Source organism: Nitrospira sp., assembly GCA_029194675.1.
Lineage (GTDB): Bacteria > Nitrospirota > Nitrospiria > Nitrospirales > Nitrospiraceae > Nitrospira_D.
Window position 1 is genome coordinate 864,731 of record JARFXP010000002.1, and the last position, 57,671, is coordinate 922,401.

Genomic DNA, 57,671 nt, shown 5'->3' on the forward strand with positions numbered 1-57,671 from the left:
GTACGAAAACTTCGATGACGGCTTTGGACAAGCCTTCGTCCATCGTAAATCGCAAACGGTCCCAGTCGCAGGATTCTCCCAGCTGCTTTTGTTGATTGATGATCGTGTTACCCGACGTCGCTTTCCATTGCCAGACCCGTTCGACGAATTGTTCCCGTCCCAGCGACTCTCGTGACAGGCCTTCGGCCATCAGCTGCTTTTCCACCACGTTTTGCGTGGCAATGCCGGCGTGGTCGGTTCCGGGGAGCCAGAGGGTATTACGTCCCTGCATGCGCCGCCACCGGATCAGAATGTCTTGGAGCGAATGATTGAGCGCATGGCCGACATGGAGCGATCCTGTGACGTTCGGTGGGGGAATGACGATACAATACGGTTGACCTGGTTGTTCCGGTGAGGCGTGGAAGTATCCGCGCCCGAGCCATTCACGCGACCATCGAGTTTCGACGGCTTTCGGGTCATAGGCTTTTTCGAGTTGGAATGGAGCCATTTGAATCGGATCAATAAGTTCGGCCGGCATCTTAGCATGTCTAGGTTGTTCAGAAAATGGCCGCAGTCTCAGCTTGTGGCCTTGTGAGGCATGTGCTATACAGTCGCACGTAACGAGATAGTCAGTCACATTACCGTAGGGAGGACCATGGCACGAGGTCGTGAGAAGGATCGGAAAACGCGAAAGAAACACCGGAAGAATGTCAAGCGCATGAAAGCTCTCGCCAAGACTCGACGAGGTAAGCGAGGCAAGAAAAGTTAGGCCTGAGAGGAGTGTGACGCTTCTTCAGTCTCGATCAGACGTCTGAGTTCAGCCTTGATGTGCTGCTCGGCGATATCAGGCACGATTCGCTGGACAGCCTGCTCAATGGTTTCTCCAACTGCGGCTCTTACCAAGTCATCTGCCAGTAGCGGGGCCTGTTTCAGTACCGCACGTTGAAGCTCATCTTTGACCAGCTGATCGACCGATCCTACCTGTTCCCGCACGACCGTGGGCAAGTGTTGTTGGATTCCGGATTCGACCTGATCCTTGACCAGTCGATCGACGCTTCCTCCGATGGAAGCTTTGGCCACATCGGATACGGTTTGCCGGATGATGGGCTCGCCGGCCTCGAGTTCTTTTCTGATGAGTGCGGGCAATGACTGAGAGACGAGGGGCTGAATGATCGTTGTGAGATATTCCTGAGAGAGAATGTTTCCTAGCTGTGCCTGCACCTCCTTCTGAACGGTTGGTCGGACATGGGCTGCCAATTTCTCGTCGATCACGCGAGGGAGCAGCTCGGCAAGACTCTGCTGGCTTCGGGTGGTCATCGATTGCAAGAGTTGGTCGAAGAGGCCTTTCATGGCATCTTCAGGGGCCGCGGGAGCGACCGACGGCGTCAGTGATGCACGGAGTGAGCTTCCAGGTTGGTCCACAGTTTCCTCCTGACCGTCGCCACTTAGCAGGTGGTTGATCGCCGCATCATCATCGGAGTCGGTTGAGGTCGAAGTCGGCGGCCAGACGCGCCGTTTCAGACCTTGGCCATTCGAGGAACCAGCCTGTTTCTGTTGAAGAGCTTTCAGCACGCCGAGCAAATCCTCAGATTGAAACGGTTTCTTCAGAAATGCTTTGACACCCAACGTGCGAAGGAGGTTTTCGTCCGGGCGATCAGCTGGATTTACCAATGAAATGAGACAGGTTTCTGCCAGATGATCCAGATTGTTGATCTCCTTGCAAAACCCCGAAAAAGTCATGTTGTCGAGATGGTAGTCCGCAATGATCAGCGAGGGGCTGCTGCGCCGAGCGCCCTCAAGGGCGGCTGGTCCGTCTTGAAACCCAACGACCTCAAACCCTTCGGGTGTTGAGATCTGTTCCACCAACCGTCTCACCGCCGGGCTGCTGTCCACCACAAAGATCGGTGAAGCCATGAAAAAATCTCCCAACTTTTTAGTTTCCTCGAAGCTAACAAGGGGGGTATTCTTTGTCAAGAAAACCATCGATAGGTGATTGGATTTACGATGTATTTCGACGCACGATCGGGTAACCGAATGAGATCACAGTAGACCGATTATGAGCTCGGCGATACAAGTGGTGTTTTTCGATGCAGCCGATACCCTCTTTCACGTGCAGGGGTCGGTCGCTGAAATCTATCTTCGATATGCAGTGGAGTGTGGCTTTTCCCAGAAGCCGGACTCGTTGGTCGCGATCAAACAAGCATTCAGCCGAGCGTTCCATGAAGCCCCGCCGCCGGTCTTTGCGGCGGCTGAACCGGCTCGGATCAAGCAGAGTGAACGGCTGTGGTGGTTCGATATCGTTCATCACGTTTTCTATCGTGTAGGCATGTTCGAGCGATTCGACGAGTTTTTCGATCACGTGTTTCGTGTGTTTGAGGACCATCGTTCATGGCGCTTGTTTCCTGAAACAGCTTCCACCTTGACTCGGCTCAAAGAACGGGATCTGGAGCTCGGCATCATTTCGAATTTCGATTCCCGTCTATTTACCGTGATGCGTGGACTCGGAATCGCCGATGCATTTGACACGGTGACCATCTCAAGCTTGGCGCAAGCCGCAAAACCTGCTCCCCAGATCTTTCACATGGCGCTGGAGAAGCACGGGATCGATCCGGAGGAGGCCCTGCATGTCGGCGATAGCCTGCGAGACGACGTTGAAGGTGCGAAGCAAGCTGGGCTTCACGCCGTCCTGTTGGATCGTGACGGAAAACGGCAAGCAGCAGGCGTTCGGACCATCAAGAGCTTGGAGGAGTTGTTCCCGCTTCTAGATCGGTTCGAGGAGTAACGGCACGAGATCTTTCGCACGGCCCTGCAGTGAGATGTCGACCAGCGCCGACTGTGGAGTGGGATCGAGGTTGACCTCGGCGACGAACGCACCGGCCTGTTTTGCGATCGACGCGAATCCGGCTGCAGGGTATACAACTCCCGACGTCCCAACGACGAGCAAGACGTCGCAGTGTTTGAGTGCACTGGAGCAGCAGTTGAGATCCTCGGCGAACAAAGATTCTCCGAACCAAACAATATGAGGCCTGAGCAGCGACCCGCAATGGGTACAGGACGGGAGAATGGCAATGGGCACATCACGGTTGTTTTCTACCACGCCACAGCCGGTGCAGCGAACTTTCCAAATGTTGCCATGAATCTCAGAGAGTTTTTGTGAGCCTGCGTCTCGATGCAATCCGTCCACATTTTGAGTGATCAGCCAGAAGTCGGGACAGCGGTGCTCCAGTTCGACGATGGCTTTGTGAGCAGCATTCGGCTGCTTTGTGGCAATCAGCTCGCGCCGCCAGTTGTACCACTCCCACACGAGGCGAGGATCCTGCTCGAAGGCTTCGGGTGTCGCCAGGTCCTCCGCGCGAAAGTTCTTCCACAAGCCGTCCGTTCCGCGAAACGTCGGCACACCGCTGTCGGCCGAGATCCCGGCGCCGGTGAGCACGGCAATGCTCCGGGCAGTGGCGAGTTGTTGTTTCACGATCCCGAGATCGGAACCGGAGGTCATGATGTTTTCGGCCTCTTAAGAACGGCTGCGTCGTCGCGCAACCGCATGCTATAGTACGAGCGCTTCACCCGCCTGAGCAGGAAGCTACCTCTGTGGCGTCGTGGAGAAATGCGCAGCGGATTTCCTCCAAAGCCTTGTCGTAGCAGGATACCATTCGGCGGGGTGTCGCTAAAGAACCACGAGGGGCCACGGCTGTCAAGCCGTCTCGCTCCACAGGCAACCATGAGGATGAGAACATGAAACAGATCTTGATGGTCGGAGCCGGGTCTGTCGGCGGGTTTTTCGGAGCGCGATTGGCCAAGAAGAATCCCGGCGTGTCGTTCTTACTGCGGCCAAACACGCTGGCGGCGGTGAAACAAAACGGATTGACGATCCGCAGCGCGGATGGAACATTTACGGTCACACCTCAAGCAGCCTCGGATGCACGCCAGCTCCCTCGACCGGATCTCATCGTGCTCGGCGTGAAAGCCTATGATCTCGACGAGGTTCTGAACCAGATCGAGCCGGTGCTTACTGAAAAAACCGTGATTCTTACCCTACAGAACGGGATCGATACAGAAGACCGGCTTCTTGCGCGAATCCAACGGAATTGTGTGGTCGGCGGCGTCGCCTATATCTACTCCAAAATCGTCGAGCCTGGCGTGATCGACCATTATAAAAAAGGAGCCTTGTCGATCGGCGAACTGATGGGGCATGAGAGCGAGCGCCTTCTCGCTATCCGTGATCTATTCACATCAGCGGGCGTTCCTTGCCATCTATCCAAAGATATTCGTCGTAGCAAATGGGAGAAAATGTGTTGGAACTGTGTCTTCAATCCGATTACGGTGCTGATTGATGACCATGTGGCCAAGGCGCTTGACCATCCGGAGATGGCGGGCGTGATCCGGCAGATCGTCGGAGAAGTCGCGGCCATTGCGGCGACCCTCAAGGTACCTTTACCTCCGGACATGGCCGAACGGGTTGTGAAAGCATCCCAGGAGATTCGTGACATCCATACCTCTATGTACGACGATTGGAAAGCGGGGCGTCGGACGGAGATCGACTACCTCAATGGCTTCATCGTCAGGAAAGGGCGGGATCTCGGCATTCCGACTCCGGTGAACGAAGCCCTGACGGCAATGATCAAGACGATCACGGAGAAGGAGCAGATCGGTCAGGGGCGCGTACGAATAGAGGGCGCTGTGGTTCAGCCCCTGTCCTTCGATCGTGCAGCGATCGCATCATTGCCGGCCGAGCATCATGTGGATGTTTCGACCGTCATGCCTGGTACGAGGGGCCGAGGGATTCGGTTGAAGGGGCTACTCGATGTTCCAGCTTTGACCATCGGTGCGGATCATGTTGCCTTTCACGCTTCGGACGGGAACTATTCCGCCTGCCTCACACTTGATCAGGCCAGAGAACATGGGGTTCTCGTTTACGAACTTGATGGAGCCCCGTTGCCTGACACGAAAGGCGGCCCGTTTCGTCTGATCACGCCGGGACTTGGCGATCTCTGTGCGAATGTGAAAGGTGTCGCGAGGATTGAAATCACCAAGGGACCGGGACTGGATACAAGGCAAACAAACTGTCCTCCTAGGCCGTAATCTGACCGAGAGCAATGGTTCGCGTCGTTGCACTTGGCGCCAGCAATCTGACACGCGGTTTCCAGACCATCGTTTCGACGGCTCGATCAGTATGGGGACCAGACGTCGAAGTGCTGTCGGCGCTCGGTCATGGTCGTTCTTATGGATCTCCGAGTAGGTTTCTCCATCGCACGTTACCCAGTATCCTCAAGTCAGGCCTGTGGGCTGAGCTGGAGCGGCGCCCTTCGATGACCACAAGAGGGCTGGTGACCGATGTCGGCAATGACATCCTGTATGGCTTCTCGGTGGAGCGAACGCTTGGATGGGTCGAGGAGGCGCTCGCTCGTCTGAGGGTTTTCACGAATGATATCGTACTCACCGATTTGCCGCTGGCCAGCATCCACCGCCTATCAAATCTCAAGTTTCTCGCATTCCGCACAGTCCTGGTGCCGTTTTGTCGGCTCTCCCTGGCGCAAGTACTCGATCGCGCGGAACTGGTTAACGAGGGGTTGACCAAATTGTCCGCTGTCTACGGAACCAAATTGTTTCGGCTTGATCCAGCCTGGTATGGCTTCGACCCCATCCATGTGCGCCCTTCGCGATGGCGTTCGGCTTGGCGGCAAATTCTCGGGGCTCAGCCTGAAACGGAGATGAGCGGTGGGTCGGCGATTGAGAGCGTGAAGTTATATTTCATGCGTCCCGAGCGCCGCTGCTTGTTCGGCGTCGAGCAATTCACACCGCAATCCGGCGTTGTACTCCGATCCGGCGGGCAGGTGTGGCTGTACTGATGAGGCGTTCAAGGTTGCGGTGGTGTATTGAGTTTTACCGATGGTCAGCGGTATAGCATTCCATACGTCCCAGCAGTGCACGAGAGGGCTCTTAAACTTGACCGGTAGGATGGAGGATAGATTGCCTGATACTACGTTTCACTATTCCTTGTTACTAAAAAGAGCGATCACGGGCCTCATTCTTGGCGCGATTGCGGGGGCGATCCAAGTGTTGTTGTTCAAACGCGATCTCATGCACCTCTGGGCAGCCATTGCCGCCGGGGTGACCTATATGACCACATGGGTGATTTTCACGGACTGGCTTCGGCTTGGGGGTGGCAAGATTCTCCTAGGCGCGGTCTCGGGTCTACTCGCGGCTGTTTTGTGGTGGGCGATTGCCGTCCATTCAGAGAACGCGTTCCTCCAGGCGGCGGTGGCCGGCTTGTGTTTTGGTGCAGCCTATGCTTGGTCTGAAGGAACGAAATCGCCATAAGTCTATTGAGTCGATCAAGCTTTCTGTAAAGGAGCGTCACGACGGCGATCGTTTTGCGCACATTCGCCTTTGCAGGACACCTTGCACGCCATATCTTGCGGGAGTATGATTTTGTCATGATCATCTCGAAGGCAAGAGAGATGTATGGGTTGTCTCGCACGATGAGTTCAACGTGCATGATGCTACTTCTCTCTGGTTGCATCCTGGCGCAGATGCTTGGGACGCCCATCACCCTTTCGAGTCTGCTCGTTTCATCCGATCTGCTTTCAGAATCTGTCTACGAAGACTTCTCTCTTCCATCTGTGGTGTCTGAACCAGGAATATCCGGTCCGCGTTTTCTGCACGCGGAGTTCCAATCGGCAAGTTACCTTCCGATCTTTCTGACTTCGGTCTTCCATCCTCCCCAAACACAGCTCTCATTGTAGTAAGGCTCTGCATAAGCGTAAGAGGTGGTGTAAGTCTCTCCGGAAGCTGGCTGAGCCACAGGAGCCAAGACCATCTATTGAGGAAGGTCGCTATCAGATGAATATAAGCTCAGATTATGAGTTCGTGTCGAAGAGGCTGTTGCTGGGAAAATGCTACGGGCAGACTGGCGAGTAATTGAGTTGCAATAAAACCGACCGGCTAAGGAGGTGACTAACAATGCCTGGCATGAACGATGCGCTCTCCTATATCTTTTTGGGTATCTTTGTGTTCGCGATCATTGTGTTCGCCCTATTCAGTGCGGGCTAAGTGGCTGCAGCACCATTGTGGAAATGGGACTTACTGAGTCTGGCACAATAGAGTGACAAGATGGGGTATTTCAGGGCGCGATGGGACTTGGCTTTCTTTTTGACTTGTGTGTCACTGTATTCTAAGAGGATCAGTAAGGGGTGCGAGAGCTCCAAGGACATTGAAAGCGTTCAGGGATGTCCGTGTTTTGCGGTTGAAGGATTCGTAAGTCACAAGCTGTCGAGGAGGGGGCGCCACAGCTTTGCTCTCCCATGGATAAGAGAGGTTTAAATACGGTCTGCTCTCCATACCGTGCAGCCGGCGTAGCATGCGTGATGCTGTTTCTTTGTGTCTGCGTACTTGCACAGATGATCGGGACACCGGTCACGCTGCTGAGCCTATTGAATTCGGATATGCGTGCAGAATCTGAACCTGTCTCCGAGGACTTTTCAGCCATCTCACCGTTGCCTGAGCTGGAGAGGCCTGAGCGTTTCCATCTGGTCAGCGAGTTTCGCCCTATCCGACATCTTCCGATATTGATCACATCTGTGTTCCATCCTCCCTACCTAGCCTGATCTCGTCGGCACGATAGCATCAAGCAGCCTGTTGTCTCGCGGCTTACCGATGCGCGAGCTATGAACCTGTTGGTGTCTTAAGGACAGTCCGGCTGTTTGTAAGCAGCTTGAAGGTCTTTCAGGTGCATGATCGATCAGGAAAGAGGGGAGGATTTTATGAATAATCAGATCCTTCGTCATGTGTGTTTCATAAGCACGCTTCTGATGTTCGCTGGCCTCACACTTGGGTGCACCACCGTCCTTGTGCCGAGATCACCAGCAGGCATCACGGTGACAGAGGCGGGTAAGGATCATGGATGGCTACTGGGGAGAATTCATCTGACTCGGCATGAGATGGATCACACGGAGAAATTTGAGAAGATGAGGATGGTCGATATGCAATGGTGGCTTGAAGAGGAAACCAGTGGCAAGCGGTTTCAGATCGCTCATCTCCCAGTTGATAACTCTTTCGCAGTGAAACTCCCAGCTGGCTCTTATCGAGTCACGGGGATCGGTTTCAACAATATGCGGGGGGTCTGGCACACAATGCTTCCTGCCGCATTTAGCGTCCAGTCACGAGAATGCACTTCCCTGGGGACGTGGGTGCTGCAGATAGAAACAGGATTCTTCAGGGGATGGATCACACGCGAGGTGGTTACCGAGGGCAGGTTTACTCAGGATGATTCAGACAGCCTTCTTGAAGTACAGGGGTGTCCGACGGTCGTGGAGCCTGTGGGGTCGCCTGTACAGCATTCGATTGCACTGGATAGTCATGTAGGCGGGTTTTAGTTCGCTCAAACGATCTCGGAGGATGCCCACCAACGATAGGGCGACCTCTGAGCAAAGAATTTCCTGCAAGCCTGAACGTCGTCAACGAAAGATGTTCAGGCTTGGAAAGGGGGCAGTATGAGAACCATTGAAAACAAGAAGGCTGCTCATAATGGATTTCCGACCGCGCCGGTAGAGACAGGTTCGAGGAGAGCCTTATCCTGTCCGCCTCAAAAGTGGAGCTTTCTGAATTATTCGATCCTTCGCCATCGTCATAGTCTCGTCCTCGCAAGTGTCCTTTCGCTAGCTGGGTTCGCAGCCGGATGCGCCACGGTCGTGACTCCCCTATCGAACTCAGACAGCGTATCGGTGGATGAGCGCCACGGATTGCTATTCGGAAACATTCGGCTCGCTTGGCACGGAACAATCCAGCCAAAAGAGCTCAAGCAGCCGCTGGGAATGAGGTGGCTGCTTGAGGAGGAAGCCAAGGGAAAACGTTTCGTGCTCGCCAATCTTCCGACTGACGGATCATTTGTGCTGAAGCTGCCGGCCGGATTCTATCGCGTCAAAAGCATCAGCTTCGATGGTCGAGAGACCTGGCAGGCCATGCTTCCCACCACCTTTGAGGTCCAGCCACGAGGTTGTACATCGCTCGGGCTATGGGACCTGCAGAGCGAGAACCAATTCTCAAAGTGGATCACGGGGCACGTCCTTGAGAGCCTTGAGCCCGCACCGGGTGAACTTCAACAAATTCTGGCTGTCAAAGAGTGCCCGACGTCGGCCGCACCGCCGCTTGACTCTTCGATGAGAAGCAAGTTGGCCTTTCACAATGAAGCGTGGGAACGGGAGGATCATAATCATATTGACTGAGCAGTCTTCAAAGTAGAGAGGGCAACAGTATGTACCAGGGGGGTGGATGCCGTACATCCACCCCCATTTCCATAAACGCTAAGGGAGTATCACCATGAGTGGTCCAATTCTTCGCCACGGCCTCATGGCCATCGTTCTGCTTTTATAGGGCGGCTTTCCGCTTGGGTGCACCACCGTGGTTGGGCCGGTATCCCCTTCGGAATCTGCGGACGATAACTTACGGCGGCTTCTCGTAGCAAAGGATTGTCCAATCATGAACTGTTTATAAAAGAATCCGAAGCAATCATGTCTTCAACGAATGGCGTCTCCTCAGCCACGGTCCTGGCAGATATCAAAGCAGGCCTCGTCGTATTTTTCGTGGCTCTGCCTCTATGCCTCGGGATTGCGCTGGCTTCCGGTGCACCGTTAGTGTCCGGATTGTTGGCCGGAATTGTCGGCGGCATCGTGGTAGGAATTTTCAGTGGATCGCACACCAGCGTCAGCGGCCCGGCGGCCGGTTTAACGGCGGTCGTCGCCTCACTCATTCTCTCACTCGGGTCATTTTCTGTCTTTCTGACGGCCGTGATTCTTGCCGGATTGATTCAAATCATCGTGGGCATTGCCAAGGGAGGGTTCATCGCCGCGTTCGTTCCGTCCAGCGTGATCAAAGGGTTGTTGGCCGCGATCGGTGTGATCATCATCTTGAAGCAAATTCCGCATCTCGTCGGACATGACCCAGACCCTGAAGGAGAAATGGCCTTCTTTCAACCGGATCTCGAAACGACGTTTACTGAGCTCATCCGTATGTTCGGGGATTTCCAGCTGGGCTCCGCTGTTATCGGTCTGGTATCCATTGCGCTGCTCGTGCTCTGGGACAAGTGGCAACCGCTGAAGAAGTCACTCTTCCCCGCTCCTGTGGCAGTGGTGCTGTTCGGTATCGGGGCGGGCGTGTGGTTCGAGCAACTCGGTGATCCCTGGCTCATCAAACCGAGCCATTTTGTTCAAGTGCCGATCGCGGGAGGCTTAGGTGAGCTCTTCGGCCTCCTTCCGCGGCCCGATTTTTTACAGTGGACAAATCCGGCCATCTACACTGCGGGTTTTACGATTGCCATCGTCGCTTCTCTTGAAACCTTGCTGAATCTCCAGGCGGTCGATCGGCTTGATTTGCAGCAACGAACCTCGCCGCCAAGCCAGGAATTATTGGCTCAAGGCATCGGAAACGTGGTTTGTGGATTGGTCGGCGGACTTCCAGTCACTTCCGTGGTCATCCGGGGGTCGGTAAACGTCAACACCGGTGGAAGAACAAAACTGGCTACGATTATTCACGGCACGTTGCTGTTGGTCAGTATTCCGCTGATACCCACATGGTTGAATGCCATCCCGTTATCTTGCCTGGCGGCCATCTTGCTGATGACCGGCATCAAACTGGTGAGTCCGACGCTCGTGAGGCAAATGTGGAACGAGGGCCGTTACCAATTCATTCCGTTTGCGGCAACCGTCGCGGCCATAGTTGTTACGGATCTCTTGATCGGGATTGCCATCGGCATGGTTGTGGCCATCGCCTTCATTCTCAACAGCAATATGCGCCGCCCGGTGCATCGCTTCGTGGAAAAGCACCTCGGCGGAGAGGTGGTCCATATCGAACTGGCCAATCAAGTGAGTTTCTTGAATCGTGCTGCTCTTTCTAAGGTGCTGAATGAAGTGCCTCGCCACGGCCATGTCTTGCTTGACGCACGGAACACGGATTACATCGATCCGGACGTGTTGGGTTTGATTCGAGACTTCAAGGAACAAACCGGGCCGGCCCATGGCGTTGAGGTCAGTCTGGTGGGATTCCGAGGCGAGTATAACTTTGAAGATGAGATCCAGTATGTCGATTATTCGACCCGCGAACTGCAGGATACCATCACTCCGCAGCAGGTCCTGCAAATCCTCAAAGACGGCAACGAACGAGTACGCACCGGGCGGCGTCTCACCCGAGACTTCAATCGCCAAGTCCGTGTCACGGCGGAAGGGCAACATCCGTTAGCCGTCGTCCTCAGTTGTATCGATTCCCCAACTCCCGCAGAGCGAGTGTTTGACTTGGGCATGGGCGACATCTTCAGTGTTCGTATCGCCGGCAACATCTCAAGTCGGAAGGTTCTCGCCAGCGCGGAATACGGATGTGCTGTGGCCGGAGCGAAACTCATTCTTGTCATGGGGCACACGCGATGCGGTGCCGTCAGTGCAGCTGTCAAGCTCCTTTGCTTGACCCAGATGAGCGCTGAAGCATCAGAGTTCGAACACTTCCATTACATCGTCAACGAACTTCAACAATCGGCTGACCAAGAGATCTGTCGAGATTTGAGTGAACGATCGGCCGAGGAGGCAGGGACGGTAGTCGATGTCGTGGCCCGTCGGAATGTTGTGCGAGTTGTTGAACAACTGCACAAGCAGAGTAGGACAATCGATGGGCTCATCAGGAAGGGGAAGATTGCGATTGTGGGCGCAATGTACGATGTCGTTACGGGAGACATCGAGTTTTTACTAGACGACGTGCGCTCCAATAAGCAAATTGGACAGACGCTATAGTGCGTCTATCGATTGCCGGATTGGCATGGCACGAATCAGTTCTGCTCGGCTCCGCAGGGTGGAAATGGTCGCTGTCGCGTACGGGGTCCGACAATTCAGCTATGAACCGGTTACCTTTTGGGGCTATGAGGTAGATGTTCGGTAGACCAATCGATGATCACAATGAGGTTCGATGATGAAAAAACTCGTGAAAGGTTTCTTAAAGTTTCGCAATGAAGTATTCGGAAACAAGAAGGCGCTTTTCACACGATTATCACAAAATCAGGCTCCACGCGCTCTATTCATTACCTGTTCCGACTCGCGAGTCGACCCCACGCTCCTGACACAAGTGGAGCCAGGTGAGTTGTTCATCCTGCGAAATGCCGGGAATATTGTGCCGCCCTACGGTTCCATGCAGGGAGGTACTACCGCAACGATAGAGTATGCGATGGCGGTCTTGAAGGTGCCTCATATCATTGTTTGCGGCCATACCGATTGCGGTGTTATGAAGGCTCTCCTGCATCCCGAGCAAGTGCAAAACCTGCCGGCAGTCAAAGAATGGGTGGGGCAGGTTGAAACCACACGGAGGTTGATGCGCGAGCTCTATCCCGATATCAAAGGTAAAGACCGTCTCATCAAGACGATCCAGGAGAATGTCCGCGTCCAACTTGAGCATCTGCGCACACATCCGTCGGTAGCCCTTCAACTGCGCAAGGGCAAAGTCGGTCTCCATGGATGGGTCTATTCCATCTCAACCGGGGATGTATGGGTCTATGACTTCAACTCGCAGGAGTTTGTCTCGCTCTATGAAACAGCTGCTCGCACGTAATGTGTGCCGACAGCCCAATACATCCGGAGATTCGGAGGCCGCAACTTCTGCGGCAGGCATCCGATCAGAAGATAGCAGGCCTTAGGCTGTCTGGAAGCCGTCGTAACTGTTCCGGTCACTGTTACCGAATGACCTGAATCTGCCGCCACCGTTCCGATTGATATCGCCAGAGTAATAACCCCATCCGCACGGTCCAGTCAGCGATCATCGCCGCCCAGATATAAAAGACGGAATGACGCATCCAGAGGGAGGCGATTAGCGCCAACGGGACGCGGACGCCCCACATGCCGATCATTGTGGCGCCCATAATGAAGCGTGTGTCGCCGGCGCCTCGGAGCGATCCGGCCAGAACCATGGTGAGAGCCAGCGGCACTTGCAATAAGGCGACAATTTTTAAAAATATCGTTCCGAGTTCGATCACGGCTTCATCGATGGTGAACGCGCGAAGCAGCGCATAGGGGAAAAAGAAAAAAATGATCCCCATGCAGGCCATCAGAACGATGGCGATCCGATTGGCCTCCCAGTTCTCCAGCTTGGCTCTGGCGTACTTCCCTGCCCCGATGCTTTGCCCCACCATGGTCGCGGCGGCGATGGCGAGCCCATACCCAGGCAAAAATGAGAATGATTCAATCGATAACCCGACTTGGTGAGCGGCATAAGCCACGGTGCCATAGAGGAGGACGAGTTTCGTGTAGATAAAGATGCCGGCCTGTTGAACGATGCGTTCACCGGATACCGAAGCTCCCACGTCCCAGATCGATCGAATCAAGTCCATGCGCAACGTGGACGACTCTTTCAAAATGGGGCGACAACGCAGCAGGAGATACAGCATCCCCGTCGCTTCGGCGAGTCCAACAGCGATGGCCGCTCCTTTCAGACCCAAGTTGGGAGCTCCCCATTGTCCATAGATGAGAGGGTAGGCAAGGAATACATGGAGGAGGTTGACGCCGATCAGACCGTACATGGGGGTCTTCGTATCACCTGTGCCTTGGAGGATGGACGACAGAACTTGGATGAGTACGGTACAGGGAATCACGAAGAAGATGACGGTCGAATAGGGGAGAGCGAGCTCAATGACGGCGGATTCTGCGCCGAGTTGCTGCATGACGAACTGATTGCCGACTATTCCAAGACTAGCCAACAGGAGCGAAATGCCGATCGAAAGCCACAAGAAGTGACGGGCCGCTTCTCCCGCGTCTTGTCGGCGCCGCGCTCCCCATAACTGGGCGACGATCACATTCGTCCCAACCGAAACTCCTGAGACCAAGGTCGTTGCCACGAAAGCCAGAAGTTGTCCCAGGCCGACCGCTGCGATGGAAGTGGCACCCAGCCCACCGACCAAGAAAATGGCGACAATGCCTTCCGCCCGTTGGAGAAGCGTGGTGAGTGTGACGGGGAGCGCCAAAATCATCACGGACCGCCTGATCTGAGTGACACCGTTGCCCATGGGGCGTTATCCTAGCAGAGTTCCGTACCACGCCAGCTGAGAAATTGCTGATCGCATCGTGAACTGTATGATGATGGCCGACCTTCACAACGGATCTCCCACGACGTTCGCACTACCCCGCTTGTCGAAATCAAAATTTCTCTCGGGATTGCAATGCCACAAGCGGCTCTATCTGGAAATTTATCAGCCTACGTTGGCGACCCCGCCGGATGCGTCGACTCGGGCGATTCTGGACATGGGAACCGAGATCGGGATTTTGGCGCAGCAGCGCTTTCGGGGTGGTGTGCTGGTCAAATCAGGATTCCGTCAGCGGGAGGCGGCGATCGTGGAGACCGCCGCCTTGCTTCAAGATTCGGGCATTCCCGCCATCTTCGAAGGCGCATTCGAACATGACGGAGTCCTTGTGCGCGTCGATATTTTGGAGCGCGTGCAGAATGCTCAGGGGGGATCGTCATCCTGGCGTTTGATCGAAGTGAAGTCATCAACCAGGGTGAAAGATATCCATCTTGATGATCTATCCATACAAAGCTACGTCGTCCAAGGCGCCGGGGTGAGGCTTGATGGGACCTGTCTGATGCATATCGACAGGGGATATCTCTACCAAGGTGGGGAGGTTGATCTGAAGGCGCTTTTCTCGATTGAAGATGTGTCGGAAGCTGTGACAGATCGAGGAGGGCAGGTGCCTGAACGATTAGCTGCTATGAAGGCGACGGTGCTGAATTCTGAACCACCGATGATCGAGCCCGATCAACATTGTCACGCCCCCTACGAATGTCCCTTCTGGGCCCATTGCACGAAGGAAAAACCACAGCGCTGGATCTATCATCTGCCGGGCAAGAAAGAGATTGTCAGTCAACTTGTCCGGCAGGGTATCAGGACGATCGACGAAATTCCAGGTGAAACAAGACTGTCGGATGTACAAAGAAAGGTCAAAGACAACGTCGAGTGGATTTCGTCGGATTTGGGTCACATTCTTCGTTCGGTCTGCTATCCCATACACCATCTCGATTGCGAAACCGTCATGTTGGCACTGCCACGGTTTCCCTCAACGAGGCCCTATCAGTCTCTTCCGGTTCAGTGGTCCAATCACATTGAACTCGAATCCGGTGAGATCATCCACCGGGAGTTTCTTCACAACGAGGCATCGGAACCCCGCAGGCGTTGGACGGAGGCCTTGATTGAGTCCCTCGGCGAGAAAGGTAGTATCGTTGTGTATTCAGCCTATGAGGAGGCCATCTTACGCCAACTTGCGGAGACTTTTCCTGAGTTCAAATCGGCGTTCAAAGCGATTGTGAAGCGGCTATGGGACCTGCTTCCTGTCATCAAGGGCCATTATTATCATCCCGCCTTCAATGGATCATATTCGATCAAGTCGGTGTTGCCTGCGGTTGTGCCGTCGCTTGGGTATGGCGATCTCACGATTCAAGAGGGAGGGCAGGCGGCGGCTGAATACTACCGAATGGTCTTTCTCGAAAGTGATTGGGTGGAACGGGATTCCATACGGGAGGCGCTGTTGCGCTATTGTGAGAGAGATACGCTGGCGATGGTGGAACTGCGGAGGGCCTTACAGAAGAAGACAAAAAAGGTGACTTGACAAGGCAGAACCAGCGTTCATTGAATGTCCTCATAATGCGAGGGCGAGGACAACGGAGAGCGAGAGTAGGATTTCCAGTAGGATTCTTTCGATGAAATCTCGACGTCGACTTGAGACTATCGGGATGCGCATTGTCTGATGGACAAGAATACCGAACGCGGACCGAACCTTCCATTTCTCGGTGTGCCAGTGCAACCCCGCCTTTCCGCATTCTTCGAGGCACACAAGAAGCTTGTAGGCGATCTATCATGTTTTGAACCATCTCATTTGATAGCTTCAATCGCCGGATTAATGACCATACCTGAATTACAAGCTAGCACCCTACGCGTTGAGGTCCTCCAGCATCTTGCAGTTGCAAGTGCCAAAGGTAGGAAAAAGGCAAAGCAAGCTGACTTCAGGTCATGGCTGACAGAGCTTGGCGAAGGAATAGCCGGAAGGCTGGAGGACCCATCGGAGGATGTCCTCGTTTCGCGCGTCTTATTTGCAAGTCAGAACTTTTTAATATTTGAGGGAATCTACGAAGCGTCTACATTTCATCTTCAGCGCTTTCTTAATGTGCTAGAGGCGATGCCTTCCTCGGAACCGTACTCTGGTATTAGGCGCAGCGTTCTGGCATTGCTTCGCCTATCAAATGAAGTTGCCCGACGAGCGGGTGTTTCAGCCTATCAGACAGGACAAACGCTTCCATTGCAAAGCGTCTCGAACGGACTTCTACGACGCATCTCTGATACCACGCAGCACATCATGTTTTCCCCACAAGATTTGAGAGGCTTGTCGGTAGAAGTCAGAGACCTAAAGCCTTTTGCGTTCGACCCTTCGAAGAAGGATAAGCTGCGCAACGAAACGCTAGGGCACTCCAGTCTGGAACGCAGTCCTATTGCATGGTTTCAGAACTATATCTGCCTGGTATTGCCAACCGCTGTAACAGTTGCACTTCGCAGACTGATCATCGAGTTCTGCATCTCAGCGGAGATGAAAGATGCTCTCTATAAAGAATACGTAAAGGAGTATTCGCGGACATTTTCGGGAATATCGCTTCTCGGCGGAGGCATATGCTCTCATATCCAGTTCCAGCGTCTCAACGGCATGTTTGTTTCGAATATCGGACGCTACATTGATAAGGGACGCCTTCTCCACGTTTGCTTTGTAGTGGATAGTTTCGATGGGTATGAAGAAACAGGACTGAATGGCATGCCAGACGGGTCGCGCATAAGCGAGGCAGTACAGCGCAGCATTTCGCAAATGCATGCGAAATTCTCTGTGGGGGAGGATTTTCGCAATGCCATATCACTGATCGTGATTTGCCCGTGGGGCCGTCCGCTTGAGCTGGACTTTCCAGGTGTCAGAGATCCGCGTTGGAGGATCGAGCATATCTCTGCAGCAGACCTGGAAACGATCAGTTGGACACCGACGTTTTCTCCTCTCACACTGTGGCGGTTGCTCGACTCACAAGATCGCTTGCAGCAGATGAATGTTCATCTTCGGAACTTCAATGGGCTACTCAACTTATTCGCATGGGCCCAAAATCTTGATGGCCATCTTATTCCGCACGCTCGAATGCCAGACGATCATAATTCGGAAACACCTCTCCAGATTATGATCCCGCAGAACGCATTACTTGATATTCGAAAGAGCGGTGCTGAGGCATGGAATCTGCACTTCGCGCAGAAATGGAACGGCGAGATCGTGAAGGTCAGACGCGAAAAATTCAGCGCTTACTTTAAGGAAGATCAACACGCACCGCTTTATGTGAGCATGGACGATCTTGAGCAAGGGAAGCTTGTCGCTGTGTTCGAGGCCTCAAAGACGGTCTGGTGGGTGACAACAGAGATTCAGAACTCACAGGACCGGCATTTCCATTATCGACTATGGCATGGACTAGCAGCATGGCTGGGACGTGCAGCGCATGTGTTAGAAATGGCGCTTCCAGTAATGCCCGCGGGACCGGTAGTTTGGCTTTGTCAGTTTGATGATGCAGACCAATTTAGTTCGGCCGCGCATGTGCCGACACGTGATGCTGCCAGCGCTCTTCTGAAAGTAACAGTTGAACAGAACATCATTCGTGTTCATGCAAAAGAGGGATTTCTGTATTCATTTCGGCAAGCAACCAATGTGGGAGAAAGCCTGTTAGTTGAAGGGCTCGTCAGAGGCGCATTCGCCTTGATTGGAATTCACCCGAGCCACGAACTAATTACAGAAGTGATGGCTGAGATAGTGCCCGACGAATGGGCACGACACATGCATTTTTTCATGGCTCGAGAGTTTCGCGATTATGTTCGTGAATCAGTGCATAGCGATCCAATCCTTATCTCGGAAGAGGACACCGCGTATTCGTGTCTTGGACTTGGATGGAGAGCACGAACACGCGCCGAAGGCCCATGCATATCCGGCGTTCACCCTTGCTGCACCTTTCTTGGTCGCGTGGTTGACTGCGTGTGGGAAGAGGTTCGCGCAGAGCTCAAGAAGTATACCCGTGAATCGTTGATTTGGCAGTTAATAGAGAACCATGAATCCATAATGCTGGAAACCGATCAGTGGCTGAGTACAGCCAAGGCGGTATTGGCTCTTCACATTGATAAAGAACAAACCGAGCTTGACTCAGTCAGGCAGATTGCAAAGTTAAATGCCGGTTCTCTGAGTACAAGGATACTCATTGAGATGGCACTATGCGAATGCCCAGAATCCGGAGGCATTGAAGCCGGGGAGCTTGATACAACTCGACTACTCGCCAACGTCATGAGAATGCATTACCTAGGCGGTTGGTCTGAAGCTATCTGGTATGGCGGGAAGAAGGCAGAAGTGAGAATTACGCCGCTTGGCGACGTACATACGCACATCGATTTTGATGAAAAGATAGCAACCCCATACGGACAAACCCTGGGTGCCAAGCACTTTCGTCACAGCGCTCGGGATTACAAGAGAAACTTTCAGGAAGGCGGTATCCGCGAGAGCGTCGAAGAAGCTCTTCCACCCGAATTTTGGGAAGCCTGGATTGAGGCGTACGGGTTCTCAATAGATGAGCTGCGCAAGTTCATGGACAACATTGATGATGAGGGTTTACGGCGCCGAACATTCGCGTTCACTTGTATGTTTGATGAGTTGGGTGCGATGGACAAAGCTGGCCAGCTACCAGCGCCCATCATCCGAAACATTCTCGATGCACTTTCTCTCTCCCCGCGTGAGAGCTGGACGTCGACTCCGACTGGCTACTTAGCGAAAGATTGGTCACCATGGCGCTTTCGGCGGCGACTCTCGCTTATCAGCAGGCCGATAATCCGGTTATCGAATGATGGCAATCCACGTTACCTAATAGCGCCAGGTATAGTCCGCGATGGCGCGGCCAAAGTAATTCAGTACTGTCTCAAGGGCGATTACGACGCCAAAGATTTTCCCCGCGGAAGGATGAGGTCGTGGATAGGAGCTGCAGAGAATAGGCGTGGGCATGAATTCAATGAGCAAGTATCCAACGCTCTGCGCGAACTGGACTGGAACACGAAGCCAAATGTAAAGCTCACTGAAATTCTGAACGTTAAGCTCGACCACGATTATGGTGACATAGATGTTCTGGCGTGGCGGGGCAAACGTATTCTTGCGATTGAATGCAAGGATTTGGAGCTAGCCATGACCGTCGGAGACATTGCTCGTCAGGTTCACGAATTTCGTGGCGAAGATGGTTTGAATGGCAAGCCTGACAGGCTTAAGAGGCACCTGACACGTATTGCAATTTTGAAGAGCCGAATGGATGTGGTTCGAAGATACACGCGAAGTCCAGATGCCTCCGAAATCGAAGCCTGTCTAGTGTTTAGCGATATTGTACCTATGAGCTTCTCCGAACTGGCTGAACAGCGAGCTGTACGAATTTCAGTCTTTGAGAGCCTAGCGAACCTCTAGAAGTGGCTTAAACTCTGAATCCGCGTAACCTTCAAACTCGAACTAGCCAATCCGAAGTCGCATTCGGTGAGGCGCTCATGCTCCTCCTGAGGGGGGTCGAACACTGAAGGTGCTTATCCGCCGGCGATAATGAAGAGAGGCTGCGCCTGGTGAGCCGGCGGTACACACGAAGTGCGGTTTGGCGGAGAGGGTGGGATTCGAACCCACGGTCGAGTTACCCCGACAGCAGTTTTCGAGACTGCCCGATTCGGCCGCTCTCGCACCTCTCCGTTATAGCAGATCGTCGGCTGGCTTGAGTATCGAGCAGGTGAGGAGAACATGCTCGATGAGCGTGCGAGCTTACCTTGGCTGGTACGGTTTTGCAATGGCTCGAATTGCGCCGTCTAAAATCTTACCGAGCGACCGATCGTTGCGGCGGGCAAGCGGTACAAGCGCCTGGAGTCGGCGACCATCTTGATCGGGAAAGTCTTGCAGGTCGCAGAGCAGACCTTCGGGCGCCTGCATGCGCCAGAGTTGTTGCCCCTGGTCTATGCGGGAGTCCCGGTTGTCGATGGTGAAAAGCAGTCACCCGAGCTTATCCAACTTGAGGTCGCGTTTGATTTCATTTCCGCACCGATTGACATGACCTCAGTAACGGCTGACAAGTGCAAGGCGCATAAGTCACGTCGTTGCAGTCAGAGGTGTTCCTTCCCTCGATGGTTTGTACAAATAGTTTCGCTCAGGCCATGCTCCCTCACTGATAGACAGGCCTCGATGGGAACAGGTCCGTCAGGGCTCCCATGTGTGCCTTCTCCGCGCTGTCCCGTTACTTCAGATAATACCCATACCGTTCGATGATCGCCTTGGCCTGAGGACCACTCATGAACTCCATGAGCGCTTTTGCCGCAGAGTTATCCTTTCCCTTGGTCAGCAAGATCGCATCCTGCTTGATTGGTTCGTGCAGGTTGGTTGGAACATCCCAGCGACTTCCCTTCCCCTTGAACTTCGGGTCCATGACCTGGGATAAGGCCACAAAGCCCAGTTCGGCATTTCCGGACTCGATAAATCTCATAGTCTGGCCAAGATTCTCCCCCACGATGATGACGTTCCCGGGCTGTAACTTCTCCCAGATCCTCAACGCCTGCAATGCCTGCATCGCCGCGAGGCCGTAAGGAGCGGTCTTGGGGTTCGCAATGGCCAGGCGTGTGAAATTTTTGGAGGATAATGTCTCTTCTCCCTTCACCAGGTCGGCATTCGGGCTCCAGAGCGCGATACGACCGAGGGCATAGGTGAAGCGGGAATCCTCGACTCCAAACCCTCCTTCTTCCAAGCGCTTGGGGCGCTTATTATCGGCAGAGAAAAACACATCGAACGGCGCCCCGTTCTTGATTTGCGAATACAAATTGCCGGAGGAACCGGCAGCAATCTCAACGTGATGTCCCGTCGATTGTTCAAACTCCGTCGCCACCTCGTGGAACGGTGGAACAAAATTCGCCGCCACCGCGACCAGAACCTGCTCGGCGAATGCCGGTATCACGGCCGTACTCGCGAGAACAAACAAATACCATGTGAGAAACCTCTGTTTCATGGTCATTCCTTTCTAGATTCTGACTCGTATTGCAGCGAAAAAATAATCGCTGTCTTTGTTCCCTCCGGTCGGCATTTGGGCAATGATGATGGGGCTGTCAAAATAAGACCCCTTGAACCAATGCGCGTATCCAAAGTCGAAATCCAGGTTAGAACTGATTATCCATTGCGCGCGAAGCTCCACGTCTTGTCCGAGTGAAGTGCCGGATTGCCCAGTGGGGTCTCGTAAACCGGATTGGCCGAAGAAATCCTTGCTTTGCGCCAGAAACCAGACGCGATGCTTGACTTCCAAAAACCAGTTTGGTGTGGGCGTGAGGATCACCCGCCACCCCGGTGATTGGAGGTTTGTTCTATAAAAGGGACCCCAGATTCCGGTGCGCATATATTCAAAGTTCCGTGAGCCGAACAGCGTATCGAACGATCCATTCTGGCTGTCGCCTGGTTGGCGATCGCCGCTGGCATAGTCATAGTGAAACAGCAATCTCGGCGTCCAAGGGAAGTCGAATGTATACCCGATGTCGAGGTGGTTCAAAAAAGCAAAATGATTGGTCACTCCCAATGTTCCGACCTGCCAGGTGGTCTCAATTTCATAATCTGGCTCACCGGGCTTGGGATCCTTATACAGGCGCCCTCCGAATGTCGAATAGGTGCGATGGTTGGCCACATTCGCCACGCGCCTATCGTTCAGTCCCAAGTAGTAGGCGTCCATCCGGAACCAGGGGAAATGGTGACCTTCAAAATAAGTTCCCCAAAAGAGCGAATTGCTGTTTTGGTGGTCGAGCTGTTCAGTGTTTCGGATGACCGGTTCCACGACGAATGCCCTGAGCCGCCAGAGCTGCTCCTGACCGATTTGCCAATGGAAGCCGTCAAACGAGTTTGTGGTATTCCGAAAATTGTTCCGCGAGATCAGTCGACGACGGCCGAAATCGCTGGTCCAGCGGCCGAAGTGGAAATCGGTCCGTAACCCGGTCCCCAAGACATTATCCAATTTCAATGCCCCGAACAACTGTAGAGCGTCGAATTCATTCACCGTGGTAGTGTCCCGGAAATTTCCGGGCTCTCCACTAATAAGAAAGGAACGTGAATCCTGACCCTCGAAAAGAAATCGCACTGGCCCGTTTCCGCCCAATCCAAAACGAACTCGAGACCGCAGTGGAATTTGCGCATCCGTCGCTCCGTTCCCGGGGACCTGGATTACTCGCCAGGGGTGACTGACCGACTCAAATCGTGTCCGTTGCTCGAGTCCCAGATCGATCCAGTCGGGGAGGTGTAGCCCGGTTTTGAGGTATCGTCTCCAATCAACTTCTCGACGCACATTGAGAATGGCGTCGGCCGGCTCGATCCAATTTTTCCCTGTTTGTGAAGAAACCGTAAAATATTTCTCAGTTGTGATCCATCCGGTATCGCGCATGAACTTGAACACGGGATCTTCCGTGTTTTTGAATACCCAGGTCCCGTCTTTCTTCTGTATCACGTCACCATGTTCGACAGCCTTCGCCCTTTCTGGTCCTATAAGAAGAGGCACAGTCAGCAAGACACACCAAAAAATCCTCCTCGACATTGATTCTCCTCTTGTTCTGATTCAAGCAGAGCGAGGCAGTTCCAAGTTCCGAGTGCAACGTGTGAATTATGGTGCACGTGCGCAGAGACTTTCAGCATATAGCAAAGTTACGGTATTTGCGGGGGCGCGTGTTCAACCGATAGGCGATGGCGGTCAACTCCCGTTCAGCGGAAGCCAGACAGGCGGGTGCCCTTCGGCAAATACTGACGGAGCGGGGTTGGGTGCATGATGTGGTAAAGTGAAACCGGCCAGATGAAGGGAAGTGGAATATGGTTTATTGGCCTGGGATGAGATGCACAGAGCCGATATTGAAGGCAGCCCACACCTCGCTGCAGATGGTCAGCTCACTCAGTGCGGGCTGCGTGATGAGAGCGGTGAAAAACCTACAGCAGGTGCCTCCCGCGATGCGGGAAGAACAGCATTACTTTCCGACCATCACCTCAGTGGCCTTGATGGCGACGGTCACAGAGTCGTTGACCTTCAAGCCCATGCTCTTGACGGACCCTTCAGTGATGGCAGCGACAAACTCGAGTGTGCCGACCTTGACGGTCACTTCGGCCATCGCTTGTCCTTCTGTGATTCGTGTAACGGTTCCCTGAAATTGATTGCGTGCGCTGAGCTTCATCGTCCGTCCTCCTTATGTAGATAAACAATCCTCATGACTTCTAATCGTAGCGTAACATTGTCCGATGAGAAAAGGATGTAGGTTCGATAAGAATTTGTCGCTAGTCTGTATGGACCACTCGGTTTCATCTGACAAGCACGATTCATTCAGTGCGAGGTCGATCAAATTGAGGAATTGTTCTTTCACGATCATGATTTAGGAGAGAGGCGCCCCGAGTCGCGCTTCTTCCACGTACCCTCGATACAATACTTATACACAGAGGCATAATAACGGGCGTGTTAGCGCGGCGCACTCCTTACCGCCAGGATTCCTCCGTCGGCACGGGCTGCCTGCTACCGATGGTCCGAGGGGATCTGAATGCTGATGGCCCCGGCCAGTTCTCCTACTTGTGCGCCTTCTCGCGGGTAGCCGGAAATGTCAAGGATTCCTTTGGGCTTCCCGTGGCAGACAAGACAATCCTCCGTATAATAGATGGGCATCAGGGTTCTGAGTAGCCGCCCACCATCGACCCACTCCACAATCGGAGCGCTTGAGGCCGGTTCGTCGGCAAGGCGTTTCAGCGCTGTTTCTTCATACGCATCCGGAGCATTTTTCAAATTCCTCGGATCCAGAGCGGTCTGTTTGATCGTCACCTTCGATCGCTTCGAGAATTTCCGCGCGGCCTGACTGCCGAACGAGGCCGGGATAAAATTCTTGTATCCGATCCCACGTTGATTGATCACCAGTTGGGCGTCCGCCACCACCTCTTTGCTCGCGAGGAGCAGCATGCTCAGCAGATCTATGGTCGGAGAAGGCAACGAGGAAGGAGGATGTTTCAGATCAATGTGTGTCTGCTGGAGAAACTCATCGAGCACCAACTGTTGAAAAACCTCAGGAGTGAATCTTTTATCGCCTTTTCGAGGATCGTTGATCAATGGTTGATTCCGCTCGACGATGACACGCCCTGCGTTGAGGAACGTCGCCAGGAGCTCTGCAGCCTGTTCAGCTTCCTTGTGAGAAGCTTGTGCCGAGCCGATCGAAGGCCATAACAAGATCAAGGCCAACGCGAGAAGTAAGAATGCTTTCGAAGGGACGATCATCACCAACTCCGTTTCCTCATAGTCCTTCAGCCGGTTGGCACTGCCCTTGATCATAATGCTGAGGAATTTGCGTGACTTCAAGTGGCAGCCCCTCTGTTGCCGCCCGTCGAGTAGGCGCGTATTCCTCTTCCACCCATTTCCTACGCATCTGCCTCAGCCGACCTGATTCTTCCAGATGAAACAGCAAGTTGTTCAAGAACCATTGTAACCGCCTGTGGTCGTCGCTTGTCACGATGGAGAGATCCTCATGAGTCAGAATCAAGGGGCTGCCGTCGTTTTGTCTCAGGAGCCGCCAATCTTGCCAGACCCGTTTTGTCACATACTCCAGGATGGAATGGTTGGTCAGGATGACATCGATATTCAGGTCCTTCGTTTCCACCGAAGCGGGAAGTGAATCGCAGATGACCATGTGGATGCGCTTGAGATTGGCTTCGGCATACAGATGAGACGATCGGCCTTTCTGAACGGCGACGGTCAATCCGGCAAAGCCTTCCTGGACGGCAGCGAGCGTATTCAATTTTCCGTTCTGCTTGCGAAATTGAGCCCATACACGTTCGACGACTTCGGGCTTCTGGATGATGGCTGCGATACCGTCTTCATGAAAATAAGGAGATGAAAACCACAGGCCCGGCGGATATGCGCCGGGAACGGTTCCGCTGACGGACGAGATGAACAAATCCAGCTGTCCTTCAGTCATTTTGATGAACAGATCGCGAAATCGAGTGAGGTACAGGACTGGAACGATGGGGGTTGCTCCGCCGCAGTACGCCGTCAGCGCGTCGCCGATTTCTCGGATCAGTTCGACATCCAGGCCTGTGACGCGAATGCCTTCGTCCGTATACACGGCAGGAAAGACGAACGGGCGAAACGGCTCGACGGAAATACCGACACGTAACTGCGCACGCGAGCAGATCGATGACAATGCCTCGCGCGTCAGCGGGTGTATGAGCTCAACGGCATCATACAGAAGACCGCATCCTTGCAGGATAACGATCAGCATCATTAGGACGAGCGAAAGGCGGAGCCGTTTTATGATGCAAAAGCTCACGATCCATGCCATTCCATGGTCTCAATATGGCGCGCGGTCGGCAATCATCGCCCTAATATCGAACGCCGATGGTGAAGAACCATTGTTGTGACCAACCGTAGATGCCTTCGAACTCAACCTGGAATTGAGAGTACTGAAGTCCCATGTCGACGGAAAACCCCTGGGCTACAGGAAATCGTACACCGATCTGTCCTCCGTACAGGAAGCCTGGTGTAAGGCCCGCCGACAGGGTTCCACCCAGCATCGGTCCAACATAAGGGACCGCCCGGTGCTCCAGCGGTCCGAAAAGGGCATGCCGCAGGAGGCGATTGATCGGTTTGCTCTTGGGGAAATCCAATATGTCGATGAAATTATTCCAGCGCGGGTTTGCAAACAACGAATGTTGGTTGGTGCTGAAAGTCGGCGTATGGTGGCTGTAATATTGATAGATCCCTCGCAATTCAAGAGGGCCATAGCGAAGAGCCGTGATTCCGGCCTGAAGGGCGAAGACTGTGCGAGTGGGCGCAAAGGTGCGGTCGTTAAATGACACATCGAAACTGAACGGGCGGAGCGGTAGAATGTCCAGAACCGCTTCTTGCCCGGCCGCTTTACATGGCATCACCATGGCAAAGAAGAACAGGGCCACCCCAACATGGAACCCATGGGTCCGCAGCGGACCACCTCCCTCGCACTCTCCTTCATGAAGAGGCTGCCATTCATTCGACGCACGCTGAGCGACTCGAGCACCTTAGTCTTTCACGATCATGACTTCGGTCGCTTTGACTAAGGCAATCGCGGTATCTCCGATGCGGAGCCCGAGTGCGTCCAGCGCATCACGAGTGATCACGGCCGTAATCTTGTGGAAGCCAATGTCGACATCGATCTGTGCCATGATCGCGTCCCGCTTGATCGCCGTCACTCGACCGATGAGCTTATTGCGCCCACTGACATCATCGACGCCTGTGTTTTTTTTGCCCAGCCACCCGTCGAGCAACGATCTCGTAAACCGATATCGTCCCCCGATCTTGGGTGCCTCAATTTTCCCCTCCCAAATATACCGGTAGAAGGTCGGCAATGTCAGCCGAACATATCGTGCCGCTTCCCTAGCCGTGAGGACATTGCCCGTCATCTTTTTTGCCATCGTTGACTCCTATCGTCGAATTGACCATCCAGGAGCAATCTTTTATCAGATCGCTATCAATGGGGCTGACCGGTGATCAATAGAAAGAGGAGGAGAGCCACGATCGCTAGGGTGACTCTCCTCTCATCCGAAGGTGCTAAAACCCCATCGCACCCCTCCGGATGCAAAGGCCCCGCAGTGGGAGGGCATACTCGCTTGCCGGGCCTTTCTGATGTAGTCGTATTGGCCTTCCTACTTCTGTGTCGAAGGCACGCTCTTGATTGTTGGATGTCAATGCCGCATGCATTCCCACTCATTCAGCTCGAGCAGAGCCTCTCCTTGACTGGAAATCAGCTCAATCGCGTGAGGATCGACGACAATACTGACCGGATCCCATGTCCGGGGTGGACGACTTGCCCCGACGATAGGCACTGTGCACTTGAGAGCCCAACTCTCGCCATGAACTTTTGCGGTGATGACATATCCCCGTGAAGATGGTTCGATCAGCACGATTCGACCATACCAGCGATTCAAATGTTGTCTGCTCCGACGGAACAGCCCTGTTTCCAGGCGAACAGCCTCGGCAGGAACCAGGGCGATGACTTGTTGCCCCGCAAAGAAGCAACGTGCATCGTCGATCGGCAGCTTCACGCGGAGATCGGCTCGCCTTCCTACACGAATTCGCACGCAGCTTCGAGTCAGACCGACATGCCGAGAGTGAACCAGCCCCTCAGTCCAGTTGATGACCTGACTGTCCGACCGAGGTCCTTGTCCGGAAGTCGGGCTATTCCCCCAGATGTTTATGGCTATGAAATAGGGGTGTGCCATAGAAAAACTCCATCTATTCCACCAACTCTTCATTCAGCGCGACTGCTTTGATATGGGCGAATACCCGATCGCCAGGTTTTAACCCCAGAGTGACAAGCGATTTTCGAGTGATGGTGGCCACGAGCGGCGCTCCGATATCTAGAAGCACGTCTACTGAGGCCATGTCTATTTCGCGGATCTCTACGATCGTGGCCTTCAGAACGTTCAATACGCTGGTAGGACAATCGATCCGTCCTATGACCAGACTGACATCGCTGGAAAAGATGTGTACACGCATGACCTGCCCGACGACGACAGACTGAAGGGGCACAAATAGGTCATGGCTATTGAATTCCAATCGGGTCAGGCCGTACTCCACGTCATGAGCGGCGACACGGGCATCCAAGATTGCGCCGATCCGGTGCGCTCCAAAATGTCCTCGGAATTTCAGAGAAGTGAGCATCTCATTGAGCGGGCCGATCCCGGCGACCTTTCCCGCTTTCAACAGCACGATACGGTCGGCAAGTTGGAAGATTTCATTGACTGCATGACTGACGTAGATCACCGGAATGCGCAGCTCCTCATGAAGTCGACTGATGAACGGAAGGAGTTCCTGTTTGCGTTGAACATCAAGCGAGGCGAGCGGTTCATCCATTAACAGGAGCTTGGGGCTGGTCAACAACGCTCGACCGATCGCCACTCGCTGTTGTTCGCCCCCAGACAACTTATGAATGCGGCGTTCAAGCAGATGGCCGATGCCCAGAATATCGACCACCTGTTCGATAGCAATGCGGCGTTGCTCTGGAGGAATACGCTTGTACCCATACAGAAGGTTCGCGCGTACATCGTAATGGGGGAACAAGCGAGGCTCCTGAAACACATATCCGATCGGCCGTCTGTGAAGCGGCAGGCACAGACCCCTTTTCTCGTCCTGCCAGACATCGTTGCCGAACTGCATGAACCCGTCGGATGCGCGCTCCAGTCCAGTCAAGCATCGCAACAGCGTTGTCTTTCCAGACCCTGAATGGCCGAAGAGCACGGTGATGCCTGAGGCCGGCACGTCCAGATCGATGCCCAGCTGAAAGGTCGGATAGCGTACATGGAACTGTGCAATCAGTCGGCTCATGATGCATGGATGGGAAATCGTCGGTTGGCGACATAGACGGCCAACAGCACCAGAAACGAAAAGATCAGCATGAAAGCAGAGACGGCATGAGCCTGAGCGTATTCCATCACTTCGACATGTTCGAAGATGGTCGTGGAGAGGACACGCGTTTGTCCCGGGATCGACCCCCCGACCATCAGCACCACCCCGAACTCTCCAATCGTATGGGCAAACCCGAGCACGATCGCGGTGATATAGCCGCGCAGCGCGATCGGGGAGATCACGGTCAGAAAGGCGTCGAGTTTGGAAGCACGGAGCGACCAGGCTGCTTCCAAGGGAGCCTTGCCGGCGGCTTCAAAGGCGCCTTGCAGCGGCTGTATCACGAACGGCATTGAGTAAAAGACCGAGGCGATGACGAGACCGGTGAAGGTGAAGGCGAGCGAGAGATGGGCGATACGGCTGAACGGCCCGTATGGGCCCAGCGCGACGAGGATGTAAAATCCCAAGACGGTAGGTGGAAGCACGATGGGGAGCGCGACCGCGGCCTCCACGATGGGTCTGAACGGGGAACTGGTATGAGCCAGCCACCAGGCGATTGGCGTGCCTACAATCAGCAGAACGATCACGGTCATCGTCGCCAGCCGCAGGCTGACCGACAGGGCGCTCAGATGCATGTCTGTCAATGTGTCCATGCGTCCTCTCTACTTCAACTCATACCCAAAGCGTTCGATAATCGCCTTGGCGGGCGGACTGCCCACGAATTCCAGGAGGGCTTTGGCCCCGGGGTTCTTCTGGCCCTTCGTCAGCAAGATCACGTCCTGGTTGATCGGCTCGTGGAGCGTGGTGGGGACCTCCCACCGACTGCCCTTGTCCTTGAACTTGGCATCCATGACCTGAGACAAGGCCACGAACCCCAACTGCGCATTGCCCGATTCGATGAACCCCATGGTCTGACCAAGATTCTCTCCCATGACAATTTGAGGCTGTAAACTCTCCCAGAGTTCCAGCTTTTGCATCGTCTGCATCGCCGCGACTCCGTACGGCGCCGTTTTGGGATTCGCGATGGCCAGCTTTTTGTACTGTTTGGCCCGGAGCGTCTCTACTCCCTTGATCAGGTCGGCATTCGGACTCCACAGCACGAGCCGGCCGATCGCATAGGTAAAGCGGGTATCCTTGACGCCCAATCCCTCGTCTTCCAACAGTTTGGGCCGCTCCGCATCGGCAGAGAAAAATATGTCGAAGGGCGCGCCGTGCTTGATTTGTGCGTAGAAATTGCCGGAGGACCCTCCCGCCACCTTCAGCTGATGGCCGGTGGCTTTCTCGAACTCAATCGCGAGTTCACGGAACGGCGGAATGAAATTCGCCGCCACCGCCACCAGCACCGGCTCGGCGAAGGCCGGGGTCCCCGCCATCGTCACGAGGATCACCACACACGCTGTAAGAAGCCTCAGTATCATGGCCACTCCTTTCTAGATCCTGATTCGCATTTGAAAATAGAAGTAATCACTATCTTTGTTTCCTCCGGTCGGCATTTCGGCAAGGATCGTGGGACTGTCAAAATAGGATCCCTTGAACCAGTGTACGTAGCCGGCATCAAAGTCCAGATTCTTGTTGACGGCCCACCGGGCGCGCAGTTGCACATCCTGCCCCAGCGAGCTGCCGGAGTTCCCAGTGGGGTCCCGCAAGCCGGACTGGCCGAAGAAATCCTTGCTCTGGGCGAGATACCAGACGCGATGCTTGACTTCCAAAATCCAGCTAGGGTTGGGCGTGATGATCAGCCGCCACCCCGGCGACCAGAGGTTGGCTCTATAAAAAGGACCCCAGATGCTGGTGGGCATATATTCAAAGTTACGTGCGCCAAATAATGTATCGAACGATTCGTCCTGACTATCGCCCGGCTTGCGATCGCCGCTGGCATAGTCGAAGTGGAACAGGAGTCGGGGTGTCCACCGGACGTTGAACATATAGCCGAGATCCAGGTGTTGAAAATAGGCAAAGTGGTCCGTCACGCCTCGGTGACCGAACTGCCAGGTGGTCTCAATTTCATAATCCAGTTCTCCCGGTTTGGGGTTTTTATAGAGGCGACCGCCGAACGTGGAATAGGTGCGATGGTTGGCCACATTCGCCACGCGTATATCGTTCAGTCCCAAGTAGTAGGCGTCCATCTGGAACCAGGGGAAATGCTGGCCCTCGAAGTAGGTCCCCCAAAAGAGCGTATTCTTGTTTTGCTGGTCCATCTGCTCCATGAGTCGGATAACCGGCTCCACGACGAATGCCCTGACCTGCCAGAGCTTCTCCCGACCGATTAGCCAATGGAAGCCATCAAACGAGTTTGAGGTGTTTCGAAAATCGTTTCTGGCAATCATCCGTCGGTTGCCGACATCCATGGTCATCCGTCCAAAATGGAAATCGGTCCGCAGTCCAGTCCCCAGTACATTGTCCAATTTCAATGCTCCAAACAGCTGGAGAATATCGAATTCATTGACCATGGTGGTGTCGCGGAAAGATCCCTCGGCTCCACTAAGAAGAAACGAACGGGAATCGTTACCCTCGAACAGAAATCGCACTGGTCCGTTGCCTCCTAATCCAAAACGAACTCGCGACCGCAGAGGAACTTGTGTATCCGGCGCCCCGTCCCCGGGGACTTGGCTTACTCGCCAGGGGTGATCATACGACTCAATTCTGCTCCGTTGCTCAAGTCCCAGGTCGAGCCAGTCGGGAAGGCGCAGCCCGGTTTTGAGGTATCGATTCCAATCTATGTCCTTCCGGCGATTGAGGACCGCATCGGCCGGCTCAATCCAGTTCTTGCCGGTCTGATCGGAGACGGCAAAATAGCGCTCGTGGCTAATCCATCCCGTATCCCGCATGTACTTGAACACCGGATCTTCCGTGTTCTTGAAAACCCAGGGTCCGCACGGGATTTCGACGGACCGCCCCGAACTGATGATGGGGGCGGTGGGGAGGCACACCTCGTCCTCGACCAGTTCCCCATACTCGACGGCCTTGGCCGTGGTCGTTCCTAAGAACAGGACCGGCACCGTGAGCAAGACCCACCATAGCGATTTCTTCGACATCGATTCTTCCCTTCTTCCGATTGCGACAGCGCCTGTGTTTTCTCACGAATGGTCAGGCGACCCGTAGCACATGGACCCTCCCGGTTTCGCTGGTGTCGTATCCTCCCAAGGCTTCGATCTCGTTTCGAAATGGTCCGCTGACGATAGTCTCAAACAAGTGAGCTAAGGTCGGATGGGATTGTAAGTATGGCTTAGGGACAACCAGGTCGTAGCGCGCGGTTTGGAGTGGAATGAAATCGAGTCCAAAGAGTTGCGCCGCCGAACGAATTCCAATTCCAACGTCAGCCTGGCGCTCCGCGATGACTCGAGCCACCTCAAAATGAGAGGATACGATCCGGTCGTATCCTTGAACGTGAGTCGGCTCTACGCTTGAGGCTCGTAATCGTTGATCGAGCAGCAGCCTTGCACCCGAGCCTTCTTCCCGATTGACCAAGACCACTGAGCGCTCAGCGAGGTCGGCTGTCGTGCGAATGGACAATGGATTGCCTCGGCGAACCATGAATCCCTCTTCCCAGGTCGCGAAGGTCACAACCTCGTAGCCAGATCCCTTCAGTGACCGCCTGAGAAATGGCACGTTTGATTCTCCGCTCGCCGGATCAAAGAGATGCATGCCGGCGACGTGGACCTCGCCACGCTGCAAGGCCTGCAGCGCCGCCATGCTTCCCATCGGCCAGCCGACGACCGTCGTCTGGTCTTTGTGTCGCCGTAAATGCTCACCGGCGAGAAAAATCGCCGGATCGCAGCCGGCCACGGAAATTTCCTGTTGGATCGCTTCCCGATCGCGCGAGAGTTTCACGCGGATAGTTGTCCCGGAGAACCGGTTAGGTGTGTCGGTGACATATCCGTCGGCAGGAACTGCAAAGGAAAGTTGCTCGCCTAAGCCGGCGACAGGTCGCACGATCGTCCGTTTTCCGACGGTCGAAACTTTGACGCGGATCGATTGAGTCTGCGTCTCAGCTTGAGGGAGCCGACCGATGAGGGTGCCTTCAATGATGTCTTCCACCGGAGCGAGACTAAACAGATCCTCGACGCGGCAAGCCAGTACTGAGGCCAACCGAAGGGCAACAGCTGTCGTCGGCAAGTACAGATTCGATTCAATGGAGGAGACGGCTTGTCGCGTAATACCCGCTCGCTTGGCGAGCTCACCCTGAGAGAAGCCCTGCTTGGTGCGAACAGTTTTGAGGTTATTGGAAAACTGAACGGTGTTGTCACGGTGTTTGATCCGCGTCCACATGGCGGAGGTGTATAGCAATGATACTTGCTATATGTCAATTATAATTTACTAGTAACTTACCTATTCTGGCTAAAACATTGGAGTAATATATTGCAAAGATGCCTGTCATAATAAGGAATAAGTTTAATAATTTAATTTGTTGACAAAGTAACTTTAGTTTAAGTATAAAGCGTATACATTAATTATGATCGGAAATATAAAGATTGCTGAGATACAGAAGGTATCACCTCAACAGGGCGCGACTCGCACAAGATGAGTTGAAGGGAATGTCGAGATTGGATCAAGAGACAACGAGCCCGTACTCCGATCAAACGGTCGAGCAGGCAATCCGACTCGCGTTGAAAGGGATGCGTTACGGATCTGTCGAAATCATCGTTCACGACTCCAGAGTGGTGCAGATCGAACGAAAAGAGAAGACGCGCTTTGACGGCACACTTTTGCGCCCGGCTCGATAACCTGGCAATGACGACTTACGGGACTTTCGTGAATGAGACAGGCCATATGACAGTCCAGCCATCCACACAACTGGAAGCCGGGACTGTGGTAGTGGAATTTTTAATCGGTGGATTGACCGGACAACCGGAGATTCGCTTCATGAGAAGGAGTTTCTCAGATGCGGACGTCATGGTTGTTCGGGGGAATCGTGGTATCCACGACCATCACCCTCGGATTGGGGATGCAGGCTAACGCGCAAGAGGCGGGATCGCCCGAGAAGTCCATTGAACAGCGAGTTGAGGAAATGGATCAAGAGATCCGCATTCTGAAGCGGAAGCGTGAACTGGAGCAGGAAGCCGCAGAAAGTGCAAAGAAAACGACACCGATCGTGAAGGCTAGCAGTTCAGGATTCTCATTGGAATCGGCCGATGGGAACAACGTTATTAGATTCCGCGGCCTCATCCAAGTCGATCAACGGCTTATGTTGGAAGGTGCGAGCGATATCCGGAACCGCACCGATCAACGTGCCGGCAACCTCGATGCCAATGGATTTCATGACGCCACTGATTCATGGTACCTACGCCGTGCTCGTCCGATCATCGAAGGTACCTTATTTGGAATATACGATTTCCGCTTCATTCCCGATTTTGGCATGGGCACCGTGAGGATTTTCGATGCCTACATCGATGCCCGCTTCCATCCGGCCTTTAAGATACGCGTAGGCAAATATAAACCCTTTGTCGGATTGGAACGCTTACAAAGCGCCGCTGACATCAAGTTCATTGAAAGGAGTTATGTCACCAATGACCTTCTGCCGAATCGTGATTTGGGCATCACGGTGCATGGCGATCTTTTCAAGGCTCGGTTGAATTATGCGTTTGGCGTGATGAACGGGGTCAACGATGCGGGCAATATCGACACGGGCTTTGAGTTCGATGGACGCCCAGAGTTGCAGGGGCGGCTCTTTGCCGAGCCGTTTGTGAATGACGATTCAGTGTTGAGCGGTCTCGGTATCGGGGCAGCTGCCACATACACCGACTCGAGCGGTGAGAGAAATCTCAACTTTACCGATACGTCTCCGGCAGATGCCACCAGAAATGGCCTGCCCAGCTATCTCTCAGCTAGCCAGAATACGTTCTTTCGCTACAATAGCACGGCGGTAGCGGATGGAAACCGTATACGTGTGTCGCCTCAAGCCTACTATTACATCGGATCTTTGGGAATCATCAGTGAATATGCACAGGTCATCCAAGACGTCAGTCTATCGACCGGTGGTTCTCCTCCGGCGGGTGGAGCCGGTTCCAACACGGTTATCACACCCAATACCGGAAAAACGCTGCACCATCAGGCGTGGCAGGTCGCGGTCTCTTATCTCTTAACCGGTGAACGGGCTTCATTTAGGAGTGTCAAACCCAGACAAAATTTTGATTTCGGGAAAGGATGGGGCGCTTGGGAGGTTGTAGGGCGGTATCACGAAATCGTCCTTGATCCAGACACATTCAAGAATCCGACAGGCACAAGCTACACCGGTGCTTACGCGAATCTTTCGGAAAGCGCACAACGCGCGCGCTCCTGGGAGGTCGGTGTGAATTGGTATCTGAATCAAAATGCGAGAGTCGCACTGAACTATACGCAAACAAGATTTACCGGTGGTGCAGGAGACGGCATTCTCCCGATCAATGCAGCCGGAACCAATGTGCAAGATCGTCCGGAAGAACAAACGTTGTTTACCCGGTTACAGCTTGCATTTTGATGGCCGGAATAGTCGCTGAATCAGAAACGATGGAAAGGAACAGGATATGAAGATTCTCCAGAAGGTGTTCATTGCGCTGAGCGCTGCCTTCCTCCTCATAGGCGCACTTGGTGCGCATGCTGAAGATGTCACGCTCTTAAACGTCTCGTATGATCCAACGCGGGAATTGTACCAGGAGTTCAACGCGGCATTTACGAAGTATTGGCAGAAGGAAAAAGGTCAAACGGTCGTGGTGAAGCAATCGCATGCGGGGTCCAGCAAGCAGGCGCGGGCCGTGATCGATGGCCTCGATGCGGATGTCGTCACGCTGGCCTTGGCCTATGATATCGACGCCATCTCCGAGAAAGCCAAGTTGATTCCTCGCAACTGGCAGAGTCGCCTTCCCCACAACAGCGCTCCCTATACCTCGACGATCGTATTTCTGGTCCGTAAGGGGAATCCGAAAGGCATTAAGGATTGGGACGATCTCGTGAAACCAGGAGTGGCGATTATTCCCGCGAATCCGAAGACCTCGGGAGCGGCCCGCTGGGCCTACTTGTCGGCCTGGGGCTATGCACTGAAGAAATATGGTAACGATGAATCGAAAGCCAAGGATTTTATCGCGAAGTTTTACGCCAATGTGCCGGTGTTCGATTCCGGTGCGCGGGGCGCCACCACCACATTCGTCGAGCGGCGGATCGGGGACGTGTTGGTGGGATGGGAAAACGAGGCGTATCTCGCGCTCAAGGAACTTGGGGGGGGGAAATTCGAGATTGTGACCCCATCGATCAGCATTCTTGCTGAACCGACCGTGGGGCTCGTCGACAAGGTGGCGAAGAAAAGAGGTACCGAAGCCGTAGCACAGGCCTACTTACAGTATCTCTATTCAGATGAAGGCCAAGAGATCGCCGCCAAGCATTTCTACCGTCCTCGTTCCGAGACGGTAGCGGCCAAGTACGCCGGCCAATTTGCTAAGGTGAACTTGTTTACGATCGACGAAGTCTTCGGAGGATGGCAAAAGGCCCAACAGACGCATTTTGCGGACGGCGGCGTGTTCGATGAAATCTACAAGCCGAATTAGGTCGTCTACCGAATGCAAGGTTCGTAAGAGCGCTATGGGAGGCGTTCGATCGATGAGTAATCGAATTGAAAGCATACCGCACATTGGCATCGTTGCTGGGACGGCGGATGGTGCAGCCCTTTGTTACCGGACCTTGTGTCTATTGGCGCGGGCCGCGTTGCGTTATCGGGTGCAGGAAGAGCGGCATTCGGATGGGAAGAACCTCGTCAATCATCGAGTCGTGATAAGCGCCCGGGAAAGAATGGTATGTGCCGACCGAAGCTGATTGTTCGATGGAGACGCGCGTGACGACCAGGGCGATTTGATACGTACGGAAGTCGTCCATCACAACACAAGGACACGAATTTCATGAATCTCAACCTGAAACAACCCAGCGTCCTTCCTGGATTCGGCTTGACTCTGGGATTTGCTCTCTTTTATCTCAGCCTGATCGTCTTGATTCCTCTCAGCGGTCTCTTTGTGAAAACCAGCACCCTGTCGTGGGAACGGTTTTGGGAGATCATCACGACCCCGAGAGCGATCGCCTCCTACCAACTGACATTCGGGGTCTCGATGGTCGGAGCGGTCATCAACGGCTTGTTCGGATCGATCATTGCCTGGGTGTTGGTTCGGTACCACTTCCCTGGACAGTCAGTCGTTGATGCCCTTGTCGACCTTCCCTTTGCCCTGCCCACTGCGGTCGCCGGCATTACGCTGGCTGCGATCTATTCGTCGAATGGATGGATCGGGCAGTATCTCGAACCGCTGGGTATCAAGGTCGCCTTCACACCGCTGGGTGTGCTGGTCGCGTTGACCTTCATTGGATTGCCTTTCGTTGTCCGCACCGTACAACCGGTACTGCAGGATTTGGATAAAGAAGTGGAAGAGGCCGCCACGACGTTGGGGGCCAACCGATGGCAAACGTTTTGGGCGGTGATCGTGCCTGAACTGTGGCCGGCGCTCCTCACCGGAATAGCCATGGCCTTCGCCCGTGCCGTCGGGGAATATGGGTCCGTCATATTCATTGCGGGCAATATGCCGCTGAAATCAGAAATCACCCCGCTCCTCATCATGACCAAATTGGAACAGTATGACTATGCGGGAGCCACTGCGCTCGGTGTGATCATGCTGGTGGCCTCGTTCGTTCTTGCTTTGATGATCAATCTTCTTCAGTGGTGGAGCACGGCTCGCCACATGAATCAATAGGAAGGTATGAACTCTGTCACTATAGCCGCCGATAAGAATGTGCAGTGGAAAGATTCTCTCGCCACGGAAAGCCCTCTCGTCCGTCGGCTGCTTATTACCGCCGCCTTCCTCTACTTAACGCTTTTTTTATTCATCCCGCTCGTCGCCGTCTTCGTTGAAGCGTTGAAAGGAGGTATTTCTGCCTATGTCGGATCCTTTCTCAACGAAGATGCCCTCGCGGCCATTCGTTTAACACTCTTGGTGGCGGCTGTGGCTGTGCCGTTGAATGCCTTGTTCGGGGTGGCCGCAGCTTGGGCCATTGCGAAATTTGATTTCGTCGGCAAACAGATTCTGATTACCCTCATTGATATGCCCTTGGCCGTCTCGCCGATCATCTCTGGTTTAATTTACGTGCTCCTCTTCGGAGCGCAAGGTTGGCTGGGCCCGTGGCTGTCGGAGCATGACATCAAGATCATTTTTGCCTTGCCCGGCATTGTGCTGGCCACGATCTTCGTTACGGTCCCATTTGTCGCGCGCGAGCTGATTCCACTGATGCAATCGCAAGGGCGGGAGGAAGAGGAAGCGGCGATCATGCTTGGGGCTTCGGGTTGGCAGATGTTTGTGCGTGTTACGCTGCCGAATATCAAATGGAGCCTCCTCTATGGGGTCATCTTGTGCAATGCGCGCGCGATGGGAGAATTCGGCGCCGTTTCGGTGGTCTCCGGCCATATCCGAGGACTGACGAATACGATGCCGCTGCATGTCGAAATTTTATACAACGAGTACAACGCCGTGTCGGCATTCGCGGTTGCTTCGCTCCTGACCTTGTTAGCGATCGTGACGCTTTCAGCAAAGGCGCTGATCGAACGGAAAACCGTCTCGGCCAATCAGCACATGACCCGGCGGTAACGGGACGAAAACGTCTATTTCCCAACGGAGCCCACTATGAGTATCCAGGTCGAGCATGTCACCAAACGGTTTGGGGCGTTTACGGTATTGAACGATGTCAACCTTCACGTTGAGGCAGGAGAACTCGTTGCACTCCTCGGCCCATCCGGTTGCGGCAAGACGACGTTGCTGAGAATTCTGGCTGGACTGGAACGCCCTGATGATGGACGCATCTTTCTGCAGGGCACGGAGGTGACGGATCAGCGGATCAGCGAACGCCGGGTGGGATTCGTCTTCCAGCATTACGCGTTGTTCCGCCACATGACCGTCGCGGACAATGTCGCATTTGGGCTGAATGTCCTGCCCCGGGCGCAACGGCCTTCGGCTACTCGCATACAGGAAAAGGTTCGTGAACTGCTGACACTCGTCCAGCTGCAGGCGATGGCCGACCGGTATCCCAGCCAACTGTCTGGAGGCCAGCGACAACGTGTGGCATTGGCCCGAGCGCTGGCTGTGGAACCGAAGCTTCTGTTGTTGGATGAACCCTTTGGAGCGTTGGATGCCAAGGTCCGCAAGGAACTCCGTCGCTGGCTCAGGCGGCTCCATGATGAGTTACATATTACCGGCATTCTTGTCACGCATGACCAAGAGGAGGCGCTAGAGGTCGCCGATCGTGTCGTGGTCATGCATCAGGGCAATATCGAGCAAATCGGCACGCCGGATGAGGTCTATGAAAATCCGGAGACGCCGTTCGTGTACCAGTTCCTCGGCGACGTCAATGTGTTCCACGGCCGCATGTCACAGGGCCGCATCGTGGACGGAGAGGGCGGCATCGCGCTATCTCCGGGCGACGATCTGCCGGGCGAACAAGAAGTGACGTTTGTGCGTCCTCATGATCTGGAACTGAGTCCAAGCCGGACCACGCCGGCACAGCTCGAAGCGACCGTGCAGTTCGTCAATACTGCGGGCTCACGAGTTCATCTGGAATTGGAGTCGAAGGAATCGCCAGGACTGATCGCGGTGGAGCTGACGAAGGAACGCTATCGAGAGTTGAAGCTTCAACCAGGCGATGTGGTCTTTGTACACCCGAAACAACTGCATGTATTCAGAATGCCATGCCTCGGTCAGTGAAGCGGTGCTGATGCACTGGCAGGGAGCAACCCTCCCGCTCGTCGCACATAAATGGAGGTTATTATGAGTCCGATACATCGGGTTATGGCAGTTCTCGTACTCGCGGTCGTTGGCCTAGTAGGTTGTGCATACGAACGGCGCTCGGTGGCAGACGTAAATCCTCGCAGTGTGGCGGACATGAAGGCCGTCATGCGTGACCTGTGGTCAGGACACAACTTTTGGATTCGGAATGTCGCCTTGGACAATACGACGAACAATCGCAAAGCGCTGGATTTTGCCGAGAAGGCAGTGATGGCCAACGCAAAACAGATTGCGAGAATGTTTACGCCGTTCTACGGCGAAGCGGCGACTGAGCAGCTCTTTACCTTACTGGTCAAGCATTATGGCGCGATCAAAGCATATTCCGAGGCCACCGTTGCCGGAAGTAAAAGCCGGCAGGACGCGGCCCTGGCCGACTATGCCTCGAATACCGACGAGATCGCCGCATTCCTCAGTGGGGCCAATCGCTATCTCCCGAAGGACACTGTCCGAAGTCTGTTCGCTGCTCATGGGGCTCATCATGCTGAGCTTATCAACGAGTTGCAAGAGGAAGATTACGGCCACGAGGCAGAAACGTGGCAGGTGATGCAGCAACATGTCTATGCGATTGCCGATACGCTGGTGACAGCACTGGAGAAGCAGTTTCCAGCCAAGTTTCCAAGTTTTCATGTTCAATGACTAGTGAGTGAGGTCGTCCCATGCGTCGATCCCGAGGGAAGAACACATAAAGAAGCGCTATCGTGAATTAACACTTCAACAAGGCGATGTGGTCTTTGTGCACCAGAAACAACTGCATGTATTCAAAATGCTTAGCCCTCGTCGGCGAAACTGTGAACCACGGACCGAGAAGCAATGTCTCCCTGTCGGCGTCGGCCGAGCGCAGTCAGCGATGCGGTAATCGCAATCAACAGAGCCAGAGCCATGAGCAACTGTCTTGTCTGTCAAGAGCCGCACTGGGTGTTTTTCTCTTAGCAAGTGTAGCCCTTGGATGCACGATGGTTGTTAACCCTGTCTCATCATCGGAAACCATTATGATGGATGAGAATCATGGATTGCTCGTCGGCGCCATTCATCTCACTCGAGATGAAAGATCCTTATCAGCTGGTCTTAAGTGGCCAACATATACAAAGTGGTGGATCGAAGAAAAAACACAGGGAACACATATGGTACTTACACCTCTTCCTCTTGACGGTGACTTCACGCTGAAGCTGCCACCTGGTTCTTATCACATCACGGACGTCAGTTTCCACAGCAGTCAGGGTGCCTGGCACACCGAACTACCGACCACATTTCGCATTCTGTCAGGAGAGTGTACATCTTTAGGAGCATTGAAACTTGAGCTGTTAGAAGGATTCCGGGTAGGCTGGATCACGCAGCAAGTTTCCGATGAAAAGGCACGTGCCGTGGAGAATAAAAGAATAACCTCAGAAACAAGCGGTTGTCCAGTCATTGCGCCACTTACGCCAGGTAAGCAACGCTCGGTCAGACTGATTCTTTATCGACCGGATCAGTTGGTTCGGCCATGAAATAGGCAATTGGGGCAGGGTAAGTGTCTGCTGCTATGTTTCGAGATAGCGGGCGATGACGGTTCACCTCCGTGCCGTATCTGTGTTTTCCCTGTAAATTGGGGAGGAACTCAATGGTGCATGCGCGCTACTCAGGATGGTGAGGGGCTGCCGATGCTGATGGCATGTCTGCAGTGATGCAGGACTGCATGAGCTCAACCTTGCATTGCCAGGATGTGGCCGCAGCGTTGACGCGGTTGACCACATCCGCCGGCTTCACGGTGCTGGGGCTAATATCCACGAGCACATGGTCAGGGATCCGGTTGAAATACACGCCGGTCACGCCTGGAATGGCTTGCAAGACGTTGTTCATCTCAGCTTCCTTGCTGTCGCACCCTGATCCGCTGAGCATCAGGGGAAGTCGTTCTTTGGCGGGAGGGTTTGCTGAAACCGGTAGGGAAACAGAAAGGCTTGCGATCAGGAGTACGGTCAAGACAGCTCGTTGGCGCCGGAAGGTTTGCATGAGATAAGCTCCAGAGAAAGAAGGTGTATCCGCGTTCATAAAATACATGATGCGGAATAATGTTGTCGAGTCGCTACTTGGCCTGCACCAAAAAGGCTCTTGAGCGGGCAGTGCCGCCGCCGGCGACGACATCAATGAATGACATGCCGGGCCGGACATCAGGAACTGTCGCTTCGATGGTCGTGTCGTTCACGAACTTGTAGTCGATCTGGGTGGGGCCCGCCGCACTGAATGCCACGCCGCGGAAACAATCCCTCGTTCCGAAATTCTCTCCCTTGATGGTGATCGTGTGTCCCGGCTTGGCTTCATCCGGCTCCACGCGCAAGATCTTCGGTTTTCTACTGCTATCGCAGACAGGATCTTTCGACACGTGCTGTTCGTCGTGGCCCTTGATCGATTCTGTATCGTGCAGCGTGTAGCCCGCTCCGTCGACGATCACTCCCTCTTCGGCAACCGAGTGGAGGGGAAAGCAGGCAAACCCACACAACGAGACCATCACGAACGGCAACAGGAATCGGGGAGACATCGTGACCTCCTTCCATGGAGAATTACTTGTTCGGCATCGGAATATAGATTTCTCCGATAATCGTTTGCCCGGGAGAGGAGAGTGCAAATTGTGAAAAGGCCTCAACCAGACTGTTCGGTTCCTTTTTCGAAAGCAGCAACAGAGGGCGACGGAGGCTGTAGCGGCCGTCCTTCACAGTCGGCACTTCCGGCTCGACCTTATCCACCGGCAGCAAGCGGACGGCGACGCCGCCCGAGACGGCCGAGAGGCCGGTACTCAATGAAATATAGGCGGCTGCAGAGAGGGGAGGAAGGGTGCCGACGACGGTCTTCACGACGACCTCGTCTTCGCCGATCATTTTGGCGGAATCAGGAATTTTTCCCGCTATCCCCAGTTGGGTTTCGAAGGCTTCCCGAACGTTTTGGTTACGTGGCCTATCGATCAAGAGAGGCTTGGTCTCCGGTCCACCCAGCTCCGACCACTCCTTGATCTTTCCAGAAAAAATGTCGGCGACTTGCTGCTTGGTCACTTCTTTGGTGAAGTTTGACAAATGGACCAAAATGCCGATTCCATCCCAACCTATCTGAGTCGCCGCTAGCGCAGGATCCTCAGCCCCTGTGACGGCAATCTGAACCCGGCCTGCTTTGACCAATTGCAACGGTTTGGAATCCTCATCCCACAGAATATCGACATAGACCCGAGGATTGGCTTTTTCGAAGGCTCGAGCCAGGGCCTCGACGGTCCTTTGCTCCGGCCCGTTGCCGGCGATGATCAGGTTTCCCGCTACTTGAGCGAAGGTGGGGGCGTGTGACGCACAGAGAGCCAGTCCGACGAACAGCCCGGTTACGAACTGTCCCACGGTCATCGAGTGGCCTGTTCCCACAGGAGGTCACGACTGGGTTGATATGAGATGCTCAAGAGTTCGATCCTTCTGTCGGCACGGAATCTGATTCTGAGGCGACATTCGGCGGCGGCATGTTGAGTGCGACATTCACCGGCGGCAACTTGGCGAAGCTCCGCATCCGTTCCTCATGCATGGCCTTGGCTTTCAGCTCGGAAAAGCCGGGTTTGCGATCACCGACAACATTGGATGAAAACAAGGACATCAGTCGGGTTGCCTGTCGGGCCCGACAAAATGGACATTCCGTGTCTTCGACCCTGGTATACAGGGACTGACTGGCTTCGAATTGCTTTTCGCACTGTCCGCAACGATACTCGTAGAGGGGCACGGAATTGGATCCTTTCTGTGTCTCTATCGCAGAGTTATCATACAGAACTCTGGTTCGGACTTGACAAGACGACCTTGCTCAGGCGACCTTGACCGGCTCACAAGGATACGTTTATTCTAGCAACATACACAATTAAACTGCCAGCTTCATAGGAGGGTTTCAATGTCAGTGCTGATTCGACGGTACAAAGGCAACACCGGCATGATGCAGGAAGAACGAATCGATGACGACGATCGAATCGAGCGCTACATGCGGCTCTTCGAAAAAGACGACGTCAAAAAGTTGCAAACCGGCGTGAAGGTCTTTATTGAGAAGGATGAGTGGCAGCTCCTCTCATGAGAGTCGGTAAGGGGCGATACGTGAAGGGCAATCGGGTGACCTGCAATCGTTCCCGAAGTCCTTCACCACTGTCCGTTCACCCCTGACCGATCTGCCATGATTTACTGGGTTCACATTGCACGCGCGATCGACCGTGCGACACTCCACCGCGACCGCTGTTCAGAGGTTCCGTCCACCGCGACCTCCAGTGATTTCTGGGAGGGAGGATGGTTCGACTATCCGGACAAGGAACGGGCGCTCCGTGCTATGGAGCAGGCCGGAGTCAACCTACAACGACGGTGCCCTCTCTGTAAGCCATAAAACTATGAAGTGCTGAGTTCTAAGTGCTGAGAAAGGAATGGGCGGTCTTGCTCAGCACTCGGCACTCAGGACTCAGCACTCTTTATCCATGCCTCAACTCGCACTCCTACTGACCACGGTCATCTGGGGTGCCACATTCCCCGCAACCAAAGCAGCGCTTGAGCAGATTCCTCCGCTTTCTTTCTTATTGCTCCGGTTCCTCCTGGGCACGCTGCTGGTGCTGCTGTGGTTTGTGATTTGCCGCCGTCGACTGCACCGTGATCATGCCGTATTGAAGGCCAGCGCGCTCACGACCGTCTTTCTCTTTCTCGGATACCTGTTGCAAACGGTCGGACTCCTCCATACGAGTGCTTCCAATTCAGCTTTTCTGACGGCGTTGTATGTGATTTTTGTGCCGATGATTCTCATGCGGATCGACAGGCGGGTGGTGTCGGCTACGGCGATTGCGGTGGTCGGGCTCTGGCTATTGGTCAAGCCCGACAGCTCTATGAATCTGGGAGATCTCATGACTCTAGGATGCGCCGTCGCGTTTGCCGGACATATCATTTGTCTTGAGCGGTTCACGCGGCAAGTCGATGCTCCATCGCTACTTGTGTGGCAGATGGTGGCGATGACGGTATTGTTTCTTCCTGCTCCCTGGTGGGAAGAGGCGACACAGAGCGCCTTTTCGCCGACAGCCGCCTTGCTGATCGGTCTTGGCGTCACGGGCATTCTGGCCACGCTGGCGTTTGCCGTCCAGATGTGGGCGCAGCGACTGGTGCCCGCGCAACAGGTAGCATTATTGTTTGCGTCCGAACCTGCCTATGCGGCTTGGTTGTCTTGGTACTTTCTTGGGGAGACGCTTGATGTGCAAGGATGGATCGGGAGCGCACTCATCTTATTGGCGGTGGTGATCGGCGCGTTCGGCGGCTGATCGTTTTCACAAGGAGGAGTTGTATGGCGCAGAAGTTCGGTAATGGCCGGTGGGTTCACGAAGGATTTTTGGATAACCGCGTCGATGGAACGGTTGTGGGCCAGGTCGTCTTTGCCGTGATCGGGCCGGTGGATTTTTATTTGTGCGGCAATTTTAAGCCGGACATCGCTGGAGAGGTGATTCGATTCCGCAACAGTCGGTTCGAAGACGACGATATGGCCGGACAGGTCATCGGCGACATGGCGAACCCACAGGTTGGAACGGTGAACCTGATTTCGCTCGATCCACACCCGAATCTGGAGCCGCACCCCTATGTCGAGTGGTTTACGCTCGGCAAGGATCACTATCGCTTCGAGCTGAGTCCTGGAGATGCGTGGGTTCTATCTGATGAGGAGCGGAGGTCGATTGACGAGGAAAGCGGGCGTATTCGGGAGACCTTGGCCGATCGAGTGACGGACCGGCCAAGGTCGGATGACGAGAGCGACTGGATTTAAGGAGTTGTCAAGTTCAGCTCGGGTTGAGGCGTTGGAAGTTCCGCTGCTTTTACGGCTGCTTCAATCTTCTTCTTGAGTACGCTGCGGTCTGAATCCTGCTTGGTTTTTCCTTCGCGCACATATATCGGGACACCTCGAATATCCCAGACAAGCCCCAACCATTCCAGCCCTTTCAGGCAATAGTAGCTCATATCGATTTCCCACCAGTAGAAGCCTTGTCTTGTTGCGGCTGGGTAATAGTGGTGGTTATTGTGCCAGCCTTCTCCCATGGTAATCAGGGCCAGGAAGAAGTTGTTTCGGCTGTCGTCACCGGTCTCGTACCGTTGCGAGCCATAGACGTGAGACAAGGAATTGATGGTGCAGGTTCCGTGAAACAGCGCCACGGTTGAGATAAAAAATCCCCAAATCAGCATCTGGGGCCCATTGGTGCCGAGCCCAGGTGCATAGGCCTCCAGCAGCTTGCCGAATCCGAACATGCCGAAACCGGTAATGGTGGGAACGAGGACATCAAATCGGTCAAGAAACCGCAGCTCCGGAAACTTGGCAAAATCGGCAATCCCTTTGAGGCGCGGCGCATAAAAAGTCTGCGACATAATCCAGCCCATGTGCGACCAGAGGAACCCGCCTTGACGCGGAGAGTGCACATCGTCCGGTGTATCCGATGCGATGTGGTGATGACGATGATGGCCGGCCCACCACAAGGGGCCTCGCTGCGCACATGAACCGCCTAACAACGCAAAGAGGAACTGGACAGTACGTGAGGTCTTGAACGTGCGGTGTGAGAAATAGCGATGATACCACCCAGTGATCGCAAACATGCGGATGTAATAGAAGGTGACTGCAACGGCGACCGCGGTCCAGCTCCATCCGACCCACAACACGCCCAAACACATCAGATGTACGGCAATAAAGGGGATACTCCGAACCCAGTCTACCTTGGGAGGACCTTCCGATTTTGTGTGTTCAAGGCCGGCCCAGGAATCAAACCAGCGCAGAAATGAATACCAAAAGGCCTGGGCTTTGGTCGGGCTACTCGTTGGCACGTCGGACATACAATTCTCCTCTAGGTCGGGGGATCGGCAACGTCACTGTGGTGGGAGACAGGGAGCCGTGGTCCCGGTTAAGCTGATTGGTCCTGCAGGATAGGCTAGGTCGTCATTATACATGGAAGGTCACGAAAGTAAAACCTGATTTTTGCATGATCCCGCGGGTGTGATTGTACCGGACTGGCATCCACTATCTATTCATTTAGCAGGCTGCGGTAAAACCCTCCGTTCATCCTTCGAGAGCCTCAGGACGAACGGGGCCGTCATTGAATGTACTGAAGTCTTCCGTTCGTGCTGAGCTTGTCGAAGCATGAGCCCTTCGATGAACTCAGGACAGGCTCTTCGAAGCACAGCCCCGCGACCTGAAACAGATTCTAGACAGTGCTACGTACTCACGTTACACTTGGGTCCTTCTTGTTCCCAGACAACGGATCGTTGAGATGAAACTGCGTCGGTGACAGAAATAGGGCTAGAGCCATGAGTGACATCTTCATCAGTTACTCCAGCGAAGACAAGGGCCGAGTACAGGCCCTAGCGCGAGCCTTGGAACGGAAGGGATGGTCGGTTTGGTGGGATCGGCGGATCCCTGCGGGTAAGTCGTTCGACGAGGTCATTCACGAGGCGTTGAAGGCTGCCAGGTCCGTCGTGGTGGTATGGACCAACACCTCGGTGAAGAGTACCTGGGTGAAGAATGAATCGAGAAGTGGTTTGCGAAGGGGAATCCTCTTCCCGGTGATGTTGTTGGACGAGGTCGAGATCCCGCTGGAATTTGAGCATCTGCAAGCTGCGCATTTGATGGACTGGCATCCGGACCAGGGCCATGCCGGCTTCGACCAGTTTATTGACGATATCGCCCAGCTGATCGGTACTCCGACGAACTCCGTGCTTCAACAACCGCCCGCAACCCAAGGCCAAGAGCCACTGCCTGCACCAACGAGCCCGACACCTGAACCGGACAGAGAGCCGCTCCCGCAGCATACCGACGATGTGGAACCAGCCGGCGGGCAGCTTGATGAGCAGCCGTCCACTCCGGACACCACCGTCACGGTAGTGAGCGCTGATGTGCCAACAGCCCCTGTGGGGCCTGGCGAGGAGCTACCGGCGGCATCATCGCCCCCAACGCCCCAGAGGGAGATGGCTGCCAAATCACGCAAGAGCAAGAGAAGGGGAACCAGACCGAGAGTGACTGGCGCCAAACAGCCCACCGTAGAGGCTCGCGCTGTGGCCCAGGACTTGGCGGGGGAGCCCCTTGTATCTCCGGAACCGACAGAGGGGGCCGAACTCATTCACACAGACCAATCAGCCGGTGCGGACTACTCGGACTATCCGACTCATCCGGTCGTATCGACATCGTCCTTCTCCGTTCTTCCTATTGGTCTTGGTCTGCTGGCAGCGATAGGTGCGCTCGCCTATTTTCTGATCTTTTCCAAAAGCCCTTCACCGCAATACCAGCCCACTACGCAATCGACGAGCGCTCCTACTGAGGTGATGAGACCGCCCACTCAGTTCGTGCCTGTCGAACAGCCTCCGGTGGCGGCACCGCAAGCGAAACCCACCACGACCCAAGCAACAACGGCTATCAAGACGACGGATACCAAGTCGCGGCAGACAGCCCGCCCTTCCAAGACACAAGAGCCGTCAACCCAGGCGACGGTTACCAAGTCGCAACCAGCAGTCGACTCTCCGACGAATATCACCGGCAAGGACGGCGCGCCGATGGTGCTGATTCCTGCGGGAAAATTCTGGATGGGCTCGCCAGATAGTGAAGGACGCAAAGACGAACACCCGCGTCATCAGATCTATCTGGACGCCTTTTACATGGACAAGTTCGAAGTGACGGTCGCGAGATATACCGAATTCGTGCGGGCGCAGAATAGGTCGAAACCTCACTATTGGGATCAGGTGGACACCAGAACGCATCGGAACCTGCCCGTCGTGGGGGTCGATTGGCATGATGCAAAGGCCTATTGCGAGTGGGCTGGGAAGCGACTACCTACGGAGGCGGAGTGGGAGAAGGCTGCTCGCGGAACGGATGGGCGAACATACCCATGGGGTAACGAACAACCGACAGTGAGGCTTGCAAACTTCGGGCAACATTTCACAACCAACCTCTATGACGACCCCCTCGCACCGGTTGATAGTTACGAAGCGGGCAACAGTCCGTATGGACTCCACCATATGGCTGGTAACGTCTGGGAGTGGACGGCGGATTGGTATGACGAGAACTATTACAGGAAGGGTCCTGAGCGCAATCCGACCGGGCCGGCTAACGGCAAGTCTCGGGTGGTGCGCGGTGGCTCCTGGTCCTGGGAACCGGCCGACGTGCGCTCCGCCTACCGGCAAAGGAACCTACCCACGGAACGGGGTAGCAATATTGGGTTCCGTTGCGCCCAGGACGTTCCGCAGTAACCTTAATACACAAATACACAGCTCTTTTTCATTTTCTTCTGGTCTTGGTTATTTGTTTCTCGTTGTGAGGCATCGAATACTAGTCGGGGGTTCTCATGACCGAGGAAGGGACCGGCAGCCTTCTAGTATTGTGTCCCATAAATGCATTTGATAATCCGGTCGCCCTGAGCCTGTCGAAGGGCGCAAGATTTCAGGCAGTTCCGTTCATGGTTCGACAGGCTCACCACGAACATATTTCCTGGACGCTACACTAGCCGCTGTTTCCGCAACAGATGCCGGTTGCGGCTGTTGTCTTGGCATGATGGCGGCAGGGTTGGAATTGACAGCTTCGCTGATGCGCCTCTAAAATGCCGCTGCGATGAACGACCGATTTCTTCGAGCCTGTCGCCGCGAACCAGTCGATTGCACGCCCGTATGGTTTATGCGCCAGGCAGGACGCTACATGTCCGAGTACCGGACGTTGCGCGCGAAGCATTCGATCCTCGAAATGTGCAAGACGCCGGAGCTTGCAGCCCAAGTCACTCTGCAGCCGATTGATCGGTTCCCGTTGGATGCCGCCATTATTTTTGCCGACATCCTGTTGCCGTTGGAACCGATGGGGATCAGCCTCGAGTTTGCCGCCGGGGAAGGGCCCGTCATTCACAATCCGGTTCGCGACCGAGCGGCGGTGGATCACCTCAAGGTCATCGACGGGGACGAACTGGAGTATGTGGCCCAGGCCATCCGCCAAGCGCGACGCGCCCTCGACGGACGAGTGCCGTTGATCGGGTTTGCCGGTGCGCCGTTTACGCTCGCGAGCTACGCCATTGAGGGCGGAGGGTCCCGCAACTATCTGCACACCAAGCAGATGATGTATGGCGATCCCACCGCTTGGCATCGCCTCATGGACAAGTTCGCGCGCGTGCTCACCGGGTATCTCCGGCGACAGATCAAGGCGGGAGCTCAGGCCATTCAACTCTTCGACAGCTGGGTCGGCTGTCTCTCGGCTGGCGACTATGCCGAATACGTCATGCCGCACGTCCAGCGGATTTTCGATGGGCTCAAGCGGGAAGGCGTGCCGATGATTCATTTTGGCACCGGCACCACGGCCATTCTGTGGCAGATGCGCGAGGCAGGTGGTGATGTCATCGGGGTCGACTGGCGGGTTCACCTGGACGAGGCCTGGACCATGGTCGGGCATGATCGCGCCGTGCAGGGCAACCTAGATCCGCTCGTGCTGTTTGCGCCGCTCCACGAAATCGAACGTCGGGTGGAGGATATTTTACGGCGAGCGGGAGGGCGTCCCGGGCACATCTTCAACCTCGGTCACGGCATACTGCCCACAACACCGGTCGAACACGTGGCAGCGACGATCGACATGGTGCACAAGCTCAGCCAACGATAAAACAAGAGCGTATGGCTGATGAGGGAAAGCACATCCGTTCAGCGGCATCGTTCGTCTTATCATCCGCTATCATTCGGTAGCTATTGACCCTGAACCCCTATGTCTGAATCGCAACGTCATACTGCAGTCCTGCTCATGGCCATGGGTGGACCCGATTGCTTGGAGAACGTCGAGCCGTTTTTGCGCGATGTGAGAGGTGGGCGGCCGACACCGCCGGAGCTCGTAGAGGAGATTCGTGAGCGATACCGTGTCACCGGGGGCAAGTCGCCGGCCGTCGGCATCACACAGGAAGTCGCGAAGAAACTTGAGCAACAACTGAATGAATCGGGTGATGGTCGATATCGAGTGTATGTTGGTTTGCGACATTGGCATCCCTTCATCAAGGAAACGTATACCGAGCTGCTGAAGGAATCACCGGAACAGATCATCGCGGTCTGTATGGCTCCTCAACAGTCCTCCTTGAGCACCGGCGCCTATCGGAGGAAAGTGGAAGAGGCCCGTGCCGAGTTGAGAGACTCGACCGAAGTAACGTATGTCGGCAGTTGGAACCGGCACCCTCGATTGATCGCTGCGATCGTCGACAACATTCGGAAGGGGCTACTTGCATTTCCTGCCGATGCGCGAGCATCGGTGCCCGTGCTGTTTACTGCCCATAGTCTGCCGGAACGGATCGTGGCAATGAAGGATCCCTATCCAGACGAGGTCAAGGGTACCGTTGAGGCTGTGACTCGATCCTTGGGGAACCAACCGACGTACTTCGCTTATCAGAGCCAGGGGCGATCCAGTGAGCCGTGGCTTGGACCGACAGTTGAAGCCATGTTGGATACCATCCGGCAGAGAGGGCACCGGCACGTGCTGGTAGCCCCCATCGGATTTGTCTGCGATCATGTGGAAACGCTCTTCGATATTGATATCGAACTCAAGCAGCTCGCGGTGAACAAAGGCCTACAACTCCAACGCATGGCCATGTTGAACGATTCCCCCGCGCTCATCGCGACGTTACACGACGTGTTGACGGCACACGAATCGTCTCTCTGCATCCAGTCGTGACTCGACCACGTACAGTCGTGATTGTAGGCGGCGGCATTTCCGGTCTGGCCACCGCGTTTTCGCTGCACGAGAAGGCCACCAAGGCAAACCTTCCTATCCATTGCACCGTCCTCGAATCTGACCCATCCTGGGGAGGAAAGATCGTCACGCACCGGATCGGCGAGATAGTCACAGAAGCCGGACCGGACTCCTTCCTTTCTCAAAAAGAGGCAGGCCTCGATCTCTGCCTGAAGCTTGGCCTTGCCGACCAACTCATCAATACCAATGCCACGGCCAAGAAAGCCTCTGTGCTCTATGGCGGGCGGCTGCATGACTTACCAGAGGGACTGCTCTCTTTCGTTCCGAAGCAACTGGGGTCGTTCTTTCGAAGCGGTCTACTCACGTGGACAGGGTTGGCGCGTATGGGGCTGGAGATCGCTGTTCCACGAGGTCCTTCAACGGGCGATGAATCGTTGGGCGCCTTTCTTCGCCGTCGGTTTGGGGCGCAAGCGTATGAGCGGGTCTTGGAACCGCTGATGGCAGGAATCTATGCGGGAGACGCCGAGCAAATGAGTCTGCGAGCCACGTTCCCGCGGTTTTTTGAGCTGGAGCAACGGCATGGCAGCATCATTCGCGGCATGATGGCAACCAAGAAAGCCGCTTCATCAGTTTCGACAGATCAACCAAGACGGACGATGTTTGTCAGTTTAAAGAATGGCCTCAGCGATTTAGTGACCGCCTTGACGAGTCGGTTGACGCAGCAGGGGGTTGAGTTGCGCATGGGAGCTCGAGTCGAGGCCCTCAGAGTGAGGTCGCATGAGCTCGGCCGCTGGATGTACGACCTTGTGTTGCAAGATGGATCGGCACTTTCTGCGGAAAGCGTGGTCCTTGCAACCCCTGCGTATGTATCAGCGGACCTGGTGCGTCCGTTGTCGCCGATAGCCGGCGGGTTATTGGACATGATTCCCTATGCGTCCACTGCAACAATTGCGATGGCATTGCCACGGACTCTGACGACTGCGATAGAAGGATTCGGATTTATCGTGCCGCGAACGGAGCAGCGTCATCTAATCGCCGCAACGTGGACCTCGCTCAAGTGGCCGCATCGTGCCCCGGCAGATCAGCTCTTGCTGCGCTGCTATGTCGGTGGAGTAGGGCGAGAAGAGATTCTGCGATTGGACGACGAGCAATTGACGGCGAAAGTCCGCGCCGAACTGTCCGCGCTGTGCGGCATCAGAGCAGAGCCGAGTTACAGTGAAGTGAATCGCTGGTGGAAGGGGATGCCGCAGTACACGCTGGGCCACCTCGATCGATTGGCGCAACTCGATGCGGCGGTGAGCCGCTATCCAGGACTTGTGCTTACCGGAGCCGGCTATCGCGGAGTCGGCATCCCCGACTGCATTCGTGATGGAGCTGTGGCGGCCGAGCGGGTGGTGCAGGATCTTTTAGGCAACATCGATGTGGTCAGACGATCAACCATGGAAATAGGGTGAGCGTAAGGCCAAGGTCGAGATCTGGCGATTGTCGATGACTTATGGAAGGATAATGGCCTGCTGCGGGTAGCCTAGTTCCTTCAGCACGACTTCCAACGCGTCGACCATCGGTGGTGGGCCACAGAGGAAAATGCAGGTGTCGGCAGCTGGAGCAGGAAGATGGCGCCGAAGTATTTCAGGGGTGACGCGACCTGTACTACCTGTCCATTTGGGAGGCGGCTGCTCCAAGACGTGGTGGCAGTGAAAGCTCGGCGAGTCTCGGACATTGCGTTCCCACTCCTGTCGGAGGATGATGTCCGATTCGGTTTTGTTGGCAAAGATCAGGAATAACTCCGCATCGATCTTGTTGATCAGAATCCAGCGAATGATGGAGATCATCGGCGTAATCCCGGTGCCTCCCGCCACAAATCCCACTCGCTTCGCCATTCCATCGACCCAATGCCCACCGGTGTTCGGCCCGCTCATCAACACGGTATCTCCGATCCGCTGATCGTGCAGGTATTTCGAGACGGAACCAGCATCATAGCGCTTGACCGTCAGATCGAAGGAACCCGTCGTGCCGACAAGCGACGAGGGAGTGTATGGCCGCTTGACCTGTTTGTCGTTGATCCCTGCATGAACGTAGAGAAAATCGCCGGGCAACATATCCAGCGTCGCATCGACAGGAAGCTCGAAGCGGAACGTCTTCGTGTCATGGGTGTCCGGTTCGATTGCAACTAGCTTGTACGGAGTGGGGGTTTTGGTCTTGATGCAGGTGATGGTGTCCACGGTGGCGCATTTTATGCGATCGCAATGATCGGTGCAACGTCAGAGTCTTGATGACGAGCGAAAAATAGCAGAAGTCGTTCGCGGATCCAGCGAGACATTCAATCACAGTCCATCCGGATTGTGGCCGGTCTCCACCACTACCGTCGGGTCAATCATGCGTCCATAGGTCGAGGGAAACTTGATGCCGTGCCGCCAAGAGAAAAGAAGGCCGTAGAGCAAGATTGGACAGGACGACTCAAGAAAGTGAATCAGAACTGATACAGATCGTATCGGAACCGATACAGCCCAATGGGCTGAGATACGCCGTTTGTTGAATCTAGCCCCTGCACTGGCTTGGAATGCTATACTTTACCCGGCTATCCCTAAGTAGTCCAACGTGGTATAAGAATTGCGCTTGGCATCGTTTTATTGGCACTTCATGAGGGTCCCATACATCGTGAGCGCATGATGCGAGGATTTAACATATTCCCTCCTCGGTCACCATCCGAAACGAACAGCGTGACCAGAGTGGTGTTTGGTGTGGTGCTTCTTGTCCTCGGACTCTGTGGAGTCGGGTATTGGAGATACGTTGAAACAGAGACCCTCCACTTACAAGAGCGCAATTTCCGGGCTTTAACGGTCACCAGCCGCGCCTTAGGAACGATGGTGGCCAATTGTGGAACCGCGCTCAAGTCTGTGATCGAGGGCGAACCATCCTGTAACGACTCACCCTGTCAGGACAAGGCGGTCCGCAAGGAGGCCTATAGGAAGGCCGTGCAAGCACTGCCGGACCTTCGGGATGTGACAATTGCCGAAGAGACCAAAGATATCGATGGATTCGCCGCCAAGTTCATCTACCCAAACGGCGTCTCCTCCATCAAATTGACGTACGTGCATCAAGATCGCGCAAGGCCGATACAGACCAGATGGAAGATCACCGCCGTGATGGATATCGGCACGATCATGAAGCAATTGGTGACCGAGGATATCTTTTCAGATGTGCTGTTGGCTGAGCGCACGGGACGGGTTCTGTACCATCATCCGTCCACGCGAGATCCTTCCGGGTTTGAATTCGAGGATGTCTCGGCCCTCCTGTACAGGGGCAATGATTCGGAGTCGAAAAATGGTGGTGCAGAGAAAGATGGGGCCGGAGCGTTGGTTTCAAAGCTCCCGCTGTTCAACGAGGCGCCCATCGGCGGGATAGCCCATGCGATATTTGCCCAGGCGATGGATCTGCTTGCCGATCCGGAAACGGCTCAAACATTGATTCTCGTGGGCATTGTTCCCGCCGGGCAATTCTATGCCGAGGCTCGTGCCATACCGCTCAATCCTCTTCTGCTCATAGCCGGGCTGTTGCTCGTTCTCTTCTTTGTGCTGCCGTACGTCAAGCTGCGAACAAATGTGCCGACTGAACGACTGACTCCCATCTCCATTGTCGTGCTGATCGTTTTCTCGCTCCTGGGAGTCGCCGTGCTGACGTTCGGTCTGGCCGATATCGCGACGTACCACAATTTGGAGCAACACTTGGATACACGATTGGAGGCGGTCTCAAAAGAAATTAGGAAGCAGTTTAAGGCCAATGTGGAGCTGGGCTTGCAACAACTGGATGTGTTCGACGAATCGTGCAATGCGGTGTCGGATTGTCGGCGCAGACTAACACGTGAACCAGCGGAACCACAGTTGGCACAACGCTTGTGCATAGGAATGAAGACGGGCGGTCAAGAGAAAGGGTTTGCTTTCTTCCCGACGACGTCCGACGATTGCTCGGCGGATCATAACGACAATCGCGATGTGCAAATCGTCTATCCTGACGTCAAGGCCGTGTTTTGGGTGGGATCGAGTGGAGAACTTAAGATCATCCGGTCACGCGAACCGCATCCATGGAAATACGTGAATCTCCAAGAGCGACAGTATGTGCGGCGCATCCTGGCTGATGAAACAGTGATCCGTGAACAGGATGGACAAAAGTTCTGGATTGAGCCCATTTTTTCCCGGACCACCGGCGGCAACGCCGCGGTGCTTTCGAGGAAAAGCACGGCATTCGCTGAAGGTCGAAATCCCGGTCGGCCTATCGTGGCGGGGCTGGAAGTCAAATTGCCTTCGGTTACGGGTGCCGGCGTGCCTCCTGGATTGGGGTTTGCCGTGATCAATCAGGAGGGGGATGTCCTCTTTCACTCGGATCCCCGGCGGAATCTGCGCGAGAACTTGTTCGAGGAGACCGATAGAGACGGACGCCTTCGACAGGCCGTCTTTGCCCACGCGACGACTCAATTTGATGGGCGCTACTGGGGAAAGGATCGGCACTTCCATATCGCTCCTCTTTTTCTTGAGGCAGAGTTCATTGAACCTTCCGATGTGTACTGGTCGCTGGTGACCTACTGGGACACAGATATGTTGCGGGTTTTGAATCTTCGTGCCCTCTATTCAAGCGGTGTCTTGTTCTTCCTCTATGCGATCATCGCATTGAGCATCGGAATCGTGGGATGGTGGATGTATTCGCGCACGAATGAGGCAACGTATCGATGGGTGTCGCCACAGTCGCAGCCTTTGCATCGCTATGAGATGGCCATCGGATTGTTCGTTGTTTCGTTGGGCGCAGTGGGCATCTGGTACGCGCGCCCTCATTCCTACTCGGACATGTTGTTGTGGGGACTGCTGCCGGCGCTTGTCGCGGCGGTGGTGTCGGTCACTCATGTCAACGCCGATGCTATCCGTAAGGACAAGACAGATGTGTCGGCCCGACGGAGGTATCGCCGGTTCTATGCGCTGGTGGTGACGCTGATATTGGTGGCTTTTGTGATGATACCGGCGTTGGTGATCTTTCGAGTGGCGGTGGATGTGGAGTGGCGGCTCTTGACGAAGTTCGCTCAGGTCGATCTTATCCGTGATCGCGCGTTTCAAGCTCAAGGGGTTCGGGATTTCCATGCTCCTGCGTTATTCCACGAAGCAAACCACGATGGCGAGGTTCGAACGGATTTCCTCCTGGATTTTTCAGGCTTGAATTATGTGTATGCCGATTTTCCGTTCCAAAGCTGTTGGCGGAACAGTAAGGAAAGCGAGAATTGTGGCTCAGCTTCGAGACCCGCGGTCCAACGAGGGGATGAACGTCTGATTCGATGGTTGTATCACATCATTGATAGACCTCGATTCGGCCAGAGCGGGGCAGAGACCGACATGTTCCTGGAAGAGCCTGAACGGTGGCACGAATCAGAGCGCGGAACGTTGGGGCTCATAGACCGCTCTCAGGGGACCACCTCCCCAATCAGCCTGTATTCGCAAATCCCTCCAGCCGTCCCGCAGTGGCTCTATTCGTTGTTGGTCTTTGGCGGCCTGGTTCCCTTGGTGGCGCTCCGGGTCAAGATGACCTATGTTTTCGCCGCAGTCCTCTGTGCGCTGGGAGGGTCGCTTTCGTTCGGATTGGTCGGAGAAGCGCTGGCACTCCTGGGCGTGAGCGCCTTGCTCTATGGGGCTTGTTATGTGTTGCCGACGTTAGCCGCCCGGCGCGTCCTTCCGTTGGATTTTTCGCGTCCTTCAAGCGGCTCGACAGCGACGGACGCAGGGCAAGGGATTGCCGAAATGCGTCAGGATCGCCAAGCGCCTTCTTCATGGCCGCCGGGATTGTCGGACGTGTTCGCCAAAGAAATGTCCGGCTTGCGCGACGCGCTGCGTCTGACCGGGATTCCATGGTCGAAGGAGCTTCTCACATCTCGTGAAAACATGTTGCAACAGGACATTGAAGGTGATTTTGAGGTCGCCAAGGAGCGACTCATTCGAGAGGTTCTGGAAGCGGCGACAAGCCAGTACCTACAGATGTGGGAGCAACGTACTGCGTCTCAGCGCCGGTCATTGTTCAATCTGGCACGGGACGGCTTTCTGCACAGCAGAAATCCAGATATCGGTCCGTTGTTGACAAATGGGTTGATCGTCGCGGATCTGAAGCTGCGTCCGATGAACGAAAGTTTCCGGCGTTTCATCATCAGGACGGGCTTGGAAGAGCGGCTTGATGAGGACATTGCCCAAGCGAGGACTGGTGCGTGGTTCCAAGTGTGGAGACCCATCGGAGTAGGCTTGGTGCTCATCATGGTATTTTTGATGTTGACGCAGGAGCAATATCGGGCGATTACGCTCGCCTTCCTAGGCGTGCTGCCGGGACTCCTGGGTGCCTTTTCCCAGGGGTTGACTGCGCCCAAGAAAGAGAAGCTTGACACGGCGTCCTCCGCGTAACTTCAAGATGGAGAGGAGGATTGAGAGGTCCTCTAAGCGGTTACCGCTTGCCTTCTTCACTCACCTTCGGTTTGGGATCGGCCTAATGCTGAGCTTGGAGACTCGCCAGAACCGGCTGAGCGGCTGTCACCTTCTGTTCAACCGCTTGAGTCAACCAGTGCCGCGCTTGCTTCGTATCCCTGGTCACTCCGCGCCCATAGGCATACATGACCCCCAGGACGTACATCGCTTGTCCGTTGCCGGTCTCAGCCAGGCGGTGGAGACCGGGAGAAGCTTTCTTGTACCAGTTTACTGACTCCGGCGTCTGCGACCCGTTACGCCGTGCGTAATAGCGTCCGAGGCGATACTGGGCAAATGCATCGCCCTGTTCGGC

General features: G+C 54.7%; 52 protein-coding genes and 1 tRNA gene (2 of these 53 running past the window's edge). 28 read left to right on the forward strand and 25 right to left on the reverse strand.

The genetic code is table 11. From position 1 onward, the window contains the following. Positions 1–517, reverse strand: partial view of a valine--tRNA ligase gene (locus P0120_13020; GenBank protein MDF0675242.1) — the 5' end (the start) only. 2,255 nt of this gene lie to the left of the window's left edge; the window shows 517 of its 2,772 coding nt (coding positions 1–517); the start codon lies at positions 515–517; its stop codon lies off the left edge, out of view. A 227-nt stretch (positions 518–744) separates the two neighbouring features. Beyond that, the gene (locus P0120_13025) at positions 745–1,893 is read right to left on the reverse strand and encodes a response regulator (protein ID MDF0675243.1); all 1,149 of its coding nucleotides are present in this window, start codon (positions 1,891–1,893) and stop codon (positions 745–747) included. A 142-nt stretch (positions 1,894–2,035) separates the two neighbouring features. Between P0120_13025 and P0120_13030 the strand changes: the two genes are divergently transcribed. Then, entirely contained in the window at positions 2,036–2,761 is a 726-nt protein-coding gene (locus tag P0120_13030) for an HAD-IA family hydrolase (protein MDF0675244.1), read from the forward strand. On the opposite strand, the gene P0120_13035 is transcribed toward P0120_13030, so the two are convergent. Then, positions 2,741–3,475 carry an NAD-dependent deacylase gene (locus P0120_13035; protein MDF0675245.1) on the reverse strand — a complete coding sequence of 245 codons (735 nt, stop codon included), beginning with the start codon at positions 3,473–3,475 and terminating at the stop codon, positions 2,741–2,743. The genes P0120_13030 and P0120_13035 overlap by 21 nt on opposite strands. 236 nt (positions 3,476–3,711) lie before the next feature. On the opposite strand from P0120_13035, the gene P0120_13040 reads away from it, so the two are divergent. The 7 genes from P0120_13040 to P0120_13070 all read left to right on the forward strand — a co-directional run bounded on the left by P0120_13040 (position 3,712) and on the right by P0120_13070 (position 12,558). Continuing rightward, positions 3,712–5,058, forward strand: a complete 1,347-nt coding sequence (locus P0120_13040; protein MDF0675246.1) for a 2-dehydropantoate 2-reductase — start codon at positions 3,712–3,714, stop codon at positions 5,056–5,058. 14 nt (positions 5,059–5,072) lie between these two features. Next, the gene (locus P0120_13045; GenBank protein MDF0675247.1) at positions 5,073–5,825 is read left to right on the forward strand and encodes a hypothetical protein; all 753 of its coding nucleotides are present in this window, start codon (positions 5,073–5,075) and stop codon (positions 5,823–5,825) included. 121 nt (positions 5,826–5,946) lie between these two features. Continuing rightward, positions 5,947–6,297 (forward strand): hypothetical protein, encoded by a 351-nt coding sequence (locus tag P0120_13050; GenBank protein MDF0675248.1) that lies wholly within the window; start codon positions 5,947–5,949, stop codon positions 6,295–6,297. 1,412 nt (positions 6,298–7,709) lie between these two features. Further along, positions 7,710–8,351: a hypothetical protein gene (locus tag P0120_13055; protein MDF0675249.1), complete on the forward strand. Its 642-nt coding sequence runs from the start codon at positions 7,710–7,712 to the stop codon at positions 8,349–8,351. Between the two features lie 117 nt (positions 8,352–8,468). Further along, positions 8,469–9,200: a hypothetical protein gene (locus tag P0120_13060; protein MDF0675250.1), complete on the forward strand. Its 732-nt coding sequence runs from the start codon at positions 8,469–8,471 to the stop codon at positions 9,198–9,200. A gap of 285 nt (positions 9,201–9,485) precedes the next feature. Then, positions 9,486–11,750 carry a SulP family inorganic anion transporter gene (locus tag P0120_13065; protein MDF0675251.1) on the forward strand — a complete coding sequence of 755 codons (2,265 nt, stop codon included), beginning with the start codon at positions 9,486–9,488 and terminating at the stop codon, positions 11,748–11,750. Between the two features lie 172 nt (positions 11,751–11,922). Then, positions 11,923–12,558, forward strand: coding sequence for a carbonic anhydrase (locus P0120_13070; protein MDF0675252.1), 636 nt, complete (start codon positions 11,923–11,925; stop codon positions 12,556–12,558). Between the two features lie 121 nt (positions 12,559–12,679). Here P0120_13070 and P0120_13075 read toward each other — a convergent pair whose 3' ends face one another. Further along, positions 12,680–14,005 (reverse strand): MATE family efflux transporter, encoded by a 1,326-nt coding sequence (locus P0120_13075; GenBank protein MDF0675253.1) that lies wholly within the window; start codon positions 14,003–14,005, stop codon positions 12,680–12,682. Positions 14,006–14,072: 67 nt separating this feature from the next. Between P0120_13075 and P0120_13080 the strand changes: the two genes are divergently transcribed. Together P0120_13080 and P0120_13085 are read left to right on the forward strand one after the other, a co-directional pair. Next, the gene (locus P0120_13080) at positions 14,073–15,599 is read left to right on the forward strand and encodes a DUF2779 domain-containing protein (GenBank protein MDF0675254.1); all 1,527 of its coding nucleotides are present in this window, start codon (positions 14,073–14,075) and stop codon (positions 15,597–15,599) included. A 138-nt stretch (positions 15,600–15,737) separates the two neighbouring features. Further along, complete coding sequence (locus tag P0120_13085) at positions 15,738–19,490, forward strand: hypothetical protein (GenBank protein MDF0675255.1); 3,753 nt, start codon at positions 15,738–15,740, stop codon at positions 19,488–19,490. 179 nt (positions 19,491–19,669) lie between these two features. Here the strand turns inward: P0120_13085 and P0120_13090 are convergent. From P0120_13090 to P0120_13155, 14 genes are all read right to left on the reverse strand, one after another. Further along, positions 19,670–19,759: transfer RNA gene (locus tag P0120_13090), tRNA-Ser, on the reverse strand. 536 nt (positions 19,760–20,295) lie between these two features. After that, positions 20,296–21,057, reverse strand: coding sequence for a molybdate ABC transporter substrate-binding protein (gene modA / locus P0120_13095; protein MDF0675256.1), 762 nt, complete (start codon positions 21,055–21,057; stop codon positions 20,296–20,298). A gap of 12 nt (positions 21,058–21,069) precedes the next feature. Beyond that, positions 21,070–22,617, reverse strand: a complete 1,548-nt coding sequence (locus tag P0120_13100) for an alginate export family protein (protein ID MDF0675257.1) — start codon at positions 22,615–22,617, stop codon at positions 21,070–21,072. 421 nt (positions 22,618–23,038) lie between these two features. Further along, on the reverse strand, positions 23,039–23,242 hold the full coding sequence (locus tag P0120_13105; protein ID MDF0675258.1) for a TOBE domain-containing protein: 204 nt from the start codon (positions 23,240–23,242) through the stop codon (positions 23,039–23,041). A 332-nt stretch (positions 23,243–23,574) separates the two neighbouring features. Then, positions 23,575–24,375, reverse strand: a complete 801-nt coding sequence (locus P0120_13110) for a DUF3365 domain-containing protein (GenBank protein ID MDF0675259.1) — start codon at positions 24,373–24,375, stop codon at positions 23,575–23,577. After that, positions 24,338–25,381, reverse strand: a complete 1,044-nt coding sequence (locus tag P0120_13115) for a transporter substrate-binding domain-containing protein (GenBank protein ID MDF0675260.1) — start codon at positions 25,379–25,381, stop codon at positions 24,338–24,340. The genes P0120_13110 and P0120_13115 overlap by 38 nt, the downstream gene beginning before the upstream one ends. 40 nt (positions 25,382–25,421) lie before the next feature. Further along, on the reverse strand, positions 25,422–25,994 hold the full coding sequence (locus tag P0120_13120) for a hypothetical protein (protein MDF0675261.1): 573 nt from the start codon (positions 25,992–25,994) through the stop codon (positions 25,422–25,424). A gap of 102 nt (positions 25,995–26,096) precedes the next feature. Continuing rightward, a complete protein-coding gene (locus P0120_13125; protein MDF0675262.1) occupies positions 26,097–26,489 on the reverse strand; it encodes a TOBE domain-containing protein in 393 nt (130 codons plus the stop codon). Positions 26,490–26,759: 270 nt separating this feature from the next. After that, a complete protein-coding gene (locus tag P0120_13130; GenBank protein ID MDF0675263.1) occupies positions 26,760–27,296 on the reverse strand; it encodes a hypothetical protein in 537 nt (178 codons plus the stop codon). 13 nt (positions 27,297–27,309) lie between these two features. After that, positions 27,310–28,401 carry a molybdenum ABC transporter ATP-binding protein gene (gene modC, locus P0120_13135; protein MDF0675264.1) on the reverse strand — a complete coding sequence of 364 codons (1,092 nt, stop codon included), beginning with the start codon at positions 28,399–28,401 and terminating at the stop codon, positions 27,310–27,312. Further along, positions 28,398–29,072, reverse strand: coding sequence for a molybdate ABC transporter permease subunit (modB, locus tag P0120_13140; GenBank protein MDF0675265.1), 675 nt, complete (start codon positions 29,070–29,072; stop codon positions 28,398–28,400). The genes modC and modB overlap by 4 nt, the downstream gene beginning before the upstream one ends. A gap of 9 nt (positions 29,073–29,081) precedes the next feature. Further along, entirely contained in the window at positions 29,082–29,837 is a 756-nt protein-coding gene (gene modA, locus P0120_13145) for a molybdate ABC transporter substrate-binding protein (GenBank protein MDF0675266.1), read from the reverse strand. A 12-nt stretch (positions 29,838–29,849) separates the two neighbouring features. Beyond that, on the reverse strand, positions 29,850–31,454 hold the full coding sequence (locus P0120_13150; protein MDF0675267.1) for an alginate export family protein: 1,605 nt from the start codon (positions 31,452–31,454) through the stop codon (positions 29,850–29,852). A 52-nt stretch (positions 31,455–31,506) separates the two neighbouring features. After that, the gene (locus P0120_13155; protein ID MDF0675268.1) at positions 31,507–32,688 is read right to left on the reverse strand and encodes a substrate-binding domain-containing protein; all 1,182 of its coding nucleotides are present in this window, start codon (positions 32,686–32,688) and stop codon (positions 31,507–31,509) included. A gap of 266 nt (positions 32,689–32,954) precedes the next feature. On the opposite strand from P0120_13155, the gene P0120_13160 reads away from it, so the two are divergent. The 9 genes from P0120_13160 to P0120_13200 all read left to right on the forward strand — a co-directional run bounded on the left by P0120_13160 (position 32,955) and on the right by P0120_13200 (position 40,684). Continuing rightward, positions 32,955–33,143: a YezD family protein gene (locus P0120_13160; protein MDF0675269.1), complete on the forward strand. Its 189-nt coding sequence runs from the start codon at positions 32,955–32,957 to the stop codon at positions 33,141–33,143. A 158-nt stretch (positions 33,144–33,301) separates the two neighbouring features. Continuing rightward, entirely contained in the window at positions 33,302–34,876 is a 1,575-nt protein-coding gene (locus P0120_13165) for a porin (protein ID MDF0675270.1), read from the forward strand. 46 nt (positions 34,877–34,922) lie between these two features. Further along, a complete protein-coding gene (locus P0120_13170) occupies positions 34,923–35,936 on the forward strand; it encodes a sulfate ABC transporter substrate-binding protein (protein MDF0675271.1) in 1,014 nt (337 codons plus the stop codon). 52 nt (positions 35,937–35,988) lie between these two features. Further along, on the forward strand, positions 35,989–36,201 hold the full coding sequence (locus P0120_13175; protein ID MDF0675272.1) for a hypothetical protein: 213 nt from the start codon (positions 35,989–35,991) through the stop codon (positions 36,199–36,201). Between the two features lie 83 nt (positions 36,202–36,284). Next, positions 36,285–37,121: a sulfate ABC transporter permease subunit CysT gene (cysT, locus tag P0120_13180; protein ID MDF0675273.1), complete on the forward strand. Its 837-nt coding sequence runs from the start codon at positions 36,285–36,287 to the stop codon at positions 37,119–37,121. A gap of 6 nt (positions 37,122–37,127) precedes the next feature. Next, entirely contained in the window at positions 37,128–38,009 is an 882-nt protein-coding gene (gene cysW / locus P0120_13185) for a sulfate ABC transporter permease subunit CysW (protein ID MDF0675274.1), read from the forward strand. Between the two features lie 36 nt (positions 38,010–38,045). Next, positions 38,046–39,119, forward strand: coding sequence for a sulfate ABC transporter ATP-binding protein (locus P0120_13190; GenBank protein ID MDF0675275.1), 1,074 nt, complete (start codon positions 38,046–38,048; stop codon positions 39,117–39,119). Between the two features lie 63 nt (positions 39,120–39,182). Continuing rightward, positions 39,183–39,836 (forward strand): hypothetical protein, encoded by a 654-nt coding sequence (locus tag P0120_13195; protein ID MDF0675276.1) that lies wholly within the window; start codon positions 39,183–39,185, stop codon positions 39,834–39,836. A gap of 317 nt (positions 39,837–40,153) precedes the next feature. Next, positions 40,154–40,684: a hypothetical protein gene (locus P0120_13200; GenBank protein ID MDF0675277.1), complete on the forward strand. Its 531-nt coding sequence runs from the start codon at positions 40,154–40,156 to the stop codon at positions 40,682–40,684. Between the two features lie 127 nt (positions 40,685–40,811). On the opposite strand, the gene P0120_13205 is transcribed toward P0120_13200, so the two are convergent. The 4 genes from P0120_13205 to P0120_13220 all read right to left on the reverse strand — a co-directional run bounded on the left by P0120_13205 (position 40,812) and on the right by P0120_13220 (position 42,920). Then, positions 40,812–41,186: a hypothetical protein gene (locus tag P0120_13205; GenBank protein ID MDF0675278.1), complete on the reverse strand. Its 375-nt coding sequence runs from the start codon at positions 41,184–41,186 to the stop codon at positions 40,812–40,814. 73 nt (positions 41,187–41,259) lie between these two features. After that, complete coding sequence (locus P0120_13210) at positions 41,260–41,712, reverse strand: IPT/TIG domain-containing protein (GenBank protein ID MDF0675279.1); 453 nt, start codon at positions 41,710–41,712, stop codon at positions 41,260–41,262. Positions 41,713–41,734: 22 nt separating this feature from the next. Then, positions 41,735–42,556: a substrate-binding domain-containing protein gene (locus tag P0120_13215; protein MDF0675280.1), complete on the reverse strand. Its 822-nt coding sequence runs from the start codon at positions 42,554–42,556 to the stop codon at positions 41,735–41,737. A gap of 49 nt (positions 42,557–42,605) precedes the next feature. Continuing rightward, positions 42,606–42,920 (reverse strand): zinc ribbon domain-containing protein, encoded by a 315-nt coding sequence (locus P0120_13220; protein ID MDF0675281.1) that lies wholly within the window; start codon positions 42,918–42,920, stop codon positions 42,606–42,608. A 162-nt stretch (positions 42,921–43,082) separates the two neighbouring features. On the opposite strand from P0120_13220, the gene P0120_13225 reads away from it, so the two are divergent. The 4 genes from P0120_13225 to P0120_13240 all read left to right on the forward strand — a co-directional run bounded on the left by P0120_13225 (position 43,083) and on the right by P0120_13240 (position 44,966). Further along, on the forward strand, positions 43,083–43,259 hold the full coding sequence (locus tag P0120_13225; GenBank protein MDF0675282.1) for a hypothetical protein: 177 nt from the start codon (positions 43,083–43,085) through the stop codon (positions 43,257–43,259). Between the two features lie 96 nt (positions 43,260–43,355). Beyond that, complete coding sequence (locus P0120_13230) at positions 43,356–43,559, forward strand: hypothetical protein (GenBank protein MDF0675283.1); 204 nt, start codon at positions 43,356–43,358, stop codon at positions 43,557–43,559. Between the two features lie 88 nt (positions 43,560–43,647). Then, entirely contained in the window at positions 43,648–44,472 is an 825-nt protein-coding gene (locus P0120_13235; protein ID MDF0675284.1) for a DMT family transporter, read from the forward strand. A gap of 23 nt (positions 44,473–44,495) precedes the next feature. Further along, on the forward strand, positions 44,496–44,966 hold the full coding sequence (locus P0120_13240) for a hypothetical protein (GenBank protein MDF0675285.1): 471 nt from the start codon (positions 44,496–44,498) through the stop codon (positions 44,964–44,966). Here P0120_13240 and P0120_13245 read toward each other — a convergent pair. Beyond that, on the reverse strand, positions 44,963–46,018 hold the full coding sequence (locus P0120_13245) for an acyl-CoA desaturase (protein ID MDF0675286.1): 1,056 nt from the start codon (positions 46,016–46,018) through the stop codon (positions 44,963–44,965). The two genes, P0120_13240 and P0120_13245, sit on opposite strands and share 4 nt — an antisense overlap. 471 nt (positions 46,019–46,489) lie before the next feature. Between P0120_13245 and P0120_13250 the strand changes: the two genes are divergently transcribed. From P0120_13250 to hemG, 4 genes are all read left to right on the forward strand, one after another. Then, a complete protein-coding gene (locus tag P0120_13250) occupies positions 46,490–48,421 on the forward strand; it encodes an SUMF1/EgtB/PvdO family nonheme iron enzyme (protein ID MDF0675287.1) in 1,932 nt (643 codons plus the stop codon). Between the two features lie 358 nt (positions 48,422–48,779). Next, the gene (gene hemE / locus P0120_13255) at positions 48,780–49,805 is read left to right on the forward strand and encodes a uroporphyrinogen decarboxylase (GenBank protein MDF0675288.1); all 1,026 of its coding nucleotides are present in this window, start codon (positions 48,780–48,782) and stop codon (positions 49,803–49,805) included. A 99-nt stretch (positions 49,806–49,904) separates the two neighbouring features. Beyond that, positions 49,905–50,855, forward strand: coding sequence for a ferrochelatase (gene hemH / locus P0120_13260; protein MDF0675289.1), 951 nt, complete (start codon positions 49,905–49,907; stop codon positions 50,853–50,855). Beyond that, positions 50,852–52,327, forward strand: coding sequence for a protoporphyrinogen oxidase (gene hemG / locus P0120_13265; GenBank protein ID MDF0675290.1), 1,476 nt, complete (start codon positions 50,852–50,854; stop codon positions 52,325–52,327). Before hemH ends, hemG begins: the two co-directional genes overlap by 4 nt. A 39-nt stretch (positions 52,328–52,366) precedes the next feature. Here hemG and P0120_13270 read toward each other — a convergent pair whose 3' ends face one another. Then, positions 52,367–53,095: an NADH-cytochrome b5 reductase gene (locus P0120_13270; protein ID MDF0675291.1), complete on the reverse strand. Its 729-nt coding sequence runs from the start codon at positions 53,093–53,095 to the stop codon at positions 52,367–52,369. Between the two features lie 444 nt (positions 53,096–53,539). Here P0120_13270 and P0120_13275 point away from each other — a divergent pair, with 444 nt between their 5' ends. After that, the gene (locus P0120_13275; protein MDF0675292.1) at positions 53,540–57,298 is read left to right on the forward strand and encodes a hypothetical protein; all 3,759 of its coding nucleotides are present in this window, start codon (positions 53,540–53,542) and stop codon (positions 57,296–57,298) included. A gap of 82 nt (positions 57,299–57,380) precedes the next feature. On the opposite strand, the gene P0120_13280 is transcribed toward P0120_13275, so the two are convergent. After that, positions 57,381–57,671 carry the end of a hypothetical protein gene (locus P0120_13280; GenBank protein MDF0675293.1) on the reverse strand. Its footprint extends 501 nt past the window's final position, so 291 of the gene's 792 nt are visible here — the last part of the coding sequence; its start codon lies off the right edge, out of view — the gene reads right to left on this strand; the stop codon is at positions 57,381–57,383.

Excerpts from the sequence above, each read along its gene's own strand:
- P0120_13025 (MDF0675243.1), bottom strand. The coding sequence starts at position 1,893 with ATGGCTTCACCGATCTTTGTGGTGGACAGCAGCCCGGCGGTGAGACGG.
- P0120_13030 (MDF0675244.1), top strand. The coding sequence starts at position 2,036 with ATGAGCTCGGCGATACAAGTGGTGTTTTTCGATGCAGCCGATACCCTC.
- P0120_13035 (MDF0675245.1), bottom strand. The coding sequence starts at position 3,475 with ATGACCTCCGGTTCCGATCTCGGGATCGTGAAACAACAACTCGCCACT.
- P0120_13040 (MDF0675246.1), top strand. The coding sequence starts at position 3,712 with ATGAAACAGATCTTGATGGTCGGAGCCGGGTCTGTCGGCGGGTTTTTC.
- P0120_13045 (MDF0675247.1), top strand. The coding sequence starts at position 5,073 with ATGGTTCGCGTCGTTGCACTTGGCGCCAGCAATCTGACACGCGGTTTC.
- P0120_13055 (MDF0675249.1), top strand. The coding sequence starts at position 7,710 with ATGATCGATCAGGAAAGAGGGGAGGATTTTATGAATAATCAGATCCTT.
- P0120_13060 (MDF0675250.1), top strand. The coding sequence starts at position 8,469 with ATGAGAACCATTGAAAACAAGAAGGCTGCTCATAATGGATTTCCGACC.
- P0120_13065 (MDF0675251.1), top strand. The coding sequence starts at position 9,486 with ATGTCTTCAACGAATGGCGTCTCCTCAGCCACGGTCCTGGCAGATATC.
- P0120_13070 (MDF0675252.1), top strand. The coding sequence starts at position 11,923 with ATGATGAAAAAACTCGTGAAAGGTTTCTTAAAGTTTCGCAATGAAGTA.
- P0120_13075 (MDF0675253.1), bottom strand. The coding sequence starts at position 14,005 with ATGGGCAACGGTGTCACTCAGATCAGGCGGTCCGTGATGATTTTGGCG.
- P0120_13080 (MDF0675254.1), top strand. The coding sequence starts at position 14,073 with ATGATGATGGCCGACCTTCACAACGGATCTCCCACGACGTTCGCACTA.
- P0120_13085 (MDF0675255.1), top strand. The coding sequence starts at position 15,738 with ATGGACAAGAATACCGAACGCGGACCGAACCTTCCATTTCTCGGTGTG.
- modA (MDF0675256.1), bottom strand. The coding sequence starts at position 21,057 with ATGAAACAGAGGTTTCTCACATGGTATTTGTTTGTTCTCGCGAGTACG.
- P0120_13100 (MDF0675257.1), bottom strand. The coding sequence starts at position 22,617 with ATGTCGAGGAGGATTTTTTGGTGTGTCTTGCTGACTGTGCCTCTTCTT.
- P0120_13105 (MDF0675258.1), bottom strand. The coding sequence starts at position 23,242 with ATGAAGCTCAGCGCACGCAATCAATTTCAGGGAACCGTTACACGAATC.
- P0120_13110 (MDF0675259.1), bottom strand. The coding sequence starts at position 24,375 with ATGATCAAGGGCAGTGCCAACCGGCTGAAGGACTATGAGGAAACGGAG.
- P0120_13115 (MDF0675260.1), bottom strand. The coding sequence starts at position 25,381 with ATGGCATGGATCGTGAGCTTTTGCATCATAAAACGGCTCCGCCTTTCG.
- P0120_13125 (MDF0675262.1), bottom strand. The coding sequence starts at position 26,489 with ATGGCAAAAAAGATGACGGGCAATGTCCTCACGGCTAGGGAAGCGGCA.
- P0120_13130 (MDF0675263.1), bottom strand. The coding sequence starts at position 27,296 with ATGGCACACCCCTATTTCATAGCCATAAACATCTGGGGGAATAGCCCG.
- modC (MDF0675264.1), bottom strand. The coding sequence starts at position 28,401 with ATGAGCCGACTGATTGCACAGTTCCATGTACGCTATCCGACCTTTCAG.
- modB (MDF0675265.1), bottom strand. The coding sequence starts at position 29,072 with ATGGACACATTGACAGACATGCATCTGAGCGCCCTGTCGGTCAGCCTG.
- modA (MDF0675266.1), bottom strand. The coding sequence starts at position 29,837 with ATGATACTGAGGCTTCTTACAGCGTGTGTGGTGATCCTCGTGACGATG.
- P0120_13150 (MDF0675267.1), bottom strand. The coding sequence starts at position 31,454 with ATGTCGAAGAAATCGCTATGGTGGGTCTTGCTCACGGTGCCGGTCCTG.
- P0120_13155 (MDF0675268.1), bottom strand. The coding sequence starts at position 32,688 with ATGTGGACGCGGATCAAACACCGTGACAACACCGTTCAGTTTTCCAAT.
- P0120_13160 (MDF0675269.1), top strand. The coding sequence starts at position 32,955 with ATGTCGAGATTGGATCAAGAGACAACGAGCCCGTACTCCGATCAAACG.
- P0120_13165 (MDF0675270.1), top strand. The coding sequence starts at position 33,302 with ATGCGGACGTCATGGTTGTTCGGGGGAATCGTGGTATCCACGACCATC.
- P0120_13170 (MDF0675271.1), top strand. The coding sequence starts at position 34,923 with ATGAAGATTCTCCAGAAGGTGTTCATTGCGCTGAGCGCTGCCTTCCTC.
- P0120_13175 (MDF0675272.1), top strand. The coding sequence starts at position 35,989 with ATGAGTAATCGAATTGAAAGCATACCGCACATTGGCATCGTTGCTGGG.
- cysT (MDF0675273.1), top strand. The coding sequence starts at position 36,285 with ATGAATCTCAACCTGAAACAACCCAGCGTCCTTCCTGGATTCGGCTTG.
- cysW (MDF0675274.1), top strand. The coding sequence starts at position 37,128 with ATGAACTCTGTCACTATAGCCGCCGATAAGAATGTGCAGTGGAAAGAT.
- P0120_13190 (MDF0675275.1), top strand. The coding sequence starts at position 38,046 with ATGAGTATCCAGGTCGAGCATGTCACCAAACGGTTTGGGGCGTTTACG.
- P0120_13195 (MDF0675276.1), top strand. The coding sequence starts at position 39,183 with ATGAGTCCGATACATCGGGTTATGGCAGTTCTCGTACTCGCGGTCGTT.
- P0120_13200 (MDF0675277.1), top strand. The coding sequence starts at position 40,154 with ATGGTTGTTAACCCTGTCTCATCATCGGAAACCATTATGATGGATGAG.
- P0120_13205 (MDF0675278.1), bottom strand. The coding sequence starts at position 41,186 with ATGCAAACCTTCCGGCGCCAACGAGCTGTCTTGACCGTACTCCTGATC.
- P0120_13210 (MDF0675279.1), bottom strand. The coding sequence starts at position 41,712 with ATGTCTCCCCGATTCCTGTTGCCGTTCGTGATGGTCTCGTTGTGTGGG.
- P0120_13215 (MDF0675280.1), bottom strand. The coding sequence starts at position 42,556 with ATGACCGTGGGACAGTTCGTAACCGGGCTGTTCGTCGGACTGGCTCTC.
- P0120_13225 (MDF0675282.1), top strand. The coding sequence starts at position 43,083 with ATGTCAGTGCTGATTCGACGGTACAAAGGCAACACCGGCATGATGCAG.
- P0120_13230 (MDF0675283.1), top strand. The coding sequence starts at position 43,356 with ATGATTTACTGGGTTCACATTGCACGCGCGATCGACCGTGCGACACTC.
- P0120_13235 (MDF0675284.1), top strand. The coding sequence starts at position 43,648 with ATGCCTCAACTCGCACTCCTACTGACCACGGTCATCTGGGGTGCCACA.
- P0120_13240 (MDF0675285.1), top strand. The coding sequence starts at position 44,496 with ATGGCGCAGAAGTTCGGTAATGGCCGGTGGGTTCACGAAGGATTTTTG.
- P0120_13245 (MDF0675286.1), bottom strand. The coding sequence starts at position 46,018 with ATGTCCGACGTGCCAACGAGTAGCCCGACCAAAGCCCAGGCCTTTTGG.
- P0120_13250 (MDF0675287.1), top strand. The coding sequence starts at position 46,490 with ATGAGTGACATCTTCATCAGTTACTCCAGCGAAGACAAGGGCCGAGTA.
- hemE (MDF0675288.1), top strand. The coding sequence starts at position 48,780 with ATGAACGACCGATTTCTTCGAGCCTGTCGCCGCGAACCAGTCGATTGC.
- hemH (MDF0675289.1), top strand. The coding sequence starts at position 49,905 with ATGTCTGAATCGCAACGTCATACTGCAGTCCTGCTCATGGCCATGGGT.
- P0120_13275 (MDF0675292.1), top strand. The coding sequence starts at position 53,540 with ATGATGCGAGGATTTAACATATTCCCTCCTCGGTCACCATCCGAAACG.